This window comes from Corynebacterium sp. HMSC068H04, from assembly GCF_001811255.1.
Classification (GTDB): domain Bacteria; phylum Actinomycetota; class Actinomycetes; order Mycobacteriales; family Mycobacteriaceae; genus Corynebacterium; species Corynebacterium hesseae.
Window position 1 is genome coordinate 1 of the sequence record NZ_KV804021.1, and the last position, 56,284, is coordinate 56,284.

General features: G+C 60.9%; 54 protein-coding genes and 4 tRNA genes (1 of these 58 cut by a window edge). 35 read left to right on the forward strand and 23 right to left on the reverse strand.

The features are described from left to right. Positions 1-79 precede the first annotated feature (79 nt). Complete coding sequence (locus tag HMPREF2792_RS10790) at positions 80-445, forward strand: VOC family protein (RefSeq protein ID WP_070524765.1); 366 nt, start codon at positions 80-82, stop codon at positions 443-445. Positions 446-970: 525 nt separating this feature from the next. Here HMPREF2792_RS10790 and HMPREF2792_RS10795 read toward each other — a convergent pair. Next, a tRNA-Leu gene (locus HMPREF2792_RS10795) sits at positions 971-1,055 on the reverse strand. Between the two features lie 190 nt (positions 1,056-1,245). On the opposite strand from HMPREF2792_RS10795, the gene HMPREF2792_RS10800 reads away from it, so the two are divergent. The 15 genes from HMPREF2792_RS10800 to HMPREF2792_RS10870 all read left to right on the forward strand — a co-directional run bounded on the left by HMPREF2792_RS10800 (position 1,246) and on the right by HMPREF2792_RS10870 (position 15,773). Beyond that, complete coding sequence (locus HMPREF2792_RS10800; protein ID WP_070444456.1) at positions 1,246-2,070, forward strand: DUF3662 and FHA domain-containing protein; 825 nt, start codon at positions 1,246-1,248, stop codon at positions 2,068-2,070. A 45-nt stretch (positions 2,071-2,115) separates the two neighbouring features. Further along, positions 2,116-2,568 (forward strand): FHA domain-containing protein FhaB/FipA, encoded by a 453-nt coding sequence (locus tag HMPREF2792_RS10805; RefSeq protein WP_070523232.1) that lies wholly within the window; start codon positions 2,116-2,118, stop codon positions 2,566-2,568. After that, a complete protein-coding gene (locus HMPREF2792_RS10810; RefSeq protein ID WP_070523235.1) occupies positions 2,565-3,899 on the forward strand; it encodes a PP2C family protein-serine/threonine phosphatase in 1,335 nt (444 codons plus the stop codon). Before HMPREF2792_RS10805 ends, HMPREF2792_RS10810 begins: the two co-directional genes overlap by 4 nt. Next, complete coding sequence (locus HMPREF2792_RS10815; protein WP_070533538.1) at positions 3,900-5,252, forward strand: FtsW/RodA/SpoVE family cell cycle protein; 1,353 nt, start codon at positions 3,900-3,902, stop codon at positions 5,250-5,252. Next, positions 5,249-6,679 carry a penicillin-binding transpeptidase domain-containing protein gene (locus tag HMPREF2792_RS10820; RefSeq protein ID WP_070533540.1) on the forward strand — a complete coding sequence of 477 codons (1,431 nt, stop codon included), beginning with the start codon at positions 5,249-5,251 and terminating at the stop codon, positions 6,677-6,679. The genes HMPREF2792_RS10815 and HMPREF2792_RS10820 overlap by 4 nt, the downstream gene beginning before the upstream one ends. Beyond that, complete coding sequence (locus tag HMPREF2792_RS10825; protein WP_070533542.1) at positions 6,679-8,091, forward strand: serine/threonine-protein kinase; 1,413 nt, start codon at positions 6,679-6,681, stop codon at positions 8,089-8,091. The genes HMPREF2792_RS10820 and HMPREF2792_RS10825 overlap by 1 nt, the downstream gene beginning before the upstream one ends. A gap of 6 nt (positions 8,092-8,097) precedes the next feature. Next, a complete protein-coding gene (gene pknB / locus HMPREF2792_RS10830; protein WP_070533544.1) occupies positions 8,098-10,038 on the forward strand; it encodes a Stk1 family PASTA domain-containing Ser/Thr kinase in 1,941 nt (646 codons plus the stop codon). A 68-nt stretch (positions 10,039-10,106) separates the two neighbouring features. Further along, entirely contained in the window at positions 10,107-10,382 is a 276-nt protein-coding gene (crgA, locus tag HMPREF2792_RS10835) for a cell division protein CrgA (RefSeq protein ID WP_070533546.1), read from the forward strand. A 15-nt stretch (positions 10,383-10,397) separates the two neighbouring features. Beyond that, entirely contained in the window at positions 10,398-11,474 is a 1,077-nt protein-coding gene (locus HMPREF2792_RS10840) for a sensor histidine kinase (protein ID WP_070533547.1), read from the forward strand. A gap of 48 nt (positions 11,475-11,522) precedes the next feature. Next, positions 11,523-11,732 (forward strand): hypothetical protein, encoded by a 210-nt coding sequence (locus HMPREF2792_RS10845; protein WP_070533549.1) that lies wholly within the window; start codon positions 11,523-11,525, stop codon positions 11,730-11,732. 9 nt (positions 11,733-11,741) lie between these two features. Beyond that, positions 11,742-12,395: a response regulator transcription factor gene (locus HMPREF2792_RS10850; RefSeq protein ID WP_070533551.1), complete on the forward strand. Its 654-nt coding sequence runs from the start codon at positions 11,742-11,744 to the stop codon at positions 12,393-12,395. 109 nt (positions 12,396-12,504) lie between these two features. Beyond that, positions 12,505-13,164 carry an ABC transporter ATP-binding protein gene (locus HMPREF2792_RS10855; protein WP_070533753.1) on the forward strand — a complete coding sequence of 220 codons (660 nt, stop codon included), beginning with the start codon at positions 12,505-12,507 and terminating at the stop codon, positions 13,162-13,164. Positions 13,165-13,166: 2 nt separating this feature from the next. Further along, positions 13,167-13,994, forward strand: coding sequence for a hypothetical protein (locus HMPREF2792_RS10860; RefSeq protein WP_070533553.1), 828 nt, complete (start codon positions 13,167-13,169; stop codon positions 13,992-13,994). A 10-nt stretch (positions 13,995-14,004) separates the two neighbouring features. After that, a complete protein-coding gene (locus HMPREF2792_RS10865) occupies positions 14,005-15,138 on the forward strand; it encodes a histidine kinase (protein ID WP_158011603.1) in 1,134 nt (377 codons plus the stop codon). Beyond that, positions 15,135-15,773 carry a response regulator gene (locus HMPREF2792_RS10870; protein WP_070533557.1) on the forward strand — a complete coding sequence of 213 codons (639 nt, stop codon included), beginning with the start codon at positions 15,135-15,137 and terminating at the stop codon, positions 15,771-15,773. Before HMPREF2792_RS10865 ends, HMPREF2792_RS10870 begins: the two co-directional genes overlap by 4 nt. 310 nt (positions 15,774-16,083) lie before the next feature. Here the strand turns inward: HMPREF2792_RS10870 and HMPREF2792_RS10875 are convergent, their stop codons facing one another. Further along, entirely contained in the window at positions 16,084-16,728 is a 645-nt protein-coding gene (locus tag HMPREF2792_RS10875) for a rhomboid family intramembrane serine protease (RefSeq protein ID WP_070533559.1), read from the reverse strand. Positions 16,729-16,799: 71 nt separating this feature from the next. Next, on the reverse strand, positions 16,800-17,330 hold the full coding sequence (locus HMPREF2792_RS10880) for a peptidylprolyl isomerase (RefSeq protein WP_039672975.1): 531 nt from the start codon (positions 17,328-17,330) through the stop codon (positions 16,800-16,802). 69 nt (positions 17,331-17,399) lie between these two features. On the opposite strand from HMPREF2792_RS10880, the gene HMPREF2792_RS10885 reads away from it, so the two are divergent. Continuing rightward, positions 17,400-18,050 carry an HAD family hydrolase gene (locus tag HMPREF2792_RS10885; RefSeq protein ID WP_070533561.1) on the forward strand — a complete coding sequence of 217 codons (651 nt, stop codon included), beginning with the start codon at positions 17,400-17,402 and terminating at the stop codon, positions 18,048-18,050. Positions 18,051-18,052: 2 nt separating this feature from the next. On the opposite strand, the gene metE is transcribed toward HMPREF2792_RS10885, so the two are convergent. Then, positions 18,053-20,317 carry a 5-methyltetrahydropteroyltriglutamate--homocysteine S-methyltransferase gene (metE, locus tag HMPREF2792_RS10890; protein ID WP_070533563.1) on the reverse strand — a complete coding sequence of 755 codons (2,265 nt, stop codon included), beginning with the start codon at positions 20,315-20,317 and terminating at the stop codon, positions 18,053-18,055. Then, on the reverse strand, positions 20,314-21,237 hold the full coding sequence (locus tag HMPREF2792_RS10895) for a methylenetetrahydrofolate reductase (protein WP_070533565.1): 924 nt from the start codon (positions 21,235-21,237) through the stop codon (positions 20,314-20,316). Before HMPREF2792_RS10895 ends, metE begins: the two co-directional genes overlap by 4 nt. A gap of 372 nt (positions 21,238-21,609) precedes the next feature. Here HMPREF2792_RS10895 and HMPREF2792_RS10900 point away from each other — a divergent pair, with 372 nt between their 5' ends. The 5 genes from HMPREF2792_RS10900 to HMPREF2792_RS10920 all read left to right on the forward strand — a co-directional run bounded on the left by HMPREF2792_RS10900 (position 21,610) and on the right by HMPREF2792_RS10920 (position 26,810). Then, entirely contained in the window at positions 21,610-22,485 is an 876-nt protein-coding gene (locus HMPREF2792_RS10900) for a hypothetical protein (RefSeq protein ID WP_070533566.1), read from the forward strand. 170 nt (positions 22,486-22,655) lie between these two features. Then, entirely contained in the window at positions 22,656-22,859 is a 204-nt protein-coding gene (locus tag HMPREF2792_RS10905; RefSeq protein WP_070533568.1) for a hypothetical protein, read from the forward strand. 72 nt (positions 22,860-22,931) lie between these two features. Next, the gene (locus HMPREF2792_RS10910) at positions 22,932-24,506 is read left to right on the forward strand and encodes an ABC transporter transmembrane domain-containing protein (protein ID WP_070533570.1); all 1,575 of its coding nucleotides are present in this window, start codon (positions 22,932-22,934) and stop codon (positions 24,504-24,506) included. Beyond that, on the forward strand, positions 24,503-26,296 hold the full coding sequence (locus tag HMPREF2792_RS10915; RefSeq protein WP_070533574.1) for an ABC transporter ATP-binding protein: 1,794 nt from the start codon (positions 24,503-24,505) through the stop codon (positions 26,294-26,296). Before HMPREF2792_RS10910 ends, HMPREF2792_RS10915 begins: the two co-directional genes overlap by 4 nt. Before the next feature lie 22 nt (positions 26,297-26,318). Continuing rightward, positions 26,319-26,810, forward strand: a complete 492-nt coding sequence (locus tag HMPREF2792_RS10920; RefSeq protein ID WP_070533576.1) for a GNAT family N-acetyltransferase — start codon at positions 26,319-26,321, stop codon at positions 26,808-26,810. A 42-nt stretch (positions 26,811-26,852) separates the two neighbouring features. On the opposite strand, the gene HMPREF2792_RS10925 is transcribed toward HMPREF2792_RS10920, so the two are convergent. Next, positions 26,853-26,925, reverse strand: a tRNA-Ala gene (locus HMPREF2792_RS10925). 170 nt (positions 26,926-27,095) lie between these two features. On the opposite strand from HMPREF2792_RS10925, the gene HMPREF2792_RS10930 reads away from it, so the two are divergent. After that, positions 27,096-27,974: a polysaccharide deacetylase family protein gene (locus HMPREF2792_RS10930; protein ID WP_070533578.1), complete on the forward strand. Its 879-nt coding sequence runs from the start codon at positions 27,096-27,098 to the stop codon at positions 27,972-27,974. A gap of 194 nt (positions 27,975-28,168) precedes the next feature. On the opposite strand, the gene HMPREF2792_RS10935 is transcribed toward HMPREF2792_RS10930, so the two are convergent. The 4 genes from HMPREF2792_RS10935 to gyrA all read right to left on the reverse strand — a co-directional run bounded on the left by HMPREF2792_RS10935 (position 28,169) and on the right by gyrA (position 31,354). Further along, positions 28,169-28,241 (reverse strand) — tRNA-Ala (locus HMPREF2792_RS10935). A 9-nt stretch (positions 28,242-28,250) separates the two neighbouring features. Then, positions 28,251-28,327: transfer RNA gene (locus tag HMPREF2792_RS10940), tRNA-Ile, on the reverse strand. A gap of 87 nt (positions 28,328-28,414) precedes the next feature. Continuing rightward, positions 28,415-28,762: a DUF3566 domain-containing protein gene (locus HMPREF2792_RS10945; RefSeq protein WP_070521969.1), complete on the reverse strand. Its 348-nt coding sequence runs from the start codon at positions 28,760-28,762 to the stop codon at positions 28,415-28,417. Between the two features lie 3 nt (positions 28,763-28,765). Further along, positions 28,766-31,354, reverse strand: coding sequence for a DNA gyrase subunit A (gene gyrA / locus HMPREF2792_RS10950; protein WP_070533580.1), 2,589 nt, complete (start codon positions 31,352-31,354; stop codon positions 28,766-28,768). A gap of 79 nt (positions 31,355-31,433) precedes the next feature. Between gyrA and HMPREF2792_RS10955 the strand changes: the two genes are divergently transcribed. From HMPREF2792_RS10955 to HMPREF2792_RS10970, 4 genes are read left to right on the forward strand one after another with little or no spacing between them, the layout of a single operon-like run. Next, entirely contained in the window at positions 31,434-31,655 is a 222-nt protein-coding gene (locus tag HMPREF2792_RS10955; protein WP_070533755.1) for a CopG family transcriptional regulator, read from the forward strand. Next, the gene (locus HMPREF2792_RS10960) at positions 31,652-31,912 is read left to right on the forward strand and encodes a cell filamentation protein Fic (protein WP_070521964.1); all 261 of its coding nucleotides are present in this window, start codon (positions 31,652-31,654) and stop codon (positions 31,910-31,912) included. The genes HMPREF2792_RS10955 and HMPREF2792_RS10960 overlap by 4 nt, the downstream gene beginning before the upstream one ends. A gap of 50 nt (positions 31,913-31,962) precedes the next feature. Next, positions 31,963-32,409 carry a hypothetical protein gene (locus tag HMPREF2792_RS10965; protein WP_070524948.1) on the forward strand — a complete coding sequence of 149 codons (447 nt, stop codon included), beginning with the start codon at positions 31,963-31,965 and terminating at the stop codon, positions 32,407-32,409. 10 nt (positions 32,410-32,419) lie between these two features. After that, complete coding sequence (locus HMPREF2792_RS10970) at positions 32,420-32,866, forward strand: DUF6918 family protein (protein WP_070533582.1); 447 nt, start codon at positions 32,420-32,422, stop codon at positions 32,864-32,866. A gap of 73 nt (positions 32,867-32,939) precedes the next feature. On the opposite strand, the gene gyrB is transcribed toward HMPREF2792_RS10970, so the two are convergent. The 5 genes from gyrB to dnaA all read right to left on the reverse strand — a co-directional run bounded on the left by gyrB (position 32,940) and on the right by dnaA (position 40,230). Next, positions 32,940-34,991 carry a DNA topoisomerase (ATP-hydrolyzing) subunit B gene (gene gyrB / locus HMPREF2792_RS10975; protein WP_070521954.1) on the reverse strand — a complete coding sequence of 684 codons (2,052 nt, stop codon included), beginning with the start codon at positions 34,989-34,991 and terminating at the stop codon, positions 32,940-32,942. A gap of 130 nt (positions 34,992-35,121) precedes the next feature. Then, a complete protein-coding gene (locus HMPREF2792_RS10980) occupies positions 35,122-35,664 on the reverse strand; it encodes a DciA family protein (RefSeq protein WP_070521951.1) in 543 nt (180 codons plus the stop codon). Then, the gene (gene recF / locus HMPREF2792_RS10985) at positions 35,657-36,835 is read right to left on the reverse strand and encodes a DNA replication/repair protein RecF (protein WP_070533584.1); all 1,179 of its coding nucleotides are present in this window, start codon (positions 36,833-36,835) and stop codon (positions 35,657-35,659) included. Before recF ends, HMPREF2792_RS10980 begins: the two co-directional genes overlap by 8 nt. Positions 36,836-36,840: 5 nt before the next feature. Beyond that, positions 36,841-38,022, reverse strand: a complete 1,182-nt coding sequence (dnaN, locus tag HMPREF2792_RS10990; RefSeq protein ID WP_070533586.1) for a DNA polymerase III subunit beta — start codon at positions 38,020-38,022, stop codon at positions 36,841-36,843. A 576-nt stretch (positions 38,023-38,598) separates the two neighbouring features. Beyond that, positions 38,599-40,230, reverse strand: a complete 1,632-nt coding sequence (gene dnaA / locus HMPREF2792_RS10995) for a chromosomal replication initiator protein DnaA (RefSeq protein ID WP_070533588.1) — start codon at positions 40,228-40,230, stop codon at positions 38,599-38,601. A 799-nt stretch (positions 40,231-41,029) separates the two neighbouring features. Here dnaA and rpmH point away from each other — a divergent pair. The 8 genes from rpmH to HMPREF2792_RS11035 are packed head-to-tail and all read left to right on the forward strand — an operon-like array spanning position 41,030 to position 45,963. Then, positions 41,030-41,173, forward strand: coding sequence for a 50S ribosomal protein L34 (gene rpmH / locus HMPREF2792_RS11000; RefSeq protein WP_003847033.1), 144 nt, complete (start codon positions 41,030-41,032; stop codon positions 41,171-41,173). 3 nt (positions 41,174-41,176) lie between these two features. After that, entirely contained in the window at positions 41,177-41,545 is a 369-nt protein-coding gene (gene rnpA, locus HMPREF2792_RS11005) for a ribonuclease P protein component (protein WP_070533590.1), read from the forward strand. Next, positions 41,533-41,811, forward strand: coding sequence for a membrane protein insertion efficiency factor YidD (yidD, locus tag HMPREF2792_RS11010; protein WP_070533592.1), 279 nt, complete (start codon positions 41,533-41,535; stop codon positions 41,809-41,811). Before rnpA ends, yidD begins: the two co-directional genes overlap by 13 nt. A 9-nt stretch (positions 41,812-41,820) precedes the next feature. After that, positions 41,821-42,807, forward strand: a complete 987-nt coding sequence (gene yidC / locus HMPREF2792_RS11015) for a membrane protein insertase YidC (RefSeq protein ID WP_070533594.1) — start codon at positions 41,821-41,823, stop codon at positions 42,805-42,807. 23 nt (positions 42,808-42,830) lie between these two features. After that, entirely contained in the window at positions 42,831-43,460 is a 630-nt protein-coding gene (gene rsmG, locus HMPREF2792_RS11020) for a 16S rRNA (guanine(527)-N(7))-methyltransferase RsmG (protein WP_070521930.1), read from the forward strand. A gap of 10 nt (positions 43,461-43,470) precedes the next feature. Then, positions 43,471-44,319 carry a ParA family protein gene (locus HMPREF2792_RS11025; RefSeq protein WP_070533596.1) on the forward strand — a complete coding sequence of 283 codons (849 nt, stop codon included), beginning with the start codon at positions 43,471-43,473 and terminating at the stop codon, positions 44,317-44,319. A 6-nt stretch (positions 44,320-44,325) separates the two neighbouring features. After that, positions 44,326-45,381 (forward strand): ParB/RepB/Spo0J family partition protein, encoded by a 1,056-nt coding sequence (locus HMPREF2792_RS11030; RefSeq protein WP_070533598.1) that lies wholly within the window; start codon positions 44,326-44,328, stop codon positions 45,379-45,381. A gap of 6 nt (positions 45,382-45,387) precedes the next feature. Continuing rightward, positions 45,388-45,963 (forward strand): hypothetical protein, encoded by a 576-nt coding sequence (locus tag HMPREF2792_RS11035; RefSeq protein WP_070533599.1) that lies wholly within the window; start codon positions 45,388-45,390, stop codon positions 45,961-45,963. Between the two features lie 5 nt (positions 45,964-45,968). Here the strand turns inward: HMPREF2792_RS11035 and HMPREF2792_RS11040 are convergent, their stop codons facing one another. The 8 genes from HMPREF2792_RS11040 to murJ all read right to left on the reverse strand — a co-directional run. Further along, on the reverse strand, positions 45,969-47,153 hold the full coding sequence (locus HMPREF2792_RS11040) for an N-acetylmuramoyl-L-alanine amidase (protein WP_070533601.1): 1,185 nt from the start codon (positions 47,151-47,153) through the stop codon (positions 45,969-45,971). A gap of 65 nt (positions 47,154-47,218) precedes the next feature. Beyond that, positions 47,219-47,542 (reverse strand): thioredoxin, encoded by a 324-nt coding sequence (trxA, locus tag HMPREF2792_RS11045; RefSeq protein ID WP_070533604.1) that lies wholly within the window; start codon positions 47,540-47,542, stop codon positions 47,219-47,221. Positions 47,543-47,549: 7 nt separating this feature from the next. Beyond that, positions 47,550-48,476, reverse strand: coding sequence for a thioredoxin-disulfide reductase (gene trxB / locus HMPREF2792_RS11050; RefSeq protein ID WP_070521911.1), 927 nt, complete (start codon positions 48,474-48,476; stop codon positions 47,550-47,552). An 89-nt stretch (positions 48,477-48,565) separates the two neighbouring features. Further along, on the reverse strand, positions 48,566-49,108 hold the full coding sequence (locus tag HMPREF2792_RS11055) for an RNA polymerase sigma factor (RefSeq protein ID WP_070533756.1): 543 nt from the start codon (positions 49,106-49,108) through the stop codon (positions 48,566-48,568). A 138-nt stretch (positions 49,109-49,246) separates the two neighbouring features. Next, positions 49,247-51,757 (reverse strand): aminopeptidase N, encoded by a 2,511-nt coding sequence (pepN, locus tag HMPREF2792_RS11060; RefSeq protein ID WP_070533606.1) that lies wholly within the window; start codon positions 51,755-51,757, stop codon positions 49,247-49,249. Between the two features lie 43 nt (positions 51,758-51,800). After that, on the reverse strand, positions 51,801-53,513 hold the full coding sequence (locus tag HMPREF2792_RS11065) for an ATP-binding protein (RefSeq protein ID WP_070533607.1): 1,713 nt from the start codon (positions 53,511-53,513) through the stop codon (positions 51,801-51,803). Positions 53,514-53,779: 266 nt separating this feature from the next. Continuing rightward, on the reverse strand, positions 53,780-54,313 hold the full coding sequence (locus HMPREF2792_RS11070) for a YceI family protein (protein ID WP_070533609.1): 534 nt from the start codon (positions 54,311-54,313) through the stop codon (positions 53,780-53,782). Between the two features lie 217 nt (positions 54,314-54,530). Next, a protein-coding gene (gene murJ, locus HMPREF2792_RS11075) for a murein biosynthesis integral membrane protein MurJ (protein ID WP_070533611.1) crosses the window boundary here: on the reverse strand, positions 54,531-56,284 show its 3' portion. Its footprint extends 1,489 nt past the window's final position; the window shows 1,754 of its 3,243 coding nt (coding positions 1,490-3,243); the start codon falls outside the window, past its right edge — the gene reads right to left on this strand; it ends in the stop codon at positions 54,531-54,533.

Consider the following 56,284-nt stretch of genomic DNA (forward strand, 5'->3'; position numbering starts at 1 on the left):
TATCAGGTGTCTACCAAACAGGGGTCAGGTCCGCACTGCGTCCACGTAAACAACACCACTCACCGAAAGGAGAATGGCAATGCCAACCCCCAATCTTTTCCTAACCTATGTCTCCGATACAGAGATCTCGACTGCCTTCTACAGCGACTTATTCGATATGCAGCCATCGTTCATCAGTCCTCGATATGTAGCATTCGAAATTTCAAAGGATGTCCTGTTTGCTGTGTGGACCGGCCATAACACCCACATGGAGAAACAAACACCGCGAACGAGCGAAATAGGTTTGATGCTGGATGGACCGGCAAGCCGCATCGATGAGACATACCGTCTATGGAAATCAAAAGGAGTCCAAATTGTGCAGCCACCCTACGATGATGTCTTCGGCCGCACCTTCGTTGTTGCCGACCCTGATGGAAACCTTATCCGCGTCAGCCCAGTCGATTAACTCCTAGATCAGGATTCAACGACTAGGAAATCCTCCAACGCCCCGGGAACCACCTCAGTTGGAGGATTCCAAGTGCCCCTAAGTAGGATCTCAAGTCAAGGATGGTTTAGGCACACCAGCTTTCCCGTACAACGAACCCCTAAAACTGCTTGGCCTATGGGCGCAGCAGAGATCCACCGAAAGTAATGGCCCGGCCCCAAATCGAACTACGAGATCGAGATCATGCAATAAAACTATTATCCTCTCGACCCTGCCAACCAAACCTAAGCAAACATCAAGCCTCGGACTGACTGCCTACACAATAAACCGAAACTCAAAAGAAGGGTGTCAGATCAAGATGACTTGTTGACACCATCGAAAACAAAATTCGAAAGACGTGTCGACCGGCGCGGGCGGGATTTAGGATGTAAATCCCCACACTTGCAATCCTCGACCGCCAAAGTTCAGAAAAAGAAAGAAACCGGAGGTCACGAACCCTTTCGAGTTTGTTACCTCCGGTGTCGCAGTTTGTTCAACTGCTCAGCGTGCCCGGGGCGGGACTTGAACCCGCACGTCCTATAAGGACACTGGCACCTGAAGCCAGCGCGTCTGCCAATTCCGCCACCCGGGCAGGGTATTGATGTCTTGGCGACTAGCTAACTTTAGCACGCAGCCCCAGCGAATCTACAAATCCGCTGGCAAACCTGAACTTTCCAGGGAACTTTGCCGCGCGCGTCTACGTTAAGTCAAGGAAAGCACCCTATACTGATCGCTGCTATATCTCTCCCTGAAAACATCCCGAAAGGAGGACGGCCCTTCCAATGGCATTGCTAGATAAGCTCGCCAAGCTGGATTCTTCCCTGCAACGCGGACTGGACAACGGCATGGCCTTTGTCTTCGGCGGCAAGGTCGTCCCCGCTGAGATTGAGGAGCTTCTCAAGCAGGAGGCGCAGGACAATTTGTCCCGCGGTGATGATGGCAAGCTGTATAGCCCCAACGTCATGACCGTCGGCGTATCCTCCAAAGATATCGAGAACCTCTCCCAAGACCGGGGTGTTCCCAAGGATCTAGCTGATCAGCTCACCCGCTTCATCCGTAACAGTGGCTGGTCCCTCGCCGGGCCGGTCATCGTACGCATCGCGGAGGAGTCGGGACTGCGGACTGGGCAGTTGCGCGTGTCCTCCTTTTTGGATCACGAGCCCACCGAAGAAACCGGATTTGATGCGATTTTCCACCACGACCATGGTCAGGAGGACTCTATGACCCAGCCGCACAACGCCGATGAGGCCGCAACCACCGCCTTTATGGCGCCCACCCCGAACCAGCCGGCGCCGCAGGGCCCAGCGGTAACACTCATGCTGCAGGACGGCTCCTCCCGCGTCTACCACGTGCAGGAGGGCTCCAACATCCTGGGCCGCAGCAATGACGCGGACCTGCGCCTGCCCGATACCGGTGTATCCCGCCAGCACGCGGAGATCACCTGGAACGGCCAGGACGCCGTGCTGGTGGACCTGCAATCCACGAACGGCACCACCGTGAACGACACCCCGATTGAGAACTGGCTGCTTGCCGACGGCGACGTGATCACCCTCGGCCACTCCCACATCGAGGTGCGCATCACCGGCCTTGAGAACCAAGGCTACTAAGCCGCCTCAGCAACTTTTCCAGATTTTTTAGCGTAAGGACTTTCCATGGATTCGATCGTGCTGCTCTCGCTGCGCATCGGCCTGCTGGTGTTGCTGTGGCTGTTCATCTTGGCCGCACTCAACGCCATGCGTCGCGATGCCAATAAGGCCGCCGGCGTCTACCAGGCATCGGCCCCGGTGAAGGGGGCCCAGAGGCGTCGCGAAGCGCCGCGTGAGATCACCATCGTGGACGGGCCGCTGCGCGGTTCCCACATGGAGCTAGGCACTCTTGAGGACTGTACGATGGGCCGCGCACAGGACTGTGACTTTGTCACTGGTGATGATTTCTCCTCCGGTCACCACGCCCGTTTGTTCCGCCGGGGCAGCGAGTGGTTCGTGGAGGACCTCGAATCCCGCAACGGCACCTTCGTTGGTGGCGTTCGCATTGACCAGCCAGAACGAGTCGGAGTCGGCTCCGATATCAAACTTGGCCGAACGACCGTGAGGTTGATGGCATGACTTTAAGCCTGACTTTTACTGCAGTGACGGACCGCGGACTGGTCCGCGAAAACAACGAGGACTCCGCCCACGCGGGCCCGCACCTGCTGATGTTGGCCGACGGCATGGGAGGCCACGCAGCCGGCGAGGTTGCTTCCACCACCATGGTGGAGCACATGGCCTCCCTCGAGCGCGATCCAGGCGATAATGACATGCTGGCGCTCCTTGGGGCCGCAGCAGAGGACGCCAATGCGGCGATCCGCGAGCACGTGGACGAGCACCCGGAGACCGAGGGCATGGGCACCACGCTAACCGCCCTGCTCTTTAACGGATCCGAATTCGGCGTGTGCCACGTGGGTGATTCCCGCGGCTACCGGCTACGCGAGGGCAAGCTGACCCAGATCACCAAGGATGACACCTACGTGCAGTCCCTCGTCGATGAGGGCAAGCTCGATCCGGCAGATGTCTCCTCCCACCCGCAGAAGTCACTGATCCTCAAGGCCTATACCGGCCGGCCCGTGGAGCCGACGCTCTTTACGCTCGATGCTGAACCGGGCGACCGCCTCCTGCTGTGTTCGGACGGCCTGTCGGATCCGGTGACGGCCTCTACCATCGAGCAAGCTCTGAAGCAGGGCACGGTCGAAGAGGCCGCCACCACCCTGCGGGATCTAGCGCTGCGCTCCGGCGGCCCGGACAACGTCACCATCGTGGTGGCGGAGGTCGTGGACGGTGAGGGCGATGACGTAGCCCCAATCACCGTCGGTGCCGTCCAAGGCGTCGTCCCGGAACCAACGCACCCCGATTCTTCCGCGAGCCGCGCCGCGAAGCTAATCTCGCCCCCAAAAGCGCAGGCCGCTGAGGAGAAGCCCCAGGACGAACCACAGCGGCGGCCACAGCGAAGCCGGATTGGGTGGAAGGTCATTGCGTGCCTTGCCATCATCATCGTGCTGGTCATCAGCGGCGGCCTCTGGATGAAAAGTTACCTGGGCAGCAACTACTACGTGACCGCCGATGAAGAAGGCGTCCTCACCATCCAAGAAGGCGCGGACTATGAGATCTTCGGCCGCCCGCTACACCACACGTATCAGAATGCGTGCCTAAACAAGGACAATGCGCTCAAGCTGGGGCACGGCGCCTGCGACGGTGATTTCGCACCGTTCGCGCTGAAGGATTTGCCCGAATCCGAACGCGCTGCCGTGGGCAACCTGCCCTCCGGCTCCTATGACGAGGTGCAAACACAGCTTTCGCAGCTCTCGGACAAGGCGCTCAAGCCCTGCCCGAAGGCGTCGAAGGACGAGAAAAACAAAGATGCCAAGAGCGAATCCAAAGGAAACTGCCGGGAGGTGAAGTAGATGAGTAAGTTCTTTTCCCGCGGCACCGAGTTCGGCCTGCTCGTGCTCGCCACCGTGGTCTTCGCCATCACCCTGGTCAGCCTCGAGTTGTCGCAGGGCAACGTGCTGACCCTCGATGTCCTCTACCTCATCGGTGGATTCATCGGCGTCTTCGCCGTCGCTCACTTGGTGCTCTGCTTCCTCGCGCCCTACGCGGATCAGCTCATGCTTCCCATCGTCGCGGTGCTCAACGGCACCGGGCTCATTCTGTTGAAGCGCCTCGACCTGGCGAATGGCGGCGGGCTGGCGGTGCGACAGGTGATGTGGACCATCGTCGGCCTCATCCTCTTCGCGCTGGTGCTCATTCTCCTACGCGATCACCGCTCACTGACCAGGTACTCCTATATCTTGGGCGCGCTCGGCCTGATCCTTCTCGCCTTGCCCCTCGTGTGGCCGCAACCGCCGGGCGTGGACGCTCGCATCTGGCTGTGGCTGGGGCCATTTTCTATCCAGCCGGGCGAGTTCTCCAAGATCTTGCTGATCCTGTTCTTCGCCATGCTGCTTACCCAGAAGCGCTCGCTGTTCACGGTGGCCGGCTACAAGTTCCTCGGCATTTCTCTGCCACGCCTGCGAGATCTGGCTCCCATCCTGGTGATCTGGGGCATCGCGATTATCATCATGGGCATTTCCAATGACTTCGGTCCCGCCCTGCTGCTGTTTAGCACCGTGCTCGGCATGCTCTTTATGGCTACCAACCGCGTGAGCTGGTTGCTCATCGGCGTCATCCTCGTGGGGGTCGGTGGCTTCAGCATCTACCAGGTTTCGGACAAGATCCAGCAGCGCTTCTCCAACTTCTTGGATCCGTTGGGCAATTATGACTCCACCGGCTACCAGCTTTCCCAAGCTCTGTTCGGTATGTCCTCCGGCGGCATTACCGGATCCGGCTTGGGCCAGGGCCACCCGGACATGGTTCCGGTAGCGCACTCGGACTTCATCCTGGCCGGGATTGGTGAGGAATTCGGCCTCATCGGCCTCGCCGCCGTGCTCATTCTCTTTGCCATGCTGGTCTCGCGCGGATTCCGTACCGCGCTGACCTGCCGCGATACCTATGGCAAACTGGTCGCCTCTGGCCTCGCGCTCACCTTGGCCGTGCAAGTCTTCGTCGTCACCGGCGGCATCTCCGCGCTGCTGCCCATGACTGGTCTGACCACGCCTTTCATGTCCGCGGGTGGTTCTTCGCTCATGGCCAATTACATGCTGCTGGCCATCCTTCTGAGAATCTCCAATGCGGCGCGCCGCCCGGCGCGCGAGCAGACCTCGAACGCGCCCACTGACACGTCCCTATTCCCAGCCGTCCAGGAGGCAAGCCGATGAACAGATCGATCCGCCTCGTTTCCCTCTTTGCCCTCATCCTTACCGCCGTGCTCCTGGTGAACCTCACCGTGATCCAGGCGTTCTCCGACGACAAATACGCCCATAACCCCAAGAACGTTCGCGGTTTCTTGGAGATGCGCACGACCCCGCGCGGCCAGATTTTCGCTGGCGACACGGTTTTAGCGCAGTCCACTGCCGACGCCGAGGGAAACTACTCCCGCTCCTACCCTGCCGATTCCCCCGCCTTCGCCAACATCACCGGCTACCTTTCGGAGCGCTTCGGCGCCTCCCAGCTGGAGGCATCCCAGAATGACATCCTCAACGGCAAGGATGATTCGCTGCTGGCGCGCAATTGGCTCGACACGCTCTCCGGAAAACCCCAGATGGGAGCGAACGTCGAGGTCACCATCGATCCCGCACTGCAGCAAGCCGCCTACGACCAGCTAGCCGGGCCCGGCTATAACGGCGCAGCCGTGGCCATCCAGCCCTCGACGGGCAAGATTCTGGCCATGGCCTCCACCCCTAGTTTCAACGTCTCCGACCTGCTCGGTGACAACGCCAGCGAACGGTGGGAACAGTTGCAGAATCAAGAAGGCACGCCGCTGGTTAACCACGCTGCGCAGGACACCCTGCCCCCGGGCTCGATTTTTAAGATCATCACCACCGCCGCCGGCCTCAATAACGGTTTCAACCCGAACTCCACGTTGACCGGCGCCGCCTCCATCACGCTGCCCGATTCCGTCACGGAGCTGACCAACGACGGCAACCGAGCCTGCGGCGGCGCAGAGAGCGTCACCCTACATACGGCCTTCGCGCTGTCCTGCAACACGGCTTTTGCGCAGATGTCAGAGAGCATCGGCGCCGATGAGTTGCGCAAGTATGCGGAGGGCTTCGGCGTGGGTGAGAAGTACTCGCTCGGTGTGGAGACTTCCGCTGGTGCGCTGGGCGAGCTTGGCGACGGCGCCCAAGTCGCCCAATCCTCCATCGGCCAGCGCGACGTGACCATGTCCGCCCTGCAGGCGGCTATCATGGCCGGGACCATCGCTAACCAGGGCAAGCGCATGGAGCCTTACCTGATCAACCGCATCACCGATGCCCAGATGAATGAGCTGCGCTCCACCCAGCCACGCCAGGCTGCCGAAGCCGTCAGCGAAGAGACGGCCAACACCATCAAGGACCTCATGTTTGCCTCCGAGCACAGCACCTATGGCTATGACGGGAACGGTTTCGCCTCGAAAACCGGTACCGCCGAGCACGGCGAGGGCCTTGCCCCGCACGCGTGGTACGTGGCTTTCGATCCGGACAAGGACATCGCGGTAGGCGTCGTGGTCAAGGACGGCGGGCACCTAGGCCAGAATGCCTACGGCGGCCAAGTCTCCGCGCCCATCGGCCGCGCCATCCTGCGCGCATACGGAGGTGAGCAGTAGTGAACAGCGCTGATAATAAGGAACACCTACAAGCACTCATCGGCGAGGACTACCAGCTGCAGTGGATAGTCGGCCACGGCGGCATGTCCACGGTGTGGCTGGCGGACGACGTCCGCAATGACCGCGAGGTCGCCCTCAAGGTCCTGCGCCCAGAGTTCTCCGATAACAACGAGTTCCTCTCGCGCTTCCGCAACGAGGCCAAGGCCGCAGAATCCATCGATTCCGAAAACGTCGTAGCTACGTACGACTACCGGGAGCTCGAGGATAACGGCCGCATCTTCTGCTACATGGCCTTGGAGTACATTCGCGGAGAATCCCTGGCGGATCTCTTAGCCCGCGAAGGCGCACTGCCGGAAACGCTGGCCCTCGACGTCATGGAGCAGGCCTCCCACGGCCTCTCCGTGATCCACCACATGGGCCTCGTGCACCGCGATATCAAGCCCGGCAACCTCATGATTACCCAAAATGGGCAAGTCAAGATCACCGATTTTGGTATCGCCAAGGCCGCCGCCGCGGTGCCGCTGACCCGCACGGGAATGGTCGTCGGCACCGCCCAATACGTCTCCCCCGAGCAAGCCCAGGGATATGAAGTCGGCCCGACCTCTGACGTCTATTCGCTCGGCGTCGTGGGCTATGAAATGCTGGCTGGTAAGCGCCCCTTCAGCGGCGATTCCTCGGTATCGGTGGCGCTGGCGCACATCAGTCAGGCGCCGGAGCCCTTGTCGACGTCGATTAGCGCGCCCACCCGTGAACTGATCGGCATGGCCCTGCGCAAGGACCCGGGCACCCGCTTCGCCGACGGCAACGAGTTCACCAACGCGATTGCTGCCGTGCGCCAAGGCCAGCGCCCGCCTCAGCCGAAGTCCGCGGCGCTCGCGCCTATCGCAGCCGAACCCTCGCCTTCCGCCTCCACGGAGATGCTGGCCAACATGGCGCACCCCACCACGGTGCGTCCGGCCGTTTCCACACCGCAGTCTGAAGAGCGCCCTGCCAAGCAGGGGGGCTTCGGCACTGGGCTGCTCATCGCCGTGGCCATCGCCGCCCTCGTGGCTATTGGCTTCATGGCCTATAGGCTGTGGGGTAACACCTCTCCAACTCCGCCGCCTCCGCCCACCGAGGTCATCGTGACCGAAACGGTAGAGCCAGAGACGACGGTGGAAGAGGAACCGGAAAGCCCCGAGACCGTCGAGATCACCACCGTGGAAGAGGAACCTACTCAAGTCACCGTCACAACGACGCACTCTGTCATCCCTTCCCCTTCCGTGACCACACACCACACGACCCATGAGGAACTGCCCACCCTCCCCGTGGAGGAGACGCAGCCACAGGTCAATGACAGCCCAACGCTCGAGCCCGAACTAGACTCACAGAACAACCCCACCGAAGAATCCGCACTACAGGGAGGCCAGTAACCCACCATGGTCAGTGATCGGTACCACCTCCGCCAGTCCATCGGCACCGGCGGTATGTCCGAGGTCTACGAGGCCGAGGACACCGTCTTGGGGCGCACCGTTGCCATCAAGATGCTGCGCCCCGACATGGCGCGCGATGTTAATTTCCGTGAGCGCTTCCGCCGCGAGGCCCAGAACTCCGGCAAGCTCAACCACCCGAACATCGTCGCTGTCTTCGACACGGGTGAAAAAGACATCGACGGCCTGATGGTGCCCTACATCGTCATGGAATACGTGCAGGGGCGCACCCTGCGCGACATTGTCCGTGAGGATGGCCCCATGCCGGTGGAAGAAGCCGCGCGCGTGCTGAAGCCGGTAGCGGATGCCCTTCAGTCTTCCCACGAGGCAGGCATCATCCACCGCGACATCAAGCCGGCCAACATCATGCTCACCAACACCGGCCAGGTGAAGGTCATGGACTTCGGCATCGCCCGCGCGCTGGATGATTCCACGTCCGCGATGACGCAGACCTCCGCCGTCATCGGCACCGCGCAGTATCTTTCCCCGGAACAAGCGCGGGGCAAGCCTGCCGACGCCCGCTCCGACGTCTACGCCCTGGGCTGCGTCATGTATGAAACGGTCACCGGGCGCACTCCCTTTGAAGGTGAGACACCGTTTGCGGTGGCCTATCAGCACGTGCAAGAGGAACCAACACCGCCGTCGGACTTCATCACTGCGGACCTCACGGAACGGCAGCGACTCGGCGTTGACGCCGTTGTGCTCACGGCGATGGCCAAGCACCCAGCGGACCGCTACCAGTCCGCGTGGGAGATGGGCGATGACCTCGAACGCTTATCCCAGGGCCAGCTGCCCGAAGCGGCGCGCTCTCACGTCAACGACGAGGATCACCCCACCACGATGGTGGCACCCGTGTCCGCGCAACACCGCGCGCCGGTGGCCTCCACCCGCCCCTCCGACGATGAGGAATCTGGATCCGGTCTCAAGTGGCTGGCGGCGTTGCTCGCCGCCTCCCTCGTGGCCATCATTGGCTATTTTGCCTGGGATTTCTGGGACAGCTCCCGCCAGGAGGCCCGCGAGCGCGAACAGGCGCAGCACGAGGCGGCCAAACGCTCTGGCATGGTCACGATCCCGAAGGTGGCCAACCGCCCACGCAATGAAGTGGTGGCGGAGCTGGAGAAGCTTGGCTTGTTGGTAACCGTCAACGAAGAGCCCAGCCCCGATGTGCCGCGTGGCAAGGTTATCCGGGTCAACCCGGCGGAAGGTTCGGAGCTGCAGAAGAATTCGTCAGTCACGTTGACTGTGTCTTCCGGCAAGGAAGTCACCGAGGTCCCAGACCTCACCGGCATGAAGCTGGATGAAGCCACCACTGCGCTGGAGGAAGCCGGCCTGGAGCTGAATAGCGACGTGGAGCAGGTGAATGATGAAGCCCCCGCGGGCGAGATCATTTCCCAGAACCCAGCGGGCGGCGCGCAGCTGTCCAAGGGTTCGAAGGTCCGCATAACGGTGTCCAAGGGCCAGAAGGAAGTCAGCGTTCCGGACGTCAGCGGCATGGACCGCGATCGCGCGGTTGAGATGCTGTCCTCCATGGACTTTGATGTCACCGTGAATTCGGTGGATTCTGAGCTGCCGGAAAACCAGGTGCTCAAGGTCGTCGAGAAGGGCCAAAAGCTTCCGAAGGGCAGCCCTGTTACGCTGGAGGTCTCTAACGCGATGCTCATCCAGGCACCGGAGCTTGTGCACTCCACGCAGCAGGAAGCTGAATCCGCGCTGCGCGCCAAGGGCTGGTCCGGCTCCTTGGAGGTAGGCGAGCGCATCCCGACGTCGAACCCGATCGACAGCAACAAGATTGGGTGGGCGTCGGCAAGCCGCGGCGATGTCATCCGCAAGGATCAGACCATCCAGGTCCGTTTCTGGGAGTTTGACCCGGCAGCGTTGCTGCCGCAGTAGCTCTCAGTACCGCAGCTGCTAAGGTATCCCACAGATTAACCACCCCTATTCTTCGTGAAGGTGTAATAATGCCAAAGTCCAAGATCACGACGGAGGGCTCCGCACTCCCGCAGTCCTCCAGCTCTGCTACTAACCGCACCCCGGTCAAGATCAACTCTGAGGGCACCCCGAAGTGGTACATCGCCATCATGCTGGGCCTCATGCTCATCGGCCTGCTCTGGCTCGTGGTGAACTACCTGGCGGGCGAGTCCATTCCGTTCATGCAGGCACTGGGGCCGTGGAACTACGGCATCGGCTTCGGCTTGGCCATCATCGGTCTCCTGATGACGATGGGTTGGCGTTAGCTTTCAGCGCCGCCGATGAACTCCTCGAAGTTCTATAGCATCGCCGGCGTCGGCTGCATCATTTTGGTGATGCTCACCGTCACGGTGGATAAAAACTTCCTCACCCCCGGCGCACTCGTCCTCGCTGGCCTCGGCGTCACCCTGACGCCGCTGGCCGTCCGCTACCCACGCGTGGCGGCCTGCGGGTACGGTGCGCTTTTTGCGCTGGCGATGTGGTTTTCCGATTGGCGGTCATTCCTGCTCCTGGCGTGGAGCCCCGTCATCGTCGGCATCGTGGCGTTTCGCACGCGCTGGCTGTGGGCGGTTCCCCCAGCGGTGGCGTACACCTACATCGTCACGACGGATCCTTCGATAAACTATCTGCCTGTTTTCGATCCGTTAAGCCTGTCGATACCGCTCGTCTTGTATGCGGTGGCCATCGTCATTGGGGCCGTACTGCGCAGGACCTGGGACCAGCGTCTTGCCGCTGAGCAACGCGCCGCAGAAGAGCGCGAGGCGCTTATGACAGCCCTCCATGATTCGGTAGCCGCGACCTTAACCTCCGTGGTTATGCGTTCTGAGACCCTAGCGCTGACCCAAACGGATCCCTCAGCGGCCGACTCCGCAGAGGCAATTGCTGACGACGCCCGCCGCGCCATGGGCGAGGTGCGCGATCTATTGCGCGTGATGAAGAACGAAAGCGTGACGAAGGGGGTCAAGTCCTTGGAGGAAGACCTCGACACTATGGTCAGCTTCCTGAGCAGTCATGGTTTTCAGTGCGAACCGCAGATAACAGTGGGCAAGAATGGCCAGCTTGCACTGCCGGAAAAGCTATCGCTCGTGTTCTCTGAGCTCGCCATCAACATCCTCAAGTACGCTCGCCCTGAATCCCGTGTAAGCATCGAGGCAACAAGCACCTCCAAGACCATCGACGTGGTGATCACTTCCGTGATTGCGGCTCAGCAATCACGCCAATACATGACGACGAATCTGGGCTTGGGTGAAATCGCCCGCCGCGTTCGTCGAATGCACGGCAGCTTCGGCAGCGGCAAAGAAGGCGAGCACTGGGTCACACGCCTTTCTCTTCCCACCGCCAGCCTCAGAAAAATATAGTAAGCTTTCCCGGTAGTCCGCCGTTTCTTAAATTCCAAAAGGTTTGACATGCGTACTTCCCTCGCCGTTGCCGCCGCAGCACTCGCGCTGTTTTCCGCACCAATCGCCAGCGCCGCTGAGGCTCCTGCTGACACCACCGTTGACACCGCTACTGAGAACACTGAGTCCACCGGATTCACCTTCTACAAGTCTTTCGCGGGCGAATTCGCTGACCACTTCCGTTGCTCCAACAGCCCCCAGCTCTGGTGGTGCGGCTAAACTGTTCCCATGAGCATTCGGGTTTTCCTCGTTGACGATGATGAGCTCGTTCGCTCGACGCTCCGCGTCTACTTCCAGACCACCGAGGACATCACGGTGGTCGGTGAGGCAACTAACGGTGCCGATTGCTTAGACCAGCTTGAAGAAGCCAAGCCGGACCTCGTCCTCGCCGATATTCACATGCCGCACATGGACGGCATTACGCTGCTCAAGCACCTTAACTCCGCGCCGAATCCCCCGACGTTTTTGGCCGTCACCGCCTTCGACTCGGATGACACGATGCTGAAGATCCTGCGGGCGGGCGGCGCGGGCTATATCTTGAAGAACCAGCGCCCGCGCTCCATCATCGAGGCGGTCCGCGCCGCCGTGGAGGGCGGCACCGTCGTGGCACCCGCCGCCATGCACCGTTTGGTGGACTACATTGGGGAACCCGCCACCCCACGCGATCCCGTCGCCGCCGCCATTGAGAGCCACGAGCTTCACGACGCCGAAATTGCCGTCCTCAAACTCCTCCTCGCCGGCAACTCCAATTCTGAGATCGCTGCCGCCACCCACTATTCCGAATCCGCCGTGAAGAAGCATGTCTCACGCCTCATCACCATCTTCGGCGCCAGCACGCGCCTGAACCTGGTGGCCAAGATTCTGGGCGGCGCTGGCTCTTAAGCCCGACTCAACTCTGCTCGGTTAACGGGCTTCTCCCCCAAATGGAGGAGGCAAAAGATTGCCTGCTTAGGCGATGTTTCTCATGCCCCTGATCAATATCGTCAGAGGTATGAACACCGTATTCACTGCTCGAGACATCACCGTCTCCTTCGCCGGACATGAGGTTGTCCACGGCGCGAACCTCACGGCATCGCCCGGACGGATCATCGCTTTGCTTGGTCCAAACGGCGCCGGCAAATCCACCACGCTCCGGGCTGCCCTCGGCTTGGTGAAAGCCACCGGAACGAAGCACATCAATGGCACCATCGGGCTGCTCCTCGACGATGGCGGCCTCGTTACCAGTCTCACTGGGCGTCAGCATCTTCAAGCAATGGCGAGGCTATATGGCGTCGATAAGTATCGAGTGCAAGAGGTTTTAGAGCTTGTCGATATGTCGCACCGCTGCGACCGGCAGCTCAAAACTTACTCGTTAGGCATGAAACGGCGTATAGCGCTAGCGGGAGCTCTGTTACAAGATCCCGACATCATCATCTTGGACGAACCGTCCTCTGGTCTTGATCCTGACGGCATTCGTTGGCTGGGCGAAGTCTTGTGTGCGGAAGCTTCCCGTGGGAAGGCAATTATCATGGCAACCCATCATCTGGCTGAAGCGGCCGCAATCGCCCACGACGTAGTCATCATTTCTCGTGGTCACACCACATTCACAGGCGTTCTCAGTGAAATCCCTGACCTTGAAGCCACCTACTTCGCCCACGCTACGAAAGGCTAGACATGAAATCCGAGTTTTATACCCTTCGCCACCTCCCGAACGTGCTGATCGTCGCCATACTCGCAGTTATGATGGCGGGCATCAGCGCTGTCCTGCAGTGGGCACTTCCGTTCCTTTTGAAAATTGACCCGCCACAAGTCGGTGACAGTCCAACAGGCCAACAAGTACAGGCGCTTATCGACGGCTCCGACCCCACGACGTCCAGTTTCCAATTGGCCGCCCTCGATATCACAGGTTCTGGCCAGTCCACAGGCATTTCAATCTTCCTCATCGCCATTGTTGCACTCACAATCACTGCAGCTAGCTACCCATTTTCCAGTGGTGCAGTGGTGTGGAAGGTGGTTGGCGCTGGTTCGCGTATGAAATGGGTGCGTTCTTTGATCGCGGCTGTACTTATTACCGTCCTCCTAGTATGCGTGGCAGCGTGCGTTCTTAACTCACTGATCGCACTAGTTGCGGCTCCGATGAATGATGTTTCTCTGGTTGCTTCTGCTTCTAATGTCGCTGTCGTGTGGCTGCGAGGCAGCTTGGCCGTGCTACTACTGACCCTCGCGATCATCGGTGTCGTATTAGCCATACGGAGGATCGGTCCAGCCATCGGCGTTATTGTCGCAGTGTTGATGGCAGGAGTGATCTTAGGAACTATCGGCGTCATGGCCGGGTGGGAACCGTATCTTTACAGTTGGCTTCCTTCTTCTGCTGTGTCAATTGCTGGTGGACAGGGGGCAACGCAGACTATGAATCCATGGGTAGGTATTGCTGTACTTGCCGGCTGGTCGGTTGTGAGCATGGGACTTGGGCTCACCCGCTTTTACAGGGCAAATCTTTAACATGGACTTCATGAATCGCCTTTCAGCCAGAGACATCGCTCTCGCTGTCATCGTTCTATCCCTTGACCTCGTTGGGTTCCTAGTGGCTAGCTCGATGGAACCAACCCCCTTCAATACCGCATTGTCTCCAGCGCAGTTCTGGCTGATTCTTGTTGCCATCATTACCAAAGGCATCCTCCTGCTTTGGCGCCGTAAATTTCCCTTAAGCGTTCTACTCGGGATTTCTGCTACTGAGCTTCTGTGGTCCCTCTACTGTCTCGTCACCGCAGACCACAGCCTCGGCTACAACGGTATCGCTGCCTCGGTGGCTGCGTTTTCGCTAGCGCTGCACACGAAGTCAAAAACTCGCGACTCTATTTCCCTCATTATCTCGGGTCTCATTGTCGGCACCCTCCGCGCCATTGCCATGCCACCGCTGGGAGGAATCGAGCCTCCGCTTTTTACTCTGCTCACAGCCTTGGGCTGGCTGCTCCCCCTCATAGTGTTCTTTGCTATTGGACTCGCTGTCCGCAATAACCGTGAGCTCACCGCATCCCTCGCCCGCCAAGCAGAACTCGCTGAGGAAAACGCCATTGTCGAAGAGCGCGCCCGCATTGCGCGGGAGCTTCACGACACCACCGCCCATCACCTCTCAGCCATCGCCATCCAAGCTCAAGCCGCACAGGCATGCATCGATGTCAACCCCACCGCTGCCAAAGAGCATCTCCAACACGTGACCTCGTCGACGACGAAGGCACTCCAGGATATCCGCGCGACCGTTAGCAAGCTTTCGGTTTCCGATGCCGAAATACACCGCATCCCTCAGCCGACAAATCTGTCTGCGCTAATTTCGGAGGTTCGCGCTCTAGGGCAGGCAGTAACGTTTTCGGACACCTCCCACTTGTCGGAGGGCGAGTTGATCGCGGCTTATCGAATCACCCAAGAAGCTCTGACAAATGCCCGCAAGCATGCAACAGGCGCGCCTGTTGATGTCATGCTGAGCGATGATGAACTGCGGATAATCACCCGCGGCACTTTCACACATAGCCCCACGGGCCGTGGCACCATCAGCATCCAAGAGCGCGCCCGAGCTGTCGGTGCAACCGCTTTCAATGAACCTACCGAAGATGGTTGGCTGGTGCTCATTACCTGGAGGAAGCCATGATTCGAGTCTTGTTAGTTGATGACCAACCTCTGATCAGACAGGGATTAAAGGCAATCTTCGAGGCCACCGGTGAGATCAAAGTTGTGGCTGAGGCAGCTTCCGGGAATGAGGCGATAGCAGCTGCAAAGGCTCGCGACATTGATGTGGTGTGCCTCGATATCCGCATGCCTGACGGGGACGGGATCTATGCAACCACGGAGATTAACAAGCAAGACAATCCCCCAGCAGTCATCGTGATCACCACCTTTGACCTAGACGAATACGTCTTTGGTGCCCTCGAAGCCGGTGCCTGTGGCGTCATGCTGAAAGACTCCCCAATGACCGACCTCATCCAAGGCGTCAAACACGCGGCCTCAGGTGAAGGCATGGTCGACGCTGCGGTTACTAAAAGGGTGATTGCGGAATTTGGTCGGCGGAAAGCGCGGGCCACGGTAGATTCAGCCCTACTCACGCCGCGCGAACTCGATTGCGTACGGGCCCTGGGCAAAGGATTGACCAACATCGAAATCGGGCGCGAGCTGTATTTGGAGCCCTCTACGGTCAAGACTCATTTGTCATCTGCGATGGCCAAAGTTGGAGCTAGTTCGCGAGTACAGCTCGTGATCTGGGCCTTTCGCGCAGGAGTGGTGAGCTAACGAGGGGGCGCAGTTCCCAACACCACCTCGCAGCCGGAGCACTGTTAACACCTTGGGTACAAAGTTATCCACAGGGTGGGGATAACTCTGTGGAGAACGAATTCCACAGTCTTTCTCCACACCCTGTGGATAAGTGTTTTCACGCCTCCCACAGCTCGCACAAAAACTTCGAACACAATCTAATACGCTGCTGATCTGCGGTTATCTTGGCCCACACGTTCGGTAAATTACAAAAATGTAGTTATCCACAATGTGGATAACTTATGTGGAATTCTTTCGCACAAAGGTTTTGGTGGATAACACGCCCAAGTTATCCCCAAAGCCCAGCTCGCAGCGCCGCTGCAACAGCAGCTATCACCCCGATAAGCCATATCCCCAGCCAACGCAGCCACGCACGTTGGCGAAAGAGGAATGGCGCCAACAGCAGTCCTGTGAGCAAACCGCCCAAGTGCCCCCACACGGAGACGTTCTCCGCCACAAAGCTGTAGATAACGTTTGCTACGACCAAGACGATGGGCGCGCGCAGGTCTAAACCGCGGCTGCGGTACACACCAATGAGTAGACCCATGAGCGCAAAGAGAGCACCGGAGGCGCCCACCGTGGGTGTCCCGAAATCCATCCACAGCACCGCGGCGGAAGAGCCCACAATGGAGATGAGATAGGCCGCCACGTACAGCGCGCTGCCCAGGGCGCGTTCTACTTCCCTACCCACAAAGAACAGCATCACCATGTTGACCAAGAGGTGCCCGGCGTCGAGATGCATAAAGCCCGCGGTAATGACAGTTGTGGGGTGCTCGGACACTTCAGGGCCCCACAGCGTCCAGTCTTGGGCCAGCAAGCTGCGATAGTAGGGCGTCGAGAGGGTCTTGGCCTGGATGGCCGTGACCAACCATGCCCCAATGCACAGCACCATGAGCACCATGGTGACTGGCGCTGATTTCAGATAGTTCTTCACACGGACTCCTAAAACAACGAGCCCGCCACCACATCACGTGGCAGCGGGCTCAGATGAAAAGCTAAGAACGCTTAGGCGATCTCGATGGACTCGATGACAACGTCCTCAGCCGGACGGTCCATGCGGTCGGTGGAGACCTTCGCAATCTTGGACACGACTTCCTGGGAAGCCGCGTCGGTGACCTCACCGAAGATGGTGTGGTGGTTGTTCAGGTGCGGGGTCGGCGCCACGGTGATGAAGAATTGGGAGCCGTTGGTGCCCGGGCCGGCATTCGCCATGGCCAGCAGGAACGGGCGGTCAAACTGCAGCTCCGGGTGGAACTCATCCTGGAACTGGTAGCCGGGGCCGCCACGGCCGGTGCCGGTCGGGTCGCCGCCCTGGATCATGAACTGGTCGATGACGCGGTGGAAAATAGCGCCATCGTAGAACGGGCCGGACTGCTCGCCCTTGGCGTTCTGGGTGGTGTAGTCCTTCTCGCCCTTAGCCAGGCCGATGAAGTTCTCAACGGTTACCGGTGCGTGGTTACCGAACAGGTCGATAACAATGTCACCGTAGTTGGTGTGCATCGTTGCAGTTGCGGTCTTCTGAGTCATGCCAGCCATTGTATGGAAATTTCCACCATTTCGTTGTTCCGCCGCGACGCTGTCAGCGATCTGCGTAGGGTTGCAAGCATGATTCGCGCCGTTCTCTTCGATCTCGATGACACCCTCATGGACCACACCGCCGCGATGCATGCGGCCGTCGAGGAGTGGCTGCCGGGCGGGCACCATGAGCGCTTCGCGGAGATCGAGCGCAAGTGGTTCGCCGCCTACGAGCGCGGCGAGGTCACCCACCAGGGCCAGCGCGTGGAGCGCTGCCGCGAATTCTTGGGCCGTCCAGAGATGACGGAGCAGGAGGCGCTGGCGGAATATGCCAAGTATTTGGCCGCGTATGAAAAGCACTGGCAGGCGCTTGGCGACGCCCTCCCCGCCCTCCAGCACGTCCTATCCCTGGGCCTCAAGGTCGGCATTCTGACGAACGGTGCGCGGGACATGCAGGAGGCAAAACTACGGGCGGGCGGGCTCGACCTGCCAGACGTCGAGCTCTTTCCCACCGTGGAAATGGCTAAGCCAAAACCGCACCGAGAGGCCTACCTCGAGGCTTGTCGGCGCCTAGAGGTAGAGCCTGGCTCCACGCTCATGATTGGTGATTCGGTGGCTAATGACGTCGAGGGTGCACGTGCAGCGGGGCTCAAGGCACTGCACTTCGATAGGGCCGGAAACGGAGACATCGCCGCGCTCAGTGAGCTGACGGCGATGAACGGTTTAAATCTTTGGATTTAAACCTAGAGGCTAGAGCGGACCTCGTCACGGGCGAGGACCAGGTTGCGCAGGGAGGCCTCGGTCTCCTCGTAGCCGCGGGTCTTCAGGCCGCAGTCCGGGTTAACCCACAGACGTTCGACCGGCACGTTCTTGAGTGCCGCGCGGATGAGCTCGGCCATCTCCGCCACGGACGGGATGCGCGGCGAGTGGATGTCATAGATGCCGGGGCCGATCTCGGAGTGGAACTTCTCATCGATGTCCTCGAGCAGCTCCATGCGGGAGCGGGCGGCCTCGATGGAGGTGACATCGGCGTCGAGGCCGGCGACAGCGTCGATGATCTGGCCAAACTCCGAATAGCAGAGGTGCGTGTGGATCTGGGTTTCAGGCTTCGCCTGCAAGGAAACCACTCGGAAGGAGCGCACGGCCCAGTCGAGGTAAGCCTTGCGGTCCTGCTCGCGCAGCGGCAACAGCTCACGCAGGGCGGGCTCGTCGATCTGGATGATGTCGATGCCGGCCTCTTCGAGGTCACGGACTTCGTCGGCCAGCGCCACGCCGAGCTGGTCGGCGGAGACGGACTGGTGGACGTCATCGCGCACGAAGGACCAGGCCAGGATGGTCACCGGGCCGGTGAGCATGCCCTTGACGTGCTTCTCGGACAGGGACTGCGCGAACTTCGCCCACTCGGTGGTCATGGCCTTCGGGCGGGAGATGTCGCCGACGACGATTGGCGGACGGGTGCAGCGGGAACCGTAGGACTGGACCCAACCGTTCTCGGTGACGACGAAGCCGTCGAGAAGCTCGGCGAAGTACTGCACCATGTCGTTGCGCTCCGGCTCGCCGTGGACCAGGACGTCGAGGCCCAAGCGCTCCTGGAGCTCGATGACGGACTTCACCTCGTTGCGCAGGGCCTCGGTGTAGTCGGCATCGGAGAGCTCGCCCTTGCGGTGCGCGGCGCGGGCAGCGCGGATCTCAGAGGTCTGCGGGAAGGAACCGATGGTGGTGGTCGGCAGCTGCGGCAGGCCGAGGGCCTCCTGTGCCTTGTTGCGCTCCGCGAACTCCGGCTGGCGCTGGACCTGGCCCTCCGGCAGCTGCGCGGTGCGCTCCTGCACGGCCTGGTTGTGGATACGTGAGGACTCGGCGCGGGTGCGCACGGCGCGGTCGGCCTGCGCGTATGCCTCCGGGGCGTCGAGCGGGCCGGCGGCGAGTGCTACGACCTCGCGGATCTTCTCGTCGGCGAAGGCGAACCAGGTGGCAACGTCGACCGGCAGGGAGGTCTCCGCCTCGACGGTGTGCGGGACGTGCTGCAGGGACACGGAGGTGGTTACAGAAACGCCTTCGCCGAGGGTCTCGAGCTTCTCGCGCAGGTCGCGGAGGTTGGCGGCCCAGACATTGCGGCCGTCGACCAGGCCGGCGGAGAGGTGGGTGGCTTCGGCAAGCTTGGCGACGCGCTCGAGGTAGGAGTTGTCCAGCGCCAAGGTGCCCACTGAGAGATCCACCTGGACAGCTTCCGGCTTGAGCTCAGCGATGACGTCAAGGCCAGCATTGAGGGAACCATAGGGCGTGGTCAGGTAGACCTGCGGGCGCTTCTTCGTGCCAAGGATGCGGCCATAGGCGGACTTGAGTGCGGCAGCCAAGGTGGCGTCGTCAGCCGCGGCGAGGTCGGCTACGAGGGCCGGCTCGGCGAGCTGGATCCATTCGACGCCGGCGTCGTGAAGCTCAGCCAATACGGTGAGGTAGGAGTCCACGAGCTCATCAAGGCGGTCGAGGGGCTGCTTGGTGGCGCCCTCGGCCAGCTTGGACAGGGCCAGCAGGGTCACCGGGCCAACGAGGACCGGGCGGACGGTGTGGCCGGCGGCGCGGGCCTCCTCCACGATCTTGAGCACGCGCTGCGGGCGGGCGGTAAAGGCCTGGTCATCGGCGATCTCCGGGACGATGTAGTGGTAGTTGGTGTCGAACCACTTGGTCATCTCCAGCGGCGCGGTGTCCTTGTTACCGCGAGCCAGGGTGAATTCGTCATCGAGGCTCTCGCCCTGGACAGCGCCTACAGTCAGGGCGGTTTCCAGGACGTGGTCGTAGTAGGCAACGTCGGCCGGGATGGCGTAATCCTCCGTGAGACCCAGCTCCTTGAGGCGGGCGTAGGTATCGAGGCGCAGGGAGTGCGCGGCGGATTCGAAGGTCTCGGCATCAATCTTGCCGGACCAGTAGGACTCCAGCGCACGCTTGAGTTCGCGGTGGGCGCCGACGCGCGGGTAGCCCTCAATAGTGGCCTTGGGGAATGGTGCGGTCATGGGGTGACTCCAATTCGATTAAGCAGGTCAGTCGTAATGTCTGGATTGTTGTGCGTGTAGATGTGCAGCCCGTCGGCGCCGGCGTTCATCACCGATTTCGCCAGGGAGGCCGTAATCTGCATGCCGATTTCTTTCTCTTCCTCGGGGGAGTTCGCTGCCGCGAGCTGGTCGAGGACCTTGGTCGGCCCGTCCAGCCCGGACAGCTGGCACATTCGCTCCACCCGAGCGCGGCTAGTCATCGGCATGATCCCGGGAATGAGCGGAATGCGCACGCCCGCCAGCCGGGCGCGCTGGGCGAAGCGGACGTAATCCTCCGCGTCGAAGAAGAGCTGGGTGATGGCGAAGTCGGCGCCGAGGCGTTGCTTGGCCAGGAGAACGTCGATGTCCTCGTCCGCCGTGGCGGACTCGGCGTGGCCGTTGGGGTAGCAAGCCACGCCCACGGCCAAGCGCCCAGCGGCCAAGCGCGCCACGCGGGCAGATTCCCAGCGGCGAATGAGCCGGACGAGGGAGTCGGCGTGCGGCAGGTGGCCTTCGGGCATGCCGCCCTCTGGCAGGTCGCCGCGGAGCGCGAGAAGGCCGCGCACGCCGGCGTCGACGAGCGTGTCGATCCAGCCAACGAGCTCTTCCTCCGTGCCGGCAGTGCAGGCCAGGTGCGCCAGGGGACGCATCGCGGTATCTCGCGAAATCTTCTCAATGAAGGCCGCGGTTCCCTCCAGCCACCCGGAGCGCTGGGAGCTGGTGACGGCGATGTAATCGGGGTTATATGCGGCAAGCGTGTCGAGCAAGCGGTCAATCTTTTTGGCGTCCGCATCGTGGCGCGGCGGGATCACCTCGAAGGAGAGAGCGGTGCGCTGTGGGCGCTTAGGCGTATCTTCGCTGATTTGGTCTAGTGGCGCGGATGCGGAGAGTCGCGGGGACATGCTCACCTCCTCTGCAGGTTATCGTGGTCGGTCATCTTTGCGTTGGGGAAAAACGTACCAAGCTGTCCATTTTGATCGAAAGCATTTATGCAATGGTCATACCTTTCTAACCCAGCCAGCTGCACCGTTGCCGAAACCTACGGTGAATAAAAAGGCGACTGTTCCGTACAAAGCTGTCTATTTTCTTTGAACCGCTCCCTCCTTGCGGCCCGTGGTGGCAGGACGTGGCTGCCGCCACTACGCTGAAAGGGAGTAACCAGCACCAACGCGGACACTCATGTACAGTGTCCCGTCCGGTGCCGACAATCACTCCATAAACTATTACCCACAGAGCAACTACCTCAGCATCGACGTAAAGGAGCATCTCTCCCGATGAACCCCACCGCACTGTCCACAGCTATTAGCGCCACCTCCGCCCTGGTGGAGCGCCTCAAGGAACGCCGCGATGAGAAGGCTCGTGAGGCCTACTCCGTGTTGGAAACTGCGGCTGCCCGCATGGAAGAGCGCGATGGCGAGTGGTTCCCGGAGGCCCGCCGCGAAGCCGGTGCCGTGACCAAGGCCGCGCACGCCCGCCTCGAGCGCACCCTCGAACAGCTCAAGGAGCGCAGCGAGGAAGCCACCGAGAAGCTCTCTGAGGCTGCATCAGAGGCCCAGGACAAGGCCTCCAAGCAGTGGAAAAAGACCCAGAAGCAGGCAGAAAAGAAGACCTCCAAGGCCCGCAAGCAGGCTAAGAAGAAGGCTTCTAAGGCTGAGAAGAAGGCGCAGAAGCAGAGCGCCCAGCTGCAGAAGAAGGCCCGCCGCCTCAGCGGCAAGGACAAGAAGAAGGGCTCGAAGATCTGGCTGATCTCCGCGCTCGTTGCCGCCATTGCTGCCATCGGCGGTGGCATCTACTACTTCTTCGCCCAGAAGAAGGAGAAGGAATCCGCCGTTCCGCCGCGCGTTGAGGACTTCTCCTCCCCGTCCGCGCCGCAGGGCTCCACCTTGGTCTACACCTCCACCACTGAGGATGATGCCAAGAAGGAGTCCGACTTGGCTGAGGAGGGCGTCGTCGAGCGCGACGAAGAGCTGCTGGGCTCGCTGGATGAGCAGCTGGCCAAGCACCGCGAGGAAGAAACCGCTATTCAGGACGCCGTCGAGACCGAAATCGAGGTCAGCAACGCCGACAAGAAGGATGCCGACACCTCCCGCATCACCGATGACCATGAGTCCGAAGGCAAGCACCGCCTCCAGACCGAGGACGAGAACTAACCCCCCCCCATCCTTGGGGGTGCGCATTTCGTTGCCTTGATCTCACTGCGTTGCCCCCGCGCGCCCGACCTGCTTGAATTGAAGGCTAATCGGCATCGATCCTCAAAGATCGGTGCCCGCGCGCTGTTTTGCGCGGGAAGCCCTATCAACAGCAGGCAAGGAGATCAGGCATGAGCTTTGAGTCGCTCGTAGTCAAGCTCAAGAGCGGGGAGACCTTTTATTTCCCCGCAGGTGCCGTGAGCGGCGATCCGTCCACCCGCGTGGATAACCTGCGCTTTGCCATTGAAAACGGCACGCAGTTTAGCTCCGTCGATGATTATGGAGTCGACCGCGAGTTCAACGGCTATGACGTGGAGAACTACCACTTGGCTTAATTCCCCACAGTGAGTCACCGATAGTAATCTGAATCACTCCCTTATGCGTCCTGCGCTATAGGATGAGTGTTTATGACTCACTATCCACGCATGCGGACGTGGTCGTGGTATCTCCCCGATGAGCCACCTACCGGCGAGGTTTCCCTCACCGAGACCACCGATTTCTCCCGGCTCGGCGCCGCCACGTGGCGGCTGCTTGGTGCCCAGCGCACCGGCGTTATCGGCATCTTCGTTGCCACCCTCATCAACGCGCCGCTGGGCGCGTTGGTCTCCGTCATCATCGGCCAGACCACGCAGTATGCCTTCTCCGAGCCTTCCTGGCGCACCGTAGCGCTGCCGCTTGCGGCCACGGCGATCCTCCTCTTCATCGCCTATATCTGCGAGGCCACGGCGGATGCCTTCACGGATCTGAGCCAAGCCCGCACCACCCATACGCTGCGGTTGAACCTGCTGGATAAGCTGCTGGGTGCCTCCACCGCAGGCATTAGCCCCGGCCGGCTGCTCAACACGATGGATGAGGATTCGCACTACATCGGCCAACTCAAGCAGATCCTCAACTTCCCACTGGTCATGGTGGGCTACCTCTTGGGCGCGGTGGTCAGCCTGGCCCCGATTTCCTGGCAGGTCTCAGCTGTGCTGCTGGTTGGCGCACTCGCCACCGCGCTGGCCTCCTGGGCCACCACGAAGCCGCTGACGAGGATCGCCGCGCGCCGCCGCCAGTTGGAGAACACCGCGCTTTCACTCGCCACGGACTTCGCTCAAGGCTCCCGGGTCATCAAAGGCCTCGGCGCCAAGGACATCGCGCGCCAACGTTTTTCCGACGCCGCCCAGAACTCCTTGGGCGCCATGCTCCGCGAGGCCAAGCTATCCTCCCTCATGGCCTGGCTGCGCCAGATGGTTCCCGCCTCCTTTGCCGTGGGCATTCTTGCCTGGACCTCCTGGGAAACCTTCGAGGGCCGCATCGCCCCCGGCGGGATGATGGCGATCACCATGCTCGTCCCGCCCGCGCTCACAGCATTAGGTGTGTCTCTCGGCCTGCTCACGGAGAACTGGGCGCGGGCACGTGCCTCCGTGGAGCGCGTCGGCGAGCTGCTCGGCCAGCTTTCTTCCAACACCACTGAGGCCGCCGGCACGCCGATTAACCTCTCCCCCGGCTTGCACGTGTGGATGCCTATCAGCACAAAGGGGCGCAGCACCGTGGACTCTTGGGTGCGCTACCTCCATGAGCACGGTGCCTTGTGCCCGCCCCACCGCATCTCCGTGTTGGAGGGCACCCTGCAGGACAACGTCGATCCGCTGCGAAGTGCTAGCGCTACGCAGCTTCACGCCGCCCTTTACGCCTCCGCCTGCGAGGATATTGTTATCCGCCTCGGTGGGCTTGGTCCCAACGGTGAGCTGCCCACCGCGCCCATCGGTGAGGCGGGCCTCAACCTCTCCGGCGGCCAGCGCCAGCGCGTCGCGCTTGCCCGCGCGCTCGCCCTCGACCCCGATGTCCTCGTGCTGGACAACCCCACGACGGGGCTGGATTCGTTGACCCTGGCGGACGTCGCCAAGCGCGTGCGTGAACTGCGCGCCGGCAAGACCACCATGATCATTACATCCGCCTCCACGTGGGCCGCCAACGCCGATGAGGTGGTGGAGCTATGAGCCAGCAGGATCGCGCGGATGCCCTTGCACCTGCCTCCCCGCGGGAGTGTCTCCGTTTTCTGAAGACCCTGCCCAGTGCGCCCAGTCGGCTTGGCATCGCCCTTTTCTTCGGCCTGTTTACCGTTACGGTCATCATGATGAACCTGGTCTCCCAGGTGCTTGGCCGCGTCGTGGACATCATCCAGGGCGTGGAGATCCCCATCCTTGGCACGGGGCGCGCAGCCATGGTGGGCGCGCTCGTTGTTATCGCGGTGGGCTTCCTCGTGGAGGTCACCGGCCGCACCGTGGGCCGCTTATTGGTTACCTCCACCACCCGCCGGCTCTCGGTGGATCTGCGCACCTCAGCGCTGGATTCCACCCTCGGCGCCCCCGTGCCCGCCGTCATGGAATTGGGCACCGGTAACATCATCACGCGCCTATCCAAGGACATCGACACCGTCGTCATGACCATCTCCATGATGGGTGACCGCCTCGTGCTCACGCTCTTCATGCTGCCGCTGACCGCGCTCATGATGATCTTCATTCACCCCGCTTATGCGCTGCTTTTCATCGCGGTAAGTTGTCTGCTCTACCCCTTCATCCGCGGCACCATGCGGGATATCCCCGCCGTGGCCAACGAGGTGTCCTCGGTGGAGGCCTACCGCAACAACGTGCTGCTGGACACGATTCGCGCCCTGGAGACCCTCCGCCAGTTCTCCCTGAAGGATTGGGCGCATGCACGCATGGAGCGCTATTCCTGGGACACGGTACAGGCCTGGGGCGACAAGGTGCCGCTCATCAACCGCATCCTGGGCCAAGGCGCCCTGGCCTTCGCGGTGTTGCTGCTGGGCTCCGTCCTCATGTCCGTGCCGATGGTGATGTGGGAATGGTTGACACCTGGCGAGGCCACCGCCGCCGTGCTGCTGGTCATGCGGTTGGAGATCCACGTGTTCAACATCCTCTTCTTCGCCGGCGAGATCCAGCATTCCGTGACGTCCCTCGGCCGCGCGGTGGCCCTGGCCACCTTGGACAACAGCGCTGGTACGAAGGAGCTCAAGGACACTCCCCGGCTGAACGACGCCCCCACCATCTCCATCGAGCACCTTTCCTACGCCTACCCCGGCGGGGCACGCGTGCTTGACGACGTCTCCCTGACCCTCACCGCCGGCACCACCACCGCCCTGGTGGGTACCTCCGGTGCGGGTAAATCCACGCTCGCCGCCCTCGTGGCGGGCCTGCAGTACCCATCGGCGGGGAACATCAGCCTCGATGGCATCGATACCGCCTCAGTGCCCAATACGTGGATTACAGAGCACGTCGCGCTCATTACCCAAGAAGTCCATCTCTTCTCCGGCACCTTGCGCGAGGACCTGCTCCTGGCCAAACCTGACGCCAGCGATGAGGATCTATGGCAGGCGCTTAACACCGTGGGCTTGGATAAACATTCGCGGTGGCTGCCCCAGGGCCTCGATACGCTCATTGGTGCGGGCAACGAAGAGATCGGTGCGGAGGCCGAGCAACAGCTTTCCCTGGCTCGCATGATCCTGCGCCAGCCGCCGGTGCTCATTATGGATGAGGCCACCTCCGAAGCCGGCTCCGAGCACGCCAAGGTACTCGAAAGCGCCGCCAAGGCAGTCACCAAGGGGCGCACCGCGCTCGTCGTTGCCCACCGCCTGGACCAGGCCCGCGAGGCCGACCGCATCATCGTCATGGAACAGGGTCAGATCGTTGAGGATGGCACCCACGCCGAGCTGATGGACCTGGGCGGGCGCTATGCCTCGGCCTATTCCCAATGGGAGCACGGCTCATAGGTGGTGCACGCCGCGTCCTACCATGGAAGCTATGCATCTTCTTTCCCTCACCGAAGCTGACCGCACCTACCTCGCCCGTATTAACTTTCTTGCCGATACCTTCGGCGATGAGCACAAGGAACTCCCTGAAGGTTTCGAGGAAGGCTTTGACTACTACCTCGGCGGTTGGGAACCTTCCCGCGGAGGTTTCATCGCCTGGGAGGGCCACGTCCCTGCTGGTGGCGTGTGGCTGAATTGGGGCACAGCTGAGCGCCATGGTTTCGGCCACGTTGCCGAGGGCATTCCGGAGCTCGCGCTAGCTGTGGAACCTCGCTTCCGCAGCCAAGGAGTGGGCACCATGCTTATCGACGCCGCCACTAACCTCGCCCGCGAGATGGGTGCTCCGGGCATCTCGCTGTCGGTGGCTAAAGACAACGACCGCGCCCACCGTCTCTACCTGCACCTCGGCTTTGAGCCGGTGGGCGAAAGCGATGGTCACATCGTCCTGGTCAAGCGCTTTAAGGCTGCTGAATAACCCAACCGGAAAAGAAAGGGCGCTCACTGTGTGAGCGCCCTGTGGAGCATAGGGGAATCGAACCCCTGACCTTTGCATTGCGAACGCAACGCTCTACCAACTGAGCTAATGCCCCAATGCCTTTAGAGCGTACTCCTCTCGGTGAAAGCAACGAAATCACCCCCAGGACGGGCCTAATAAAACCTCAGGAGTTAACTTTTTTCACTCTAGTTGCGTGTCACTAGGGATAATGCACCTTCACCGGGCAGACAATGAGGGGTCTGAAAAAGTCTGTGGAAGGTTGTCATGCGCCGAAAAAGTGTTCTTGTCCGCTCCCTCATCGCCCTTGCAGCAGCCACGGCCCTGCCCAGCACGGCTACCGCTGCGGAGCTTCCTCATCCGGTGATTCAGCAGCCGACGTTGCCACAACTCCCCGACGTCCAGAAGGACCTTAAACAGCTGGAACAGGACGCCTACGACGCTCTTCCCAAGGAGCTGCAGAACAATCCCGTGTTTGCCGGCTCCTCGCGGCCCGCTCAGAAGCCCGCGCCGACCGGCAAACGGCAGTCGCAGTCGGTTGCTGATTCCACCTGCTCCAACTGCGTGGCTATCACCTATGACGATGGCCCCGGCGAGTTGACCGCTCAGCTCCTCGACACCCTGAAGGCCAAGGACGCCCACGCCAGCTTCATGGTCTTAGCTCCCAGTGCCACCGCGCACCCGGAGCTGCTGCGCCGCATGAAGGCTGAGGGCCACACCGTGGGAAACCACACCGCATCCCACCGCGAGCTCAACAAGCTCTCCCCCAGCGACGTGGACGGCGAGATCAAGGCCGGGGCCGCCGCAATCAAGGCAGCAACGGGTGAGAACCCTCGGTGGATGCGTCCCCCGTACGGTGCCACCAACGGCACTGTGGAGGCCGCTGCGAAGGCTAATGGCCAGGCGCAAGCCCTGTGGTCCGTCGACACCGTGGATTGGAAGGACCGCAATTCTGAGCACGTCTGCGAGGCCGCAGTCAACGGCGCGCAGCCCGGCTCCATCGTCCTCATGCACGACATTCACGCCACAACCGTAGGCGCCGCAGACTGCGTCATCGACGGACTGCGCGCGAAGGGCCTGGAGCCAGTCAGCCTCGACCGCCTCATCCCCAATCCGCAGGCGGGAAAGCAATACCTCACCCGCTAGCGCACAGCAGCCTGTTCTGGGACCAAACTAAAGGCACCTTATGCAGATTTCCGTATCCATCTACCTGGTGTTTTCGGGTCGGAGGTCTCCATATGGTGCCTTTAGTTTGGTCCTTTAACCCGCCCCCGTGTGACCAGTTTGGCCGAACGCGAAAAGCGCCCAACGTTTCCGCCGGGCGCCTTCCACTTATGCTGTGGAGCATAGGAGAATCGAACTCCTGACCTTCTGCTTGCAAAGCAGATGCTCTACCAATTGAGCTAATGCCCCATTGTTCCGTGGTGGGCCTAGCTGGAATCGAACCAGCGACCTCATCGTTATCAGCGATGCGCTCTAACCGACTGAGCTATAGGCCCTTGACCGGAACGAGTAGTTACTCTACATAGGACCGGCGATCTATTACAAATCGCCTGGTCATATGTAGTTTTTCTCGGTGATATTCGCTAGTTATGCGGTTCGTCTTGGAGGCGAATCTTGAATCCACCGAAGACGTCCACGATGGCGTTGTAAATCACCGCCAGAAGCGGCGCCAGGATGGTCATCAGCACAGCGATGATGGCACCAAACAGTGCGGCCGCGGAGACGACCAGTCCAAAGGAAACCTCGAAGCCGCCGCCAACACCGCCGACAAGACTATTGAAGGAATCCCAGATGCCCGCCTGGTCAAGGCCGAGATACAACAGGCACACGGCGATGATCCAGGCGACGAGGCCGACGAGGGACATGGCCAAGCCAACGCGGAACGCCGACATGGGCGAAATCCGGGCTAGGTGAAGCTCTCGTCCAATCATGGGTTACTCCTCGTCCTTATCGGCATCCTTGCTTCCAGCTTCGTCCTGCTTGGAGTCTTCCCCAAGCTTGAGGTGCTCAGGCTTGACGTCCTCCACGGACTTCTCACCCTTGGCCACTGCCTGGGCATTCTCCTCACCGTCGTCCTCCACATTGCGGTCGATGGCCAGCAGTTCGACGTCGTCAGCCAGGTTAACCAAACGCACGCCCATGGTGGCGCGGGAGCTCGGGCGAATCTGGTTGACCTCAGTGCGCACCACGCCGCCGGCGGAGGTGATGGCGAAGATCTCGTCATCCTCGTCCACGGCGATAGCCGCAATGAGCTTGCCGCGCTTCGGGGTGTACTTGAAGGTCATCACGCCCAGGCCGCCGCGGCCCTGCGGGGTGTACTCTTCGATGGCCGTGCGCTTGCCGTAGCCGCCGGAGGTGGCAACCAGGAGGAACTGACCGTCGTTGACCACAGACATGGACAGCAGCTGGTCATCGCCGCGGAAGCGCATACCCTTCACACCAGCGGTAGCGCGGCCCATTGGGCGGAGCTGGTCGTCGTCGGCAGTAAAGCGGATGGCCTGGCCCTGCTCAGAGGTGAGCAGGATGTCATCGCCCTCGTTGACCAGCTGGGCACCGATCAGCGCATCGCCCTCGTTGAGGTTGATGGCGATGAGGCCAGCGGAGCGTGCGGATTCGTAGTCGGTGAGGCGGGACTTCTTCACGCGGCCCTGCTGGGTAGCAAGGACGAGGTAAGGAGCGTCCTCGTAGGACTGAATCTGGATGACCTGGGCGATCTTCTCCTCCGGCTGGAACTCCAGCAGGTTGGCCACGTGCTGGCCGCGGGCGGTGCGGCCGGCCTCCGGAAGCTCGTAGGCCTTGAGGCGGTAGACGCGGCCGAAGTTGGTGAAGAACAGGATCCAGTCGTGCGTGGAGCAGACGAAGAAGTTCTTGACAATATCGTCCTGCTTGAGCTCCGCGCCGCGCACACCCTTGCCACCGCGCTTCTGCGCCTTGTAGGCATCCACCTTGGTGCGCTTGGCGTAACCGGTAGCGGTGATGGTGACAACGACGTTCTCGCGGGCAATGAGGTCCTCATCGGACACGTCACCGGAAGCGGCGACGATCTGGGTACGGCGCTCATCGCCGTACTTTTCGACGATCTCCTCCAGCTCATCGTGGACGATCTGACGCTGGCGCTCCTCGCGGGCCAGGATGTCCTTGAGGTCCGCGATGATCTCCTCGATCTCCGCCAACTCATCAATGATCTTTTGACGTTCCAGGGCGGCCAGGCGGCGCAGACGCATCGCCAGGATGGCGTCTGCCTGGATCTCGTCGACGCCGAGAAGCTGCATCAGGCCGTCACGGGCCTCTTCCACCGTCGGGGAACGGCGGATGAGCGCGATGACCTCATCGAGCATGTCGAGCGCCTTGACCAAGCCGCGCAAGATGTGGGCGCGCTTCTCGGCCTCATCCAGGCGGAACTGGGTACGGCGGACGATGACCTCAATCTGGTGTGCAACGTAGTAGCCCAGCATCTGATCGAGGCGCAGGGTGCGCGGCACGCCATCGACGATGGAGAGCATGTTGGCACCGAAGGAGGTCTGCAGCTGGGAGTGCTTGTACAGGTTATTGAGGACAACGCGGGCCACAGCATCACGCTTCAGGGTGACCACGATGCGCATACCCACGCGGTCAGAGGACTCGTCCTCGATCTTGGCAATTCCGGCGATCTTGCCGTTGACCACGGACTCCGCGATGTTGGAGATCATGTTGTCCGGGTTGACCTGGTAGGGCAGCTCAGTGATCACGATGGTCTGGCGGTTGCCCACCTCCTCAATGGAGGTCACGCCACGCATGCGGATGGAGCCGCGGCCGGTAGTGTAGGCATCCTTGATGCCTTGATCGCCCACAATGAGACCCGCAGTCGGGAAATCTGGGCCCTTGACGCGCTCCATGCACGCAGCCAAGGCTTCTTCCTCAGAAGCATTCGGGTTATCCAGCAGCCAGTAAATAGCCTCCGCCAACTCGTTGAGGTTGTGTGGCGGAATGTTGGTGGCCATACCGACGGCGATACCGCCGGAGCCATTCATCAACAGGTTCGGAACGCGGGAAGGCAGGATAGTCGGTTCCTGGGTCTTGCCGTCATAGTTCGGCGCGAAGTCGACGGTATTCTCGCGAATATCGCGCACCATCTCCATGGCCAGCGGCGTCATACGGCACTCGGTATAACGCATAGCTGCCGGGCCGTCATTACCGCGGGAGCCGAAGTTACCTTGGCCGTCGACCAGCGGATAGCGCATGTTCCACGGCTGGGCTAGGCGCACGAGGGTGTCGTAGATAGCGGCGTCACCGTGCGGGTGGAACTGGCCCATCGTGTCCGAGACTGGGCGGGCGGACTTTACGTAGCCGCGATCCGGGCGGTAACCGGAGTCATACATGGCGTAGAGGATGCGGCGGTGAACCGGCTTGAGGCCGTCGCGCACCTCCGGCAGGGCGCGGCCGACGATGACGGACATGGCGTAGTCGATGTAGCTCGACTCCATCTCCTCATTGATGTCAATTGGTTGGATGCGATCGAAAAGATCACCGTTATTGTCGCTCATAACGCCCTATCCTACCTTCTAGGGCCGTATAAGGCCGTTTGTGGCACAGCTGTGGTATCACGATGATACCATGTCCTCTATGGCTATGACGCTGCGCCTGACCCCGGACCAAGACCATGCGCTGACCTTGTTGGCTTCCGCGCAAGGAACCTCCAAGCACGAGGCGGTGGTCCGCGCCGTTGTTGCGGCGGCTGCGCGAACCCTCACCGATGCCGCCGTACAGGATACCGCGCGCCGGCTGCTGCCTGGGCGTTCAGAATTAGAAGCGGAGATCCGCCAGGCCCGAGGCGCACGCCAGTGAACGTGGAACAACTGCTCCTCGTCGCCCGTGAGTTTTGCCGGGCCCATCGGGTACGGATTAGTAATTTCGCCGCACTAGCCGCCGCGGCCGCCGCGAGCACGGCCACCATTGAGGGAATTGCCGTTCATGGCAACCGCGATGCGGCGGCGGAATCACTGGAGACAGTCTTGCGTTCTGTCCCCGCGCTCAGCGGAAAGAATGAAGAATTCGCGCGATTTTGCGCCGAGGTCTATCTTTCTGTTGCAGAAGTTATGTAAGTTAAACATGATATAGAAGTCTCTATTCCCTTGTAGGAAGGAATCCCCCTATGCCCTCGAAGTCTTTGAAGAAGTTCCTCGCCGCCGGTGTCGTGGCTACCACCCTCGCCACCGCCGCAACGCCGGCTGCGAGCGCTAAGACCGCCGACAATGACTGGCAGAACAACCTCAACCCCGACTTCGAGCAGGGCGAAGCCGGCTCCTCCCTCACCGGCTCCACCCCGATCGACATGACGCTCATCATCGGCGGTAGCATCGCCGCCGCAGCGGCACTGCTCAAGCTAGTAGTGGATAACGTCCCGGCACTGCGCGCCCAGGTAGACGAGTTTGCCGCCCAGATCGGGATGGCCGGCTCCTCCGGTTCTTCTGAGAACAGCCGCCTCTACGAAGGTGGCCTCGACTTCGACCTCGAGCGCCTGGCCCGCACCAATGGCTTCCCGGAGATTGCTGACCAGCTCGCCGCGCTCAAGGCGGGATCCACCGCACCGGCACAGTAAGCTCGCCTGTATGACAAACCTCACCCAGCTTCTCCAATCCCCTACCCGCAACGCCGTAGTGGCGGACTTGGCCACGGCCGCCGATGACACCGTCTCTTCGCTCTCCGGCATTTCCGGAATGGCCTTCAAAGGCGCTTTAGGCGCTGCCAAGAAGGCAGATTCTAAGGTCTTGTCCAAGGGAATCAACCACATGCTTCCGGAGTTGCTCAATAGCCTGGATTCCTACTGGAAGGAATTCGAAGGCTCTGAGCAGTCCGACTTCGGCACCTACCTGGAAGGGCGCAGCGCTGAGATTACCGCCGCCATCATGGCAACCGCGGACAAGGCCGCGGAGAATGTGAACGCGCCTGGCATCGCCCGCACCTACAAGTCCCTGCGTGGCAAGGCCTCCTCGATTCTGGAGCCCAACGTCGCGACCATCGGCAGCGTTCTGCAGCGCCATATGACTACTGTTTAAGCGCCTGCTTAACGACGAAATAAGACCAGCACCTCATATGAGGTGCTGGTCTTTGCGGGTTTTGACCTAGCGTTTAGACGTCGAGGAAGCGTACGTCCTTCGCGCGGCGGGTAATGAAGGAGCGGCGAGCAGACACGTCATCACCCATGAGGATGGAGAAGAGCTCGTCGGCGCGCTGGGCGTCCTCCAAATCCACACGGCGAAGCACGCGGGTGGTCGGATCCAGGGTGGTCTCCCACAACTCGGAGGCGTTCATCTCACCCAGACCCTTGTAGCGCTGGATGCCGTCATCCTTGTTGATCTTGCGTCCCTGCTCCAGGCCCTCAGCAAGCAGCTTGTCACGCTCGGCGTCGGAGAAGGCGTAGCCCGGCTGGCCCTTGCCCCACTTCAGCTTGTACAGCGGCGGGTTAGCCAGGAAGACGTGGCCATCCTCAACCAGCTGCGGCATGAAACGGAAGAGCAGGGTCAGCAGCAGCGTAGCGATGTGTTGGCCGTCCACGTCAGCATCGGCCATGAGCACGATCTTGTCATAGCGCAGCTTGGAAATGTCGAATTCTTCGTGGATGCCGGTGCCCAGGGCCGTGATGATGGCCTGAACCTCAGCGTTCTTGAGCACCTTGTCCATGCGGGCCTTTTCCACGTTGAGGATCTTGCCGCGCAGCGGCAGGATGGCCTGGAACATGGAATCGCGGCCGCCCTTGGCGGAACCACCTGCGGAGTCACCCTCCACGATGTAGAGCTCAGAAAGCTTCGAGTCCTTGGAACGGCAATCCGCCAACTTACCCGGAAGGCCACCGAGGTCACCGGCGGACTTGCGGCGTACCAATTCGCGCGCCTTTCGTGCCGCCACGCGGGCGTGCGCAGAGGACACGGCCTTGTTGATGATGACCTTGGCCTCAGCCGGGTTGGCATCGAACCAATCGTTGAGGTGCTCGTTAACGGAGCGCTGGACAAATCCTCGAATCTCCGAGTTACCCAGCTTCGTCTTGGTCTGGCCTTCGAACTGCGGATCACCAACCTTGACGGAAATGACGGCAGCAAGGCCTTCGCGGCAATCTTCGCCGGAAAGGTTGCCATCCTTTTCCTTGAGGAGCTTGTGCTCCTTGGCATAGCGGTTCATCAGAGAGGTCAGCGCCGCGCGGAAGCCTTCCTCGTGCGTGCCGCCTTCGTGAGTATTAATGGTGTTGGCGAAGGTGTGGACGGACTGCTTGTAGCCCTGGTTCCACTGCAGCGCGATTTCCACCTCATGGTCCTCACCCTTAACGTCGAAGGCAACGATGGTGGGGTGGATGGCGGTCTTGTTCTTGTTGAGGTGCTCAACATAGTCCTGCAGACCGTTTGGGTAGTGGTAGGTGACTTCCTTCTTCTTTTTCTTGGAGGCCTGGTCTTCGTCACCGTCGGCAGCCTCAGTGGACTCCCCCTTCTCATCCAAGCTGCTCAGGCTCACTGGGGCATCGCCAGCCTCGGCGATCTCCTCCAGTTCGGCCTGTTCCTTAGAGATGGCGCGCTCATCGCGCAGCACGATGGTCAGGCCCTTGTTCAGGAAGGCCATCTCCTGCAGGCGGCGAGCGATCGTGTCGTAATTAAACTCGACGGTCTCAAAGATCTCCGGGTCCGGCCAGAAGCGGATGGTGGTTCCGGTACCGCGAGCATTATCGCCTTCCACGAGTTCATCCGGGATGGCATTGTTGAAGTTCTGGTACCAGTGCTTGCCGTCGCGCTTGATATCTGCCTCGACGCGGGTGGACAAAGCATTGACCACGGAGATACCCACGCCGTGGAGGCCGCCGGAAACGGCATAGGATTCGGAGTCGAACTTACCGCCGGCATGCAGCTGGGTCATGACCACCTGGACGGTGGGAACGCCAGAGGCGTGCATCTCCACCGGGATACCACGGCCGTTATCGATAACTTCGATGCCGCCGTCTTCGCGGAGGGTGACGATGACCTTGTCGGCAAAGCCCGCCATCGCCTCATCGACGGAGTTGTCAACGATCTCCCAGATCAGGTGGTGCAGGCCACGGGCACCGGTGGAACCGATGTACATGCCGGGGCGCTTACGGACGGCTTCGAGGCCCTCCAGAATTGTGATTGACCCCGCATCATATGCGTGTTGTTCAGCCACGGATTCGTGTTCTCCTTTTGGCTAGAGCTAAATCTAAGACTCTAGCCATTCTACACTGTGTCCCCCCACGCAAGGGCACTGCACGCCCGTGAGAGCCCCAAATTTGCGTGAATTTCGCGGTCACCCAAAATCAGCCGTACGTATCTTGCGAACCTTGCGGCTTGACCCATTGGCGGCCCTCATAGTTGCGGTGCTGCTTGGGGCCCTGAATGTGCAGCTTAACCACCACGTCCGGGCCGAGGCGATCTGCAATCTTCTGCAAAATGGGGCGCTGCAGGTAGCGCAACTCGGTGGCCCAGCTGGAAGAATCACACGCCACGTAGACAACCTGCTCTTTGATGGTGAGCGGTTGCGTGTGCGCGGCGATGCGCTCGCCGACGAGGTTTTCCCAATTACCCATGACCCAACCATGAGCCAATTCGTGTTCCCAGCCGCGTTTGCCAATCTCTCGTTGAATCTGTGCGCCGAGGCTAGGGATCTCGAGGCTGCGGCGCCGGCGGCGGCCATCGGGTCCGCTCGGCCGGCCACGCCGATACGGCGTTGGCTGTTGCTCCGAAGGAGTCGGCGTCAGGTTCATCTTGGGAGCCGGCTTGTTTAGCTTCGGCGGATTCTTGGAATTACTTCGCGTGCGCTCGAAGAGCGCCTTGACCGGATCGAAGTCCTGCTCAGTCATCCTCGTCACCGCCCGCCGTATACGGAGTGATCTCGGAGATTCGGCCCTCGTCGGTGTCGCGCACTGTGACCGTAAAGCGTTCAATGGGCTGCAAATTTCCAGGCAAATCCTCATCCACCGCCGCAGTAATGAGCACCTGCTCCGCACCCGCGGCGAGGTGAACGAGCTTTTCGCGCCTTTTCGCATCGAGCTCGGCGAAGACATCATCAAGGATGAGAATCGGATCAGTGCCGTCTTGGCGCAGCAGGTTGAACTCCGCCAGCCGCAAGGAGATGGCATAGGACCAGGTCTCGCCGTGGCTGGCAAAGCCCTTGGCGGGGCTCGTGCCAAGGTTGAGCACCAGATCGTCGCGGTGCGGGCCAACGAGCGAGATGCCGCGTTCGATCTCTCGTTGACGCTTCGTGGCAAGCTCGGTGAGCATCATGGCCTCGATAACCTCGCGGTCTGAGATGTCCACGGTGGATTTGTAGTCAATGGCGGCCGGTCGCGACTCCGGGGCGAGCCCGGCATAAGCGGCGGGAATGTGCTCGCGGAGTTCGTCGACAAGCGCTAGGCGTGCCTGAATCACCTGCGCGCCGAGGGAAGACAGCTGCGTATCCCACACGTCGAGAGTGGCCAGCGCCGAGGCACCGTCACTGTCGCTGTAGCCCCGGCGCAAGCTTGGCGACGCCGACTTCAACAAGGCATTGCGCTGCTTCAGGACCTTGTCATAATCAGCTTTCACTCCCGCCAGGCGTGGCGTGCGGGAGGCAATGATGTCATCCAAATACTGGCGGCGTGCTGCAGGTTCGCCGCGCACGAGGGACAAATCCTCCGGGGAAAACAACACGGTTTTCACCACGCCAAGTAACTCGCGCGGGGACTTCAGGCGCGTGCGGTTGATCTGCGCCTGGTTGGCCGCGTGGGGTTTGATGAGCAAGTGCGCGGTGAGCTCTCTGCCCTGGTTCACCGCGGTGGCGGAGATGCGGGCATTGTGCGCGCCGTGGCGCACGAGGGGGGCATCGTGGGCCACACGGTGCGAAGAAAGATGCGCGGTATACCCGATGGCCTCGACGATATTGGTCTTGCCGAAACCGTTGCGGCCGACAAACAGGGTGATCCCCGGTTTCAGCCTGAGGGTGAGCTCGGGCCAGGAGCGGAAGTCCCTGACATCGAGATCGCGAATGTACATACGGCCTAGCCTGGCAAGCGCACTGGCATCAGCAGGTAGGTGAAATGAGTCTCCGGAGTCGGGAACGAGCCGTCCTCGTTGGCCGCTGGTAGCTCCTCCGGCTCCGGAATCATGATCGCAGGCCGCGAAGGCTCGGTAAAGCCAAAGACCACGCGGTCCGTGTGGACCACGGCCAATCCATCCTTGAGGTAGGATGGGTTGAAGGCGATGACGAAGTCCTCACGGCCGTTGAAAGCACAAGGCAAGGACTCGCTGGCGCGGCCGGAATCAGCACCGGCTGCCAAGGTCACCTCGCCCTCGCGGAATTCCATGCGGATCTGCGCATTGCGATCCGTCAACAACGAGACGCGGCGAATGGCTTCCTGGAGCGGAGCAACCTCAATGCTGGCCATAGCGCTGTGGGTCTTGGGCAGCAAGGGTGCAACGTTGGGGAAATCCGCGTCCAGCATGCGGGTGGTGGTCTCGCGGTTATCCGCATGCAGGCCGAACAGGCCTTCCGCAGCGATGTTCTCACCAGTGCCCACGGCGATTTCAACCGGGATGTTGAGGTGCGTGTCCAAGGAACGGCCGGTCTCCTGCAACGTCTTAGCCGGGACGAGGAGCTTGGCCTGGACGTCAGGAGATACCGGCTCCCACTCGAAGGTGCGCATGGCCAGGCGGAAGCGGTCCGTTGCCGTCATTTCCACGTGAGAACCATTGATGTCAATGTGCACGCCGGTGAGCATCGGCAGCGTGTCATCCTTGCCGGCCGCGGCAACGACCTGGCTGATGGCTTCGACGAAGAGCTGCGGGTTAATGGTGCCGGTGACCTCCGGCAGGACAGGGAGTTGGGGGTAATCATCCAGCGGGATGAGCGGCAGCTCGAAGCGCGAAGAACCACAGGTCAACAGAACCTTGTTATCCTCCTGCGTCATCTCGATTTCCTTGTTGGGCAAGGAAGCAACGATGTCAGAGAGCAACTTACCGGCCACTGCGATGCGTCCCGGCTCATCCACCATGCCGGCGATGCGCACGCGGGTGGAAACCTCGTAGTCGAAGCCGGTGAATTCCAAACCATTGTCATCCGCGGTGATCAGCATGGCGCGCAGTACTGGTTGGGTGACCTTCGAAGGAAGGCTGCGCGCGACCCACGCTACGGCGTTAGCGAGATCATCTTTGGCAACGCGAAATGACACGGACTGCTCCATGATGGTGAGACGCTCCTCTAGTTGCGGATGGAAGATTCTTGCAAGCTCACTCCAACTTACAGGATCGGTGCCGAAGCACAGGATTTTGTCATTCACCTTCCGTGCTTTGCGATTCAAGCGCGCGACCGTGCAGGGCGCCGACGAATCACACACATCCTTTTTCTTCTTGGTTAGGGAGAAAACAAAATAGGAGTAGTAATAAGCGCTGTGGGATCTGTGGACAACCCGCTAAAAGCCAAGCTCTTCACGGTGAAACGATCTGTGAGTCAGGGTGTGGGATCACTGTGATCAAATGACAAGAAATGTGAGTAACTGGGTCGGGGTCAAAGTTATCCACAATTCATCCCCAGATCTGTCTGCGCTGATCACAGAGTTAATCACAAGGGCGATGACCCTTCTGATCTGCTGTGGAAGAAGAAAACGTGATAAGGATCTACAAATTACAACAATGAAATTACACAGCTGTGAATAACGGTGTGGATAACTTTTGGGTGGATAGCAAAGACGCCCCTACCCACGCCCGCGGGGAGGAAATTGCGGGAGGTGGGCAGGGGCGTCGCCAAGCGCTGCGTGGTGCTAGCGCTGGTTGTGGTTCTTCACGCGTTGGGTTAGGGCCTGGATCTCGTCGTACGTGTTGCGGTTCTCAGTCATCTCCTTACGGATCTTGCGGTCCGCATAGATGACGGTGGTGTGGTCCTTGCCGCCGAATTGATCACCAATCTTCGGCAGGGAAAGCTCTGTGAGCTCGCGGCACAGATACATGGCCAGCTGGCGGGCGTGGGCGACGGCGCGCTTCTTACCAGAACCGCGCAGGGTATCCACGTCGATGTCGAAGTAATCCGCTGTGACCTCGATGATGGCCGCCGCGGTGATCTGGCGATCCGCAGAATCCGGGGCTAGATCATGCAGGGCAATCTCCGCCATCTCCAAACTGATCGGTTCATTGACCAGGGAAGAATACGCAGAAACACGGATGAGCGCGCCCTCCAGCTCGCGGATCGAGGATTCGAAGCGAGAGGCGATGAGCTCGAGGACCGAGCGATCGACGTCGGTCCCGTCCGCGGAGGCCTTCTTCATGAGGATGGCGATGCGCGTTTCCAGGTCTGGCGGCTGAATATCCGTAATCAGACCTCCCTCGAAGCGCGTGCGGAGGCGATCCTCCAGCGTGGTCAGCTGTTTCGGAGGGCGGTCGGAGGACAAAATGATCTGTTTATTGGCCTGGTGCAGCGCATTGAAGGTGTGGAAGAACTCCTCCTGCGTGGACTCCTTACCTTCGAGGAACTGGATGTCATCGACCATGAGGATGTCCAGGTTGCGGTAGCGGCGCTTGAAGGATTCCTGGCGGTCATCACGCAGGGAATTGATGTAGTCGTTGGTGAATTCCTCCGAGGAAACGTACTTCACGCGCAGACCCGGATGCAGGACCTGGGCGTAATTACCGGCCGCGTGCAAAAGGTGGGTTTTGCCCAAGCCGGAGCCGCCCCAAATGAAGAGAGGGTTATAGGCGCGGGCGGGGTTTTCGGCCACGGCCACGGCGGCGCCGTTGGCAAAACGGTTGGAGGACCCGATGACGAAGTTTTCAAAAGTGTGCTTCGGGTTGAGGGACTTTTCGCGGTTCGGGTTGTGCGCCGGTTCCTCGCGCGGGATGCGCGGCCCGGTTGCCTCGGGGTAGCCACTCGGAACGCTGCTTTGCTGATCGCTGTAGTGCTGTGCCAACTCATCCAAGCTGGCCGGAGAATGCGCAGTGTCCCAGGAGCGCGGTTGATGGTGGCTTGGCGTCTCTGGCTGAGTAGGTGGCGTGGGCGGCATGGGCTGCTGGAAACCCTGTGCCTGGTGCCCCATGCCGTGCTCGGGCGCCTCGGTTTGGATGGGGCGCTGGGGTGCGGGCGCTTCAGGCGTTTCCTCGTGAGCCGGCTGTGGCGGAGCCGCAATAGTCACGGCCAAAGAACAAGGGCGCCCCATATGCTGCGACAAGGTGCGGGTGATGTACTCCCCCAGCTCGGCCTCGATGACATTCTTGGCGTTCTCGTGCGGGGCGGCGATCAGCGCGTAGCCATCACCGATCATGATGGGTTCTACAAGTTGAAGATTGAGGCGCTGGCTATGGGAGAAATTGGGTACGTCCGAACTTGGTTGTTCGGACTGAGCCAGTAAATCACTGACCACAGCTTTCCAGCTGGCCCGGAGGGCTGCTTGCGGATCAGACAAAACGCCTACCTTCTGTGTAGTTACAGTTCACGCGGTGTCATCGGCCGGGGCCGGCCACACCTACTCGGTTCCCTGAAGAAGAGGCTTTGGGAGCTGAGTATTTACTGCGTGACTGTGGGTTGGGGATCGGGGATGGACGGATGGATGAGGAGAGATACAGGATGAGAAATCACATGAAGTTGTAATTTCCACCGAAGATTCCACACGATGTTTTGGTGTGTAACCTCGGAATCCACAAAGTTATCCACAAGTGTGGATAGGTGGTTTATCCACAGCCTATCTCATAGCTGTGGATAACTGTACATCGGCTCCTCAATGCAGTTAACCTGCATAAACAGCAAAAGTCTCAAGTCTTCATTGAGAGTTATCCACACCCTGTGGGTGACTGTGGAATTCGATTCCTCAGTTGTACCGCGTTATGGGGGCGCTGTCTAACGCACTTTTATGCGCGCTCGGCACGGTGGCGCCAAGCGCGGCGCAAGAACGGCGAGAGGGGGCGCTTGCCGCGCAGCATGTGGGCAAAAAGTGGCGTTCTAGCTGCGGATAAAAACATCTTTGTAATTTCGGGGACACCCAGTGTGTCGATTTGTTTCGCGCACTATCTGTCACGTAACCTGTGATGGTCTATCGCAACAGTGCATGGTGCACATGTTGCATGTGGGAATGCCTCGCCACGCCTCACGGCGCTTCACGTGCGAAGCCACATCCCCACGTACACCATTCATCAGTGGATGTTTATGCCCACCGCCCTCACCGGCGTGTGGCTGTGCCATCCACCAACAACTTCAAGGAGTTAATCGTGGCAAAGGGTAAGCGTACCTTCCAGCCGAACAACCGTCGTCGCGCTCGTAAGCACGGCTTCCGTACCCGCATGAGCACCCGCGCCGGCCGCGCCATCGTCGCCGCTCGTCGCAAGAAGGGTCGCGCTAAGCTCACCGCTTAATTCATGCTTCCAGCCCAGCACAAGCTCACGTCCCCGAGGCAATTTCGGAGGACCATCAAGGGCGGGCGCCGGGCGGGCACGCGCACTGTCGTCGTGCATTTGCGCTTTAACGACGGTGAAGACGACATCGCGGCCACTGGGCCGCGGTTCGGCCTCATCGTGTCGAAGGCCGTCGGGAATGCCGTGGTTCGCCACCGCACCTCCCGGCGGCTTCGTCATGTGTGCATGTCCCTCATGCGCGAAGGCGTCAACGGGACAGTATTGCCTGCCAATGTTGACATTGTTATCCGCGCCTTGCCCGCTAGCGGTAGTGCCACCAGTGAGCGCCTTGAGCGTGATATCCGCAAAGCGCTAAGCACATGGGATATCTGAACTCTCAAGGAGAGGAAATTCCTGAAGCCCGCGGGTTCGGGAGAGTCCTAGTTCACGGGGTGCGCTTCTACCAAAAGCACTTGTCAGGCCTTAAGATGGTCTCCACCTGTCGTTTTGAACCGACGTGCAGTGCCTATGCCCTCGAAGCCATCTCCATCCATGGAGCCTTTAAGGGGACGGACATGGCCCTCGCCAGGTTATGCAAGTGCGGTCCCTGGCACCCGGGCGGGTTTGATCCGGTACCGACCAAACAACAACTGAGGTAAACAACTCTCGTGCTTAATTTCATTTATTGGCCAATTTCAGCCGTCTTGTGGTTCTGGCATTGGCTCTTGAGCTTCGTCCTTGATTCCGCATGGGGCGGAACCTGGATCATCGCCATCGTTCTTCTGACGTGGACGCTCAAGGCCATCATGGTCAAGCCGACCATCACGCAGCTGCGCTCTTCACGCAAGATGCAGGAGATCCAGCCGCAAATTCAGGAACTGCGCACCAAGTACGCCAATGACCAGACCAAGGCTGCCCAAGAGATGCAGCGCATCTACAAGGAAGCCGGCGTTCGTCCGGTGGCGGGCTGCCTGCCGATGTTCGCGCAGATCCCCATGTTCATTGGTCTGTTCCACGTGCTGCGCTCCTTTGACCGCACTGTTGCCGTCGCCGGTGGCATCGGGCACCCGGCGGGTGAAGCAATGTCGGAGGAGATGAACGCCTCCATTGCGAACTACATCTTCAAACCTGAGCTGGTGAAGCAGTTCGTAGACGCCAAGATCTTCGGTGTCCCGCTTGTGGCGAACCTGCGCCTCAACTCCGGTCTGGAGATTGTTAAGGAAACCACCACCGCACAGGCGGCCTTCATCATCGTGCCGCTCATCGCCATCATTGCGACGTTGACGCACTTCAACGCCCGCATGACGCTGAACCGCCAGGAGGCGCGCCGCGCGGCCGGCAAGACCGCTACCCCGCAGGGTCAGAACGCGGAGATGATGCAGCAGCAGATGGCCATGATGAACAAGATGATGCTGTGGTTTATGCCGGCAATGCTGGTGTTCTCTGGCTTCATCTGGCCCATCGGCCTGCTCTTCTACATGCTGGCCAACACCGTGTGGACCTTCTTCCAAACCCGCATTGTCTACGCCAAGATGGACCGGGAGGAAGAAGAAGAGGCAGCCGCCAAGGCTGAGCTCAAGCGCACTTCTGCCCCGAAGCCGGGCGCACGCAAGAAGGATCACCGCTCTAAGAAGCAGCGCCGCAAGAACAACTAGAACGTATCCCAGGAGTTTTCACAGTGACTGAATCTGTGTCCGACACTGTGCCACTGGACCCGTCTGACGTCTTCGGATCGCGTCTGCCGCTCGCGCAGAAATACCACGATTCGCTGGCTACGGACGGGTCCACCCGTGGTTTTATAGGCCCCCGCGAGGTCCCGCGCCTGTGGGAGCGCCACCTCATTAACTGCGCCGTGGTCGCGGAGGTAATGCCGCAGGGCGCCACGCTTATCGACGTCGGTAGTGGCGCCGGCCTGCCCGGCATCCCGCTCGCCATCGCACGCCCTGATCTGACAATCACCCTCATCGAGCCGCTGCTGAAGCGCTCGACCTACCTCAACGAGGTCGTCGATCTGCTGGGGCTGGATAACGTCACCGTCATCCGCGGCCGCGCCGAGGAAGGCCCGGTGAAGAAGGCCGTCAAGGGCGCGGACATCGTGACCTCCCGCGCGGTGGCCCCGTTGGGCAAGCTGGCCAAGTGGTCCCTGCCGCTGGTTCGCAAGGGCGGAGAGATGATCGCTCTCAAGGGTTCCTCGGTGCACGAGGAGCTGGAGCGCGACGCAGCCGACATCAAGCGCGCCGGTGGCGGAAAAGCCGAGGTCATGACCATCCACGGCACCACCATTATCCGTGTCCCGCGCGTGAACTAAAGTAGACGGCATGACTCATCCTCGTCTTATCACCATCGCGAACCAGAAGGGTGGCGTGGGTAAAACCACCTCCGCCGTCAACCTTGCCGCCGCGCTCGCTGAGGCCGGCAAGAAGGTCCTGGTGATCGACTTGGACCCGCAGGGCAATGCCTCCACCGCGGTGGGCGCGGAGCACACCTCCGGCACCAAATCTAGCTATGAGGTTTTGTTGGGTGACTGCAGCGCGGAGGATGCGATGCAGCACTCTCCCGACGATGAAAACCTCTACTGCATTCCAGCCACCATCGACCTCGCCGGCGCGGAGGTTGAAATGGTCTCCCTGGTTCGTCGCGAGTTTCGCCTCTATGACGCCCTACACAACGGCTTCCTCGAAGAGCTTGGCTTTGAGTACGTTTTTATCGACTGCCCGCCTTCCCTGGGCCTGCTCACCATCAATGCGATGACGTGCGCAGAAGAAGTCATTATCCCCATCCAGTGCGAGTACTACGCCCTGGAGGGCGTGGGCCAGCTGCTGGGAAATATCTCCATGATCCGTGAGCACCTCAACGAGGATCTGCACATCTCCGGCGTGCTGCTCACCATGTTCGATGCCCGCACCAAGCTGGCTGAACAGGTGGCCAATGAAGTGCGCGAGCAATTCGGCGCAGTCGTTTTGGGCAACGTCATCCCGCGCTCCGTTCGCGTTTCGGAGGCGCCGGGTTATGGTAAGACGGTTATCGCTTATGACCCGTCGTCGACAGGCGCCCGCGCCTACGCCGCCGCCGCACGCGAGTTGGATAAGCGCGGGGACTACACGCCGCACCCCACCACGGGTGCCATTGGCGTAAGCCCAGAGATTTTCGCGGAATTGGAAGGATAGGACACCGTGGCAGATAAGAAGGCAGACCACAAGCCGGAGCAGCGCCAGGGCGGTTTGGGCAAGGGCTTGGCCGCGCTCATCCCGTCCGGCCCGGGTGCGCCCTCCCGCAAGCCACGCTTGGGAGATTCCGCCGCAGATATCATTCTCGGTGCGTCCACCGGCTCTCCCAAGGATGCCGGCACAAAAAGGGTGCAGGGTGCGCCCACTATCCAGCAATCCTCGGGTTCGAAGAAGCGTCAGGCCAAGCCCTCGGTGATTGGTGCGACTTACCGTGAGATCTCCGTCGGCGACATCATGCCCAACCCGAAGCAGCCGCGTACTGTCTTCGACGAGGATGACTTGGCCGAGCTGGTTCACTCCATCAAGGAATTCGGCCTGTTGCAGCCGGTCGTGGTCCGGCCTTCCGAGGAGGGCGGCTTCGAGCTCATCATGGGTGAGCGCCGCTGGCGCGCCTCCTCCAAGGCGGGCCTGGCCACCATCCCGGCTATCGTCCGTGATACCAAGGATGATGATCTGCTGCGGGACGCTCTGCTGGAGAATATCCACCGCGTGCAGCTCAACCCGTTGGAAGAAGCACACGCCTATCAGCAGCTTCTTGAAGAATTTGGGGTTACCCAAAATGAGTTAGCTGATCGCATCGGTCGCTCGCGCCCGCAGGTGACCAACATGATCCGCCTGCTCAAGCTGCCGGTGGACGTGCAGAAGCGCGTTGCCGCGGGTACGTTATCGGGCGGTCACGCCCGCGCGTTGCTGGGTTTGCCGGATGCAGAGGCCATGGAGCTCATTGCCAACCGCGTCGTGGCCGAAGGCCTTTCTGTGCGAGCCACTGAGGAAGCCGTCACCCTGTACAAGCGCGACGGTAAGCCGGCTGAGCCAACCAAGAAGCCCGCTGCCCCGCAGCCGCAGTTCTTTACGGACTCCGCCGAGCGCTTGGCTGATCGCTTCGACACCAAGGTCACCGTCACCATGGGCAAGCGCAAGGGCAAGATGGTCGTCGAATTCGGTGACCAAGAGGACTTCGAGCGCATCCTAGCGCTCATTGAGGGCAAAGAAGGCAGCTAGCTCACCATGCTCGTTCAGGCCGTCAAGGAAGGTGTTGCTATCAACCCCTTGGCGGCCCGATCTATTTTTTGGGAGATGAAAACCACGGTCGCTGACCCTGCATTTGAAAAGGAAGCGTGGATCAGCGCCACCCTGCTGCGCTGCGGCGACTGCGGTTTTACCGTGGGCGATGAGGCCACGGTCCTCTTCTGCCCGCCTGAGCTTGCCCCCGGTGCGGCCAAGCTGCCCACTTCCCCCGTCTCGGAGGATGCGGTCCTGGTGACTTCGCTATTTGTAAAGCCGCACCGCGCGGCGAAGGGCTTGGAAGCAGTGCTTCTCGACGCCACCATCATGCACCTCACCTCCCGCGAGGCAAGCGCCGTTGAGGCCTTTGGCTTTCGTGATGCCCGCCAGGCCGAAGAGCTCCTTCGCGAGAAACCCGCTCGCATTGGCCTATTACCTGTGGAGACGCTGGAGTCCGCCGGTTTCATGGTGGTGCGCGATCACCCGATTACCCCGCGCCTGCGCCTCGAGCTTCCCCCGGCCTTCGACCTGCTGACCGCAGCCGCGGTGGAGGACCTCCTCGCCCGCGCTTTGGCCTAAGCCCTTTAGGAAGAGCGCTCGGCGCGCAGCAGCTCGTCGAAGCGGTAGGTGCCGGTCACGGCGGTGTCATCGTCCAAGAGGTAGAGGCGCTTGACGGAGACGACGATGGCCTCGGCGATGTCATCGCGGCGGTCCGGGTTGGTAAGGATAGCCACGTCCTTGGGGCTGGTCAGGTAACCCAGCACGACCTGCACCACCGGCATCTGCGTCAGGCGCAACAACGCCCACGTGCGGCCGTGGTTGCGGCAGTTACCCAGCTCGGTACGGGCAACGATCTCACGCTGGATGAAGCCGGAGAGCGTCTCACCGATGAGGGAAGAGTTGCCGGATTCCGACCCAAAGTAGAAGGTGGCTACGCCGTTGGCCTTCTCCGTGGGGTATTCATCGCAGGCCAGTGAAATAACCAGGTTGGCGTCGAATGCATTGGCCATGTCTGCGCGGTCACGGATCGATGGGTCATCGTTGCGCGGGCGGGAGATGATGGTCTCCATGCCGGCGGCGATCATGCGCCCGGCAACACGCTCGGCCAAGTCCCAGAGGATCTCCTCTTCCGTGATGTTGCCGAAGCGTCCCCTGACCGTGCGGCCCTTGTTGAGGCCACCCAGGCTGGGGTCGATCACAACGCGCTTGCCGGCCAGCTTTGGCCCGGCATTGCGCACGCGCTCGCGTTCCTGGATATTGTGCGCCGAGCCGCCAGTGATACGCCGACCCAGCAGGTTGAGGGCGTTAATGGTGGCAGGGCCACAGATCCCGTCACTGCGCAGGCCAGAGTTGAGTTGGTATTCCGCCAGCGCCGCGTAGGTGCGGGCACCGAAATGGCCATCGATGCGTTCTTGGTAGAAGCCAAGCTCCTGCAATTGTTCTTGGAGCTGTGCTACGTCATCGCCCACCTGCACGTTGCCCGGTTCATAGGCTAGAACGCGGGCGCCCAGCGTGTAGGAAGCCTGGCGCAGCTCGCGCAGAGTGAGGTCATCAATATCGCCGCTAGGCACGATGCCGCGGGATTGCTGGAAGGCCTTGAGGACCTCGGCCAAATTGTTATCAAAGTGCTTATCGGCTTCGGAGTACTTTTGCTTCTTCCAGTCGGACAACGTCCCCTGGTAGTCAGTCATCAGGCCGAGGCGGGCAAGGGTTGCGCGTGCTTCGGCGACCCGAACGCTCTGGTCACCTACACGTAAAACGCGGTTCACACCTACCCCTTTCGTGATCAAGGAGGCGCACCGCAGTGCGCCATCAACGAGTTAAAGAATACCAGTTAGAGCTGTTTCTTTATCTGCGCCACGATGTCGGCCTTGGAACGCAGGCCGACGAACTCATCGACCTTCTCACCATTCTTGAAAATCAGCACGGATGGGATGGACATGATCTGGAACATGGCACCCAGGGTGCGCTCCTCGTCCACGTTGACCTTGACTACGGAGACGTCGTCACCGAGTTCTTCGGCCACCTCTTCGAGGATCGGGGACAACTTCTTGCACGGCCCACACCATTCAGCCCAGAAGTCCACGACGACGGGCTTGCCTGCCTCCACGACGTCCGCGCGGAAGGAATCAGTAGTGACGTTCTTAATGTTGCTCATGTGACTATTAACGGTTATCGGCGAGGAAATGTTCCGCATCAATGGCCGCGCGGCAGCCGGAGCCAGCCGCGGTGATGGCCTGCTGGTAGTGGTCATCCACCAAGTCACCGCAGGCAAAGACACCAGGCAGCGAGGTCTTGGTCGAAGGCTGTTCCACTACGACGTAGCCAGCCTCATTGGTGGCCACCTGGCCCTCGAGGAAGCCGGAGCGCGGGTCATGGCCAATCGCCACAAACATGGCGGTGACATCGAGTTCGCTGGTTTCGCCGGTTAGGGCGTTCTTGACCTCCAGGCCGCCAACCTTGCCGTCCTTATCCAGGACGCGCTCAACGGTGGTATTGGTCAGCCACTTGATCTGTGGGTTCTCCTTGGCGCGCTCCAGCATGATCTTGGAGGCGCGGAAGTTCTCGGAGCGGTGGATGATCGTTACGGTTTCGGCGAACTTGGTGAGGAAGGTGGCCTCCTCCATGGCGGAATCGCCGCCGCCGACGACGGCGATGTTGTGGCCCTTGAAGAAGAAGCCATCGCAGGTGGCGCAGGCGGACACGCCGCGCCCAGCGAGCTCGGATTCACCCGGAATGCCCAGGTAGCGCGGCGCTGCACCGGTGGCGAGGATGACGGTGCGGGCCTCGAAGACCTCGTCACCGACGTGCAGCTTCTTTACCTCGCCCTCGAGTTCGACGGAATCGACAACCTCCATGCGCAGGTCCGCACCGAAGCGGATGGCCTGGGCGCGCATTTCTTCCATGAGCTCCGGGCCCATGATGCCCTTCTGGAAGCCCGGGTAGTTCTCCACCTCGGTGGTGTTCATGAGTTCGCCGCCGTATTCAAAGCCCTCGAAGACGATGGGATTGAGCTCGGCACGTGCTGCGTAGAGTGCTGCGGTGTAGCCGGCGGGGCCGGAGCCGACGATGGCGACATCGTGGATGGTCACAAAAAACTCCCTTGAGATGACAATTCTTGGACAGAATCTGATTCATGTTCGCGCACATCGCGCGAAAGATAGTGTGATTCTACTCGGCCTCAGTCTATCGCCGCACGCAGCACCTGCCGAGCCCGGGCTCGCCGCGACTTCACCGTGCCTGGCGCAACGCCCTGTACTTTGGCCACCGCATCGATGGGATAGCCAGCAACATCGGTCAGGTACAACGCTTCTCGCTGGTCCTCGCGCAACGTCTCCATCGCTTGGGCCACCGTGATGCGTTCCGCCAAGTTCTCGCTGGGATTGTGCGCGAGTGCGTAGTTGCGGTCATCCTCAATGATCTCCGCATCGAGGGAGGCGTTCTCCCGGTTGGAGCGATGGTTGAGGAAGTCATAGCCGGAGTTCATCACCAGCCTGTGCAGCCATGTGCTCAGCGTGGCATCGTGCCGGTAGGAGGCCATGTTGCAGCTGGCCTTGAGCAGTGCCTCCTGCACGATGTCCTGCGCATCATCATCGTTGCGCGTGTAGCGCCGCGCCATGGCCGTCAGGCGCGCACGGTGCTTCTCGACGATTGCCGAAAAGGCCTTAGTATCTCCGCCGATGAAGGCGTCGACGAGTTCACGATCGGTCGGCTGAGCTGACAAGAAGAATCCCCCCGGAAACTTGAGCAATGACACATGGGTCAACACAGTCCCTTGGCCGAAGCCGATGGTGTGTGATTGTCCCCCGTTAATGTGTCTGCGAGTTTACGGGAAGATTCTTCTGTCCGCTACGCGCCGCGTCTACTGCGCCGCACGCACGCGTTGCGCACGACGCAGCGCATCCTGGCATTCCAGCAGCACGCGGCGCAGCGCCCGAGGGCGCTCGCTGCTCAGGAACTCGCTGGTGGCGGCGTCGGCCATCGCGAGATCCGGGTAGAGCCCGCGCACGAGGCGGTTAGCAATCTCGATGGGGTGCTCCTCCCAGAGCTTCGCCAGAGAGTCGAAATACTCCTGGGCAAAGGCCTCGGTGAGGTGGGCCGAGCGCGGGGCGTTAAACGCCGCGAGTAGGGAATCCACTTCCGCGTTGGAGTACTTGCCCGGCGTGCGCACGAGGTCAAAGACTTCGCGCTTGAGCTCGGCAGATGGGAAAGCGTGGGAGGCCCCCAGGTAGGCGGCGGCACCGGTGAGCGTGTTGTCCCGCTCCTTCTCCGCCTCCAGCTCCTCGGCGCCGACGGCATCGCGGGCGGCCAGCGCGCGGAGGATGGCCCAGCGGATGTCCGGGTCGAGGGCGAGGCCGTCGAGGGAGCCGTCGTACAGCGCGCGCAGGCGCTGCGTGCCGGATTCCTCCGGCGTGGCCGCGAGTGCCTGGATGGCGGCGCGTGCGAAGGTGAGCTGTGCGTCGGAGCCAGCAGGGGCGGCCTGCAGCACCTCCCAGAGGCGCTCGGCATAATCGGCGCGAATCTCTTCGCGGTCATCCTCGCCGACGAAATGGTCGATGGCATAGCGAGCATTGGCAAAGGCCGTGGTCAGAAGCGTCGGGTTGGACTCCGCCGGGGCGTGGTTGAGCACCGTGTCCAGGTAGGAGCGCACCGGCCACTCGCCATCGCGGGTGAGGTTCCACAGGGAGGTCCAGATGACCGCGCGGGAAAGCTCATCCGGAACTTCAGACAGGCGCGTGCGGATGGTCTCCAGGGAGGTCTCGTCGAAGCGGACCTTGGCGTAGGTGTGGTCGGCGTCGTTAAGCAGCAGCAACGCCGGCGCCTGCAGCCCCGATGCCTCATCGAGGATGGTGCGCTCGCCTTCCAGGTCGACGTCGAGGGTGGCGTACTTGTTCAGGGAGTCATCGAAGAGTGCCACGTTGAGGCGGTGCGGGCGCGTGGTGTCCTCGGCCTCGACAGCGATGGCGAGCTCGTGGATCTTATCGCCGTCCGTGTGCAGCTCCGGGGTGAGCGTATCCGGGCCCCATGTGCGCAGCCAGGCTGTGGACCAAGCGTCGAGGTCGCGGTCGGTGTGCTTCTTCAGGGCCTTGAGCAGGTCCTCGAAGGTGGCGGCAGCAAAGGCGTGCTCCTGGAAGTAGTCGCGCGCGCCGGCGTAGAAGTTCTCCCGGCCCACGTAGTGCACCAGCTGCTTGAGCACCGCCGCACCCTTGGCATACGTAATGCCGTCGAAGTTCTGGCGCGCGGCATCCACGTCCGGGATCTCGGCCTTGATCGGGTGCGTGGTGGGCAGCTGATCCTGCAGGTAGGCCCAGTTCTTGCGCTGGCCGGCGAAGTTGACCCACGCCTCGGTGTATTCGGTGGCGTGCACCGAGGAATCCGCGCCCATGAACTCCGCGAAGGACTCCTTGAGCCACAGGTCATCCCACCACTGCGGGGTGACCAGGTCACCGAACCACATGTGAGACATCTCGTGCAGGATGGTATTCGTGCGCCCGGCATGCTGCGCGCGGGTGGCGGCGGAACGGAAGAGGTAGTGCTCCGTAAAGGTCACGAGGCCGGGGTTCTCCATCGCACCCAGGTTGTACTCCGGAACGAAGATGGAATCGTACTTGCCCCACGGGTACGGGTAGCCAAAGTTGCTGTGGAAGAAGTCCATGCCCTGTGCGGTGACCTGCAGGATTTCATCATCCAGGTATTCCGCCATGGAGGCGCGGGCGAAGGCGCGCAGTTCTACGCTTAAGGATCCATCGGGTGCGGTCCAGGTGCTGTGCTTCTCGACGTACGGCCCCGCCGCAAACGCCGTCAAATACGTCGACAGCAGAGGGGTCGGCGCGAAGTGCGCTACTTCCCCGCTATCCGTCTTCTCGCGGCTGACCTCCGGCTGGTTGCTGAGCAGCTGCCAGCCCTGCGGGCCGGTGAGGTGCACTTCGTAGCTTGCCTTGAGATCCGGCTGGTCAAAGCAGGGGAAGATGCGGCGGGCATCGGATGGCTCGAGGTGCGAGTAGAGGTAGGTGGTGTCATCGGCCTGGTCGTGCATGCGGTGCAGGCCCTGGCCGGTGCGGGAGTAATAGGAGGAGCCGGTGATCTCCACGGTGAGTTCCTCCCCCACTGGAAGGTTGCTCAGGTAGACCCGTCCACCGTCGAAGGTGTTCTCCACCTCCTCGCCGTTGACGCGCACTGCGTGCACGGCCTTGCCCAAGTAATCCACGAAGGTCTCGGGCTTAGTGGTGGTGAAGCTAATGCGCGAGGTGACCTCGTAAGAGTCGGCGTCGGTTGGCGCGCTCGTGACGTCGAGGTGCAGCTCGTAGGTGCTCAGGCGCAGCGCGGCGTTGCGGGCGGAAGCTTCTGCATGGGTGAGGTTTGCGGTAGTCATGTGCTACATCTTAAACTCCGCTGCGGTGCGTATCACAGGGCGGTCAAGATAGAACCCACCGCGTGTTGGGCCCGCGCTGTGGGCCATCAGGATCGATGCGCGCTTGGCCTATAGTCCGCAGGTGGCGCAGTATTCCCGTGACAGTTGCCCGGTCTACTCCCAGTTCTTCGGCGACTTCACGCGTAGTCAGTGCAGCTCCTTCTTTGAGTTGAGCCAGGATCCAGTCCTGAACGGAGGTCGCTGCGATGTGTCCTTCTATGTGAAGCCCCATCAGTGATCGGGCCTTGGTGGTAAGTATCCACTCTCGCGCTTCCCGTAGTTGTTCTATGAAACCGAGGCTCTCATACCACCGAAGGGTATCCGCAGCCTGATCTTCGCTGACTTGCATGAGTTGGGCAGCAGTGTGGCACAGCAGGATCTGGTTGTCCATAAGGTGACGGGCAATGATGAGACCATTGACGCTGTCGAAAGGCTCAGCGCCGAAAGCACCTTTGAGTTCGGTCAAGGCCTTAACAAACGCGGTGTCAACGCGGCCAGAGGACAAAATAACTTCGACGAAGGATTCCTCGGCGCGAAGTTCCGGAATATGGCGACCACTCGACAGCATCGATGCCCACATGCGGTCGAATCCACGGGAGGATTCCTCTGCTAACCCCAGCATCCTTAACGCCGTCATAAGGCGGGGATTTCGGGGAATTGATTGTGTTGTGAGAACTCGATTGCGTTGTACACCTGTGGGAAGACCACCGGGTGACCATACAGAGAAGGCTATGGGAGATTGGTCGATGACTACTGCAGCCGATGCGTCCCAGTCGCGATGGGCTAAGGCGTTGGAGACGAGTTCGTCGACAGCGGTGTCTGGGAAAGCCTTGATCGATACTTCTTGACCTGTGGCAAGTGCGATGCGCTCCACTTCTTGCTGGGCATTGACTCGAATTAGCTCTTTCAACCGCAAGTATGCGGTGATGAGGGGCGCAGAGATTTCCGTTGTTCTCGGCTCACCGCCAGGTACAAGACGGAGGAAGTGTCGAATTGTAACCTGCTGGGATACCGGAGGCATGAAGAGGATTTCGGCCGCGTATGTGGGGTTTTGTGAGCCATCCAGCAGCCCTAATTCTCCCAAAAGTTCGCGGGTCGTCGCGGGAACAGGCTCCTGGGAACCGGACATCGCTCTAGCTTGAGCTAGCAGGTGCCGCGCCTGATCGACGGCTGTCATATCGAGTTCCTCAAGTCCTCGCCGGGAGGGGTGAGCGGTGTAATCCGGGTTGGCGCGTTCAAAAAAGAGTGCGCGGCGTTGGTGCTCGGTGAGGGGTACGCAGCGAGTACCAACCCGTTTGCTTGCCTGTCCCTTCGGGCGCTGATACAGCGTGATGCCACGGGGAACGCGCAAGACGATGAGCCGGGCTCCGCACCACTCCAGCTCCTCTGCTTCGACGTGGATGTTGGGCTGTGTTCCTTCGAAGATTTTTCTTATGAGCCAGTCCAGTTCCCTCTGGGTGCCTGTAAATGCCGCTGGTCCTGATTTCTTGTCTGCGACTCCAAGCACGATGAAAGCGTTCCCGTTATCGGCATTGGAAAAGCACACGGCTTCATCGATGAGGAATTCAACAAGGGTTGCGTCTGGATTGCGATTTCTCGGGTGGACTGCAGGGTCCTCTTTGAAATCGAGAATCTCGGATTCCAGGCTATCGGCGGTTGCGCCGGTTTCAATCGAGCGCAGTGCCTGGATGATGAAGTCGAGTTCGTCCTCTCTCATGGCCTGTAGTATAGCGGAGTTGTTTCAAACAACTCCGCAACAACTAATAAACAACTATTGACTAATATGACAGCTTCTGACGCAGATTTATTCTTAAAAGTGCAGGCCACAGTGTTGCGCGAGTTGTTGAGGAGTTGTTTTAGAGTTGTTTATTACTCGGTTGTGGCGCCTTAGTTGTCAAAAAGTTGTTGCCCGCAGTACCGAAATGGGCACTACGGGCAACAACTAAAAACTACTTCTCAAGGCGAGGTATCGCGCTTGAGGGCTTACTGCTTGATGGCAGAGACCTCGAGCTCGATCTTGATCTCCTCGGAGACGAGCACGCCGCCGGTCTTCAGCGGAGCGTTGAAGTCGATGCCGAAGTCGGTGCGGTTAATGGAGGTCTTAGCCTCGAAGCCAAGGCGGGTGTTGCGGAAGGGATCCTCGGCCACGCCGGTCTCTTCTACCTTGAAATCGACGGACTTGGTGGTGCCCTTGATGGTGAGGTCACCGGTGACGGTGCCCTCACCCTCGTCGTTAACGTCGAACTTGGTCGCGGTGAAGGTCATCTCTGGGAACTTCTCAACATCGAAGAAGTCCTCATTCTTCACGTGTGCATCGCGGTCGGCGTTCTTGGTATCGATGGATGCCGTCTTTACCGTGGCGGTGGCGGCGGAGTCAGTAATGTTCTCCCCTACGGTCAGGGTGCCTTCGAACTCGTTGAAGTTGCCGCGCACCTTGGTGATCATGGCGTGGCGAGCTACAAAGCCGATAGTGGTGTGTGCCGGATCCAGTGCGTAGGTTCCTGCGGTGATAGTCATGGTTTCCTCGTTTCTTCTAGGTTTCTCTAGATTGTTGACGTGACAACAATAATTATACGCTCCTTCACTCAGCTGTCAAGGGAAGAAATCGCAAGAACACTAAAGCCCCAGACCTGCAACCCGAAACCTGCAGGGCGTCGTCAAGCGCGTGGTGTGTCTGAGTCAGCGAGCAGGGAGTTTCGGGATCGAGGTCTGGGGAAATGCGTGAGGTGGTGGGTTAGTTGGTGGGGATGCCCACCAGGGTGGCCTCCTTCAGTGTCACGGAGCCGGATTTGGGCATGTCGGTGAAGACGATGAGGGCGCCGTCGAAGGCCACGGGCTTCTCCTTGAGCTCGATGTCTTGGCGCGCGTTGGTTAGCGTGCCGTGTGCGAGCTCGGTGAGCTTGCCGGAGTCAGGATCCGTGGGGTCAAAATCCTTGGTATTAACGCCATAGACTTCGTACTTGGCGCCGGTGGACTTGCTCTGCTGAAGCGGAAGCGCTCGGAGTTGCGTGGGCTTGTCAATGCTGAGCAGGAGTCCAGTGTCTGCCTTCTTCGTGGACCATGAACCAGAAACTTCCTTGCCCTCCGGAACGGAGGTGGTCTTGACGTCCTTCAGGAGCACCGGCGGCACGTTGGGGAATGAGGTTTCAGTCGTCGATTCGCTCTTCGTCACCACGGGGGAAGTCTTTTCATTACCCACATGGGATAGGATCCACACGCTGAGCGCGGCCATCGCCACGACGAAGAGGGTGGCCAGCGCGCCTAGGACGATGATGCCGGAGCCAGAGTAACCGCGGCCGCCGAAGCCCGGAGCGGGGCTCGGGTCCTCCTTGCGCGGGGTCTCCTCGACTGGAATCTGGAGGGTCTCCTCGCCCTCGTCGCCATCGCCGGCGAAGGCCGCCAAGCGGTTGGCGATGTCCTCGAGATCGGAGTCTTGGCCCTCCTCGGCGTCGGCAGCAATCTCCTGCAGCACCTCTGGTGTCGGACTGGTGGACTCCACGAGGAGCGAGATGGCGGAGGCCAGCGCCGAGCGGTCAGTCTCCTCATCGTTGCTGTGCAGCACCGCGGGGAAGGCCAGGGTGGCAATGCCCTCGGTGGAAATGCGGATGCGGTTGCGGTTCTCAATTCCCAGCACGAGGCCCGCCGCGTGGGCAGCAGCCGTGGTGCGCACCAGCGGGACTAAGGCGTGGGCGACGGCGCGCGGATCGAGGTCCTCATCCTCCGAGACCGTCTTCAGGGAGGTGCCCTCCACCCAGTCCGCCACGACGAGGCAGCCCTGGCGGTAGGACAGGATGTCGATGTTCTCCGCCATGGCATCCAGCTCCATCTCCGCCAGGCGGCGCGTGGCGCGGGAGACCTCCGCGGAGCGGCGGGCGGCTACCGCCGGGGTGGCGGGAGCCATCGGAGCCTCGCCCGTGGTGTCCACGAATGTCAGCGATACAAGGCGGCCGGTGGCCTGCTCGCGGGCCTTCCAGAAGCGGGTACCCGCGGCAGAGCCGTAGTCCTTGAGGAGGCGGAAGCGGCCATCGGATACCGGTGCGCCCGGCACCAAGCGCGGCCCGCGGACAATACCGGCGGACATCGGCGGCGGTACCGGCGAGGAGTTGAAGGCATCCACGCTGAAGATCGGCTGGATCTCCAGCTGCTCTGGGGCCTCGACCTCGATGGCCTCGGCATGCTCGATCTTGATGATGCGGGACATGCCGGGGATGCGCTGCAGCTGGCGGCCAAGGTTGATGACTTCCGGCAAACCCGAGCGCGAAAGCACGATGCCGGTGACAGCCACGAAGATGAGGCCCGCCACGGCAAGCTTCAGCAGGTACACGAACGGCGGCACCTGCTCCGGGAGCACGAGGTTGATGACGTAATTGATGACGAAGGCCACCACGAGGCCCACGAGGGAGGCCAGTACTGACCAGATAGTCGTCGCGATAACCGCGCGGCCACCCAGGCTGCCCAGCTTTCGCTTGAGCAGGAAGCCGCCGATCA

Excerpts from the sequence above, each read along its gene's own strand:
- HMPREF2792_RS10790 (WP_070524765.1), top strand. The coding sequence starts at position 80 with ATGCCAACCCCCAATCTTTTCCTAACCTATGTCTCCGATACAGAGATC.
- HMPREF2792_RS10800 (WP_070444456.1), top strand. The coding sequence starts at position 1,246 with ATGGCATTGCTAGATAAGCTCGCCAAGCTGGATTCTTCCCTGCAACGC.
- HMPREF2792_RS10805 (WP_070523232.1), top strand. The coding sequence starts at position 2,116 with ATGGATTCGATCGTGCTGCTCTCGCTGCGCATCGGCCTGCTGGTGTTG.
- HMPREF2792_RS10810 (WP_070523235.1), top strand. The coding sequence starts at position 2,565 with ATGACTTTAAGCCTGACTTTTACTGCAGTGACGGACCGCGGACTGGTC.
- HMPREF2792_RS10815 (WP_070533538.1), top strand. The coding sequence starts at position 3,900 with ATGAGTAAGTTCTTTTCCCGCGGCACCGAGTTCGGCCTGCTCGTGCTC.
- HMPREF2792_RS10820 (WP_070533540.1), top strand. The coding sequence starts at position 5,249 with ATGAACAGATCGATCCGCCTCGTTTCCCTCTTTGCCCTCATCCTTACC.
- pknB (WP_070533544.1), top strand. The coding sequence starts at position 8,098 with ATGGTCAGTGATCGGTACCACCTCCGCCAGTCCATCGGCACCGGCGGT.
- crgA (WP_070533546.1), top strand. The coding sequence starts at position 10,107 with ATGCCAAAGTCCAAGATCACGACGGAGGGCTCCGCACTCCCGCAGTCC.
- HMPREF2792_RS10840 (WP_070533547.1), top strand. The coding sequence starts at position 10,398 with ATGAACTCCTCGAAGTTCTATAGCATCGCCGGCGTCGGCTGCATCATT.
- HMPREF2792_RS10845 (WP_070533549.1), top strand. The coding sequence starts at position 11,523 with ATGCGTACTTCCCTCGCCGTTGCCGCCGCAGCACTCGCGCTGTTTTCC.
- HMPREF2792_RS10850 (WP_070533551.1), top strand. The coding sequence starts at position 11,742 with ATGAGCATTCGGGTTTTCCTCGTTGACGATGATGAGCTCGTTCGCTCG.
- HMPREF2792_RS10855 (WP_070533753.1), top strand. The coding sequence starts at position 12,505 with ATGAACACCGTATTCACTGCTCGAGACATCACCGTCTCCTTCGCCGGA.
- HMPREF2792_RS10860 (WP_070533553.1), top strand. The coding sequence starts at position 13,167 with ATGAAATCCGAGTTTTATACCCTTCGCCACCTCCCGAACGTGCTGATC.
- HMPREF2792_RS10865 (WP_158011603.1), top strand. The coding sequence starts at position 14,005 with ATGAATCGCCTTTCAGCCAGAGACATCGCTCTCGCTGTCATCGTTCTA.
- HMPREF2792_RS10870 (WP_070533557.1), top strand. The coding sequence starts at position 15,135 with ATGATTCGAGTCTTGTTAGTTGATGACCAACCTCTGATCAGACAGGGA.
- HMPREF2792_RS10880 (WP_039672975.1), bottom strand. The coding sequence starts at position 17,330 with ATGGCTGGCATGACTCAGAAGACCGCAACTGCAACGATGCACACCAAC.
- HMPREF2792_RS10885 (WP_070533561.1), top strand. The coding sequence starts at position 17,400 with ATGATTCGCGCCGTTCTCTTCGATCTCGATGACACCCTCATGGACCAC.
- metE (WP_070533563.1), bottom strand. The coding sequence starts at position 20,317 with ATGACCGCACCATTCCCCAAGGCCACTATTGAGGGCTACCCGCGCGTC.
- HMPREF2792_RS10895 (WP_070533565.1), bottom strand. The coding sequence starts at position 21,237 with ATGTCCCCGCGACTCTCCGCATCCGCGCCACTAGACCAAATCAGCGAA.
- HMPREF2792_RS10900 (WP_070533566.1), top strand. The coding sequence starts at position 21,610 with ATGAACCCCACCGCACTGTCCACAGCTATTAGCGCCACCTCCGCCCTG.
- HMPREF2792_RS10905 (WP_070533568.1), top strand. The coding sequence starts at position 22,656 with ATGAGCTTTGAGTCGCTCGTAGTCAAGCTCAAGAGCGGGGAGACCTTT.
- HMPREF2792_RS10910 (WP_070533570.1), top strand. The coding sequence starts at position 22,932 with ATGACTCACTATCCACGCATGCGGACGTGGTCGTGGTATCTCCCCGAT.
- HMPREF2792_RS10915 (WP_070533574.1), top strand. The coding sequence starts at position 24,503 with ATGAGCCAGCAGGATCGCGCGGATGCCCTTGCACCTGCCTCCCCGCGG.
- HMPREF2792_RS10920 (WP_070533576.1), top strand. The coding sequence starts at position 26,319 with ATGGAAGCTATGCATCTTCTTTCCCTCACCGAAGCTGACCGCACCTAC.
- HMPREF2792_RS10930 (WP_070533578.1), top strand. The coding sequence starts at position 27,096 with ATGCGCCGAAAAAGTGTTCTTGTCCGCTCCCTCATCGCCCTTGCAGCA.
- HMPREF2792_RS10945 (WP_070521969.1), bottom strand. The coding sequence starts at position 28,762 with ATGATTGGACGAGAGCTTCACCTAGCCCGGATTTCGCCCATGTCGGCG.
- gyrA (WP_070533580.1), bottom strand. The coding sequence starts at position 31,354 with ATGAGCGACAATAACGGTGATCTTTTCGATCGCATCCAACCAATTGAC.
- HMPREF2792_RS10955 (WP_070533755.1), top strand. The coding sequence starts at position 31,434 with ATGGCTATGACGCTGCGCCTGACCCCGGACCAAGACCATGCGCTGACC.
- HMPREF2792_RS10965 (WP_070524948.1), top strand. The coding sequence starts at position 31,963 with ATGCCCTCGAAGTCTTTGAAGAAGTTCCTCGCCGCCGGTGTCGTGGCT.
- HMPREF2792_RS10970 (WP_070533582.1), top strand. The coding sequence starts at position 32,420 with ATGACAAACCTCACCCAGCTTCTCCAATCCCCTACCCGCAACGCCGTA.
- HMPREF2792_RS10980 (WP_070521951.1), bottom strand. The coding sequence starts at position 35,664 with ATGACTGAGCAGGACTTCGATCCGGTCAAGGCGCTCTTCGAGCGCACG.
- recF (WP_070533584.1), bottom strand. The coding sequence starts at position 36,835 with ATGTACATTCGCGATCTCGATGTCAGGGACTTCCGCTCCTGGCCCGAG.
- dnaN (WP_070533586.1), bottom strand. The coding sequence starts at position 38,022 with ATGGAGCAGTCCGTGTCATTTCGCGTTGCCAAAGATGATCTCGCTAAC.
- rnpA (WP_070533590.1), top strand. The coding sequence starts at position 41,177 with ATGCTTCCAGCCCAGCACAAGCTCACGTCCCCGAGGCAATTTCGGAGG.
- yidD (WP_070533592.1), top strand. The coding sequence starts at position 41,533 with ATGGGATATCTGAACTCTCAAGGAGAGGAAATTCCTGAAGCCCGCGGG.
- HMPREF2792_RS11025 (WP_070533596.1), top strand. The coding sequence starts at position 43,471 with ATGACTCATCCTCGTCTTATCACCATCGCGAACCAGAAGGGTGGCGTG.
- HMPREF2792_RS11035 (WP_070533599.1), top strand. The coding sequence starts at position 45,388 with ATGCTCGTTCAGGCCGTCAAGGAAGGTGTTGCTATCAACCCCTTGGCG.
- trxA (WP_070533604.1), bottom strand. The coding sequence starts at position 47,542 with ATGAGCAACATTAAGAACGTCACTACTGATTCCTTCCGCGCGGACGTC.
- pepN (WP_070533606.1), bottom strand. The coding sequence starts at position 51,757 with ATGACTACCGCAAACCTCACCCATGCAGAAGCTTCCGCCCGCAACGCC.
- HMPREF2792_RS11065 (WP_070533607.1), bottom strand. The coding sequence starts at position 53,513 with ATGAGAGAGGACGAACTCGACTTCATCATCCAGGCACTGCGCTCGATT.
- HMPREF2792_RS11070 (WP_070533609.1), bottom strand. The coding sequence starts at position 54,313 with ATGACTATCACCGCAGGAACCTACGCACTGGATCCGGCACACACCACT.